Here is a 57,671-nt window from a genome sequence, read left to right on the forward strand (position 1 = left end):
TCGGTGATCGCCTTCGCAACAGGGTCATACGCGGCCAGGACCGGCACGGATAATATCGTCACAAAATTTTCCAATGGTAGGTCTTGTAAAGTAAACTATACGGGTTAGTTTATAGAAACGAAACCGTGTAGTGTACTTGTCCGCCAATTTTAAATGGGCGGCGGCATCGCCAAGGGAAGGGCTTCACATGTCGGCCAGGGAAGATTTAAAGGAAAATTTGATTGGTGCCGAAAGGGCCAAGCATGCGGGCGACACAGCGGTTGTCGCCTTCGCGAATTGGGTGATCCGTTTTCGATGGATCATCTTGTTGCTCAGTTTCATCGGCGCAATGGCAGCCGGCTTCGGCGGTCAATTCTTGGACTTTTCCACCAACTACCGCGTCTTCTTCAGTAAGGACAATCCCCAACTGCAAGCGTTCGAAACGATGCAGGATACCTATATTCGTGAGGATAATATTTCGATCGTCCTGCACCCGGATCACGGTGACGTCTTCACGCCGGAACTGCTCGCGGCGGTCCGCGACCTGACGGACAAGGCCTGGCAGATCCCGTATACGACGCGGGTCGACAGCGTGACGAATTTCCAGAACAGCTATGCGGCTGGCGAGGACGACCTTGTCGTCGAGGACCTTGTGCCTCTCGACACGCCATTGGATGAAGCGGACATCACCCGGATCAGGGAAACCGCCTTGTCCGAGCCTCTGATCGTCGACCGGCTGGTTTCTCCGGATGCGGATACGGTTTCGGTCAACGTGACCGTCACCTTGCCGCTGGAGACGGAGCTGGAAGTGCCGGCGGCTATGGAGCATGCCCGGGCATTGGCGACGGAATTCAGGGAAACCTACCCCGGCGTCACGGTCGCGGTAACCGGTTCGGTCGCGCTGAACCATGCCTTCACCGAGGCAAGTGTAGCCGATATGACCAACCTTATTCCATTGATGTACGGTATTCTGCTGCTGGTCATGGTCGTGCTGTTGCGGTCCATCAGCGGAACGATATCCACGTTGCTGGTGATCGCTTTTTCCGCTGTCACGGCCATGGGGATCAGTGGTTGGCTGGGTGTTCAACTAACACCGCCTTCGGCCATCGCGCCAACCATCATCCTAACATTGGCGATCGCGGATAGCATACACATCCTGGTCTCCATGGTTGGCGGCATGCGCCAGGGCTTGGGGAAACGGGAAGCCATTGTCGAAAGTCTGCGGATCAACTTTCAACCGGTCTTCCTGACCAGTCTGACGACGGTCATCGGTTTCCTCAGCCTGAACTTCAGCGATGCGCCCCCGTTCCGGGATCTTGGCAACATCACCGCAATCGGGGTGACGGCGGCCTGGGTCTATTCGATCCTATTCCTGCCGGCCGCCATGGCGATCTTGCCCGTGCGGGTAAAACCGCGGGAAGAGGAGACGGCGACCGCCATGGACAAATTGGCAGGCTTCGTCATCGGCAATCGCAAAGCCCTTTTGTTCGGCATGACCGGTGTCGTGGTGGTGCTTGGCGTGTTGGTGCCGCGGATCGAGTTGAACGACCAGTTCGTCAAGTATTTCGACCGCTCCATCGAATTTCGCCGGGATACGGATTATGCGATGGAGAATTTGAGCGGCATCTACCAGGCGCAATGGTCCTTGCCAGCTGGGGAATCCGGTGGGGTCAGCGATCCGTACTACCTGCAGACCGTCTCGGACTTCACCGATTGGCTGCGGGAGCGGGACGCGGTTGTCCATGTTCAGTCACTGTCGGATATCTTCAAGCGCCTGAACAAGAACATGCATGGCGACGACCCGGCTTACTATGCCCTGCCGGACGAAAAGAACCTCGCCGCCCAGTACCTGTTGCTGTTCGAAATGTCGCTGCCTTACGGGCTAGACCTGAACAACCAGATCAACGTCGACAAATCCTCGGTTCGGATCGTCGCGACGCTTGAGAACATCACAACCGACGAGCTGCGGGCACTAGATGATGAAGCGAAGTCCTGGCTGGAACAGCGTCTGGCGGGTGGTTCCAAGCTGGACGCCAGCGGGCCGTTTGTGATGTTCGCCTATATCGCCCAACGGAATATCGAGGGCATGCTGCTCGGCACGGGCCTGGCCTTTCTGCTCATCTCCGCATCGCTTGTCGTGGCGCTGCGCAGCTTCCGGCTGGGTTTGATCAGCCTGGTGCCGAATCTGGTGCCGCCGATCATGGCGTTTGGCCTGTGGTCGGTGTTGGTGGGTGAGATCGGCCTGGCGTCCTCCGTCGTCACCGCCACCAGTCTGGGCATCATTGTCGATGCGACCGTGCACTTCCTATCAAAGTACCGGCGCGCCCGGGTGATGAACGGTGAGGATGCGGAAGGCGCGGTGCGGTATGCCTTTTCCACCGTGGGGACGGCCTTGTGGGTCACGACCGCGATCCTGGTGGCCGGCTTCGCCATCCTCTCGTTGAGTTCTTTCCAGATCAATTCCGCGCTCGGTCAATTGACGGCGATCACCCTGGTCATGGCGTTGTTCGCCGACTTCCTGCTGCTGCCGGCCATCCTGATCCTCGTGGATGGACGGAAGCGTAAGGATGTACCGGACGCCGCCCTGGCCCAGGCCGCCGAGTAACCGGATCAACTTCTATCACGAACAGGAAGAGTATGAGGACAGACATCATGAACACGTCACGATACTGGTCAGGGTTGATCCTGGCACTGCTTATCACCGGCGCGGCGGTCGGCCTCGCCATCCTTTCCAACAAGGCCCATGCCGGCCCGGCGGAAGACCAGAAAGGTCTGGAGATCGCGCAGGAGATCGACCGTAGGGACCTCGGCTTCGGCGACAGCAAGACAGAGATGGAGATGATCCTGACCAACCGGACGGGCGAATCCAGCACCCGCAAGCTGCGGCTGGAAACCTTGGAGGTGCCGGACTCGGAAGAAGGGGACAAGAGCCTGACGATCTTCGATCATCCGCGCGACATTAAGGGAACCGCTTTCCTCAGTTTCACCAAGATCCTGGAGCCGGATGACCAATGGCTCTACCTGCCGGCCCTGAAACGGGTGAAACGCATTTCGTCCGCCAACAAATCCGGCCCCTTCGTCGGCAGCGAGTTCGCCTATGAAGATCTGACCTCATTCGAAGTGGCAAAGTATTCATATACCTGGTTGCGGGACGAACCGTGCGGCGAGATGGACTGTTTCGTCATAGAGCGGATTCCGCAGTATGAGCGGTCGGGCTATTCGAAGCAGATCGCCTGGGTCGACGCCGCGGAATACCGCATCGTCAAGGTCGACTTCTATGACCGCAAGGACACGCTGTTGAAGACCCTGGAGAGCAGTGAATGGCAGCAATACCTGGACCAGTACTGGCGTCCGCACCGCATGCATATGGTGAACCATCAGACCGGCAAGGAAACCACCCTTACCTTCCAACCCTATCAGTTCCGCGAAGGCGTCAATGAAGCCAATTTCAATCAAAGCCGTCTCGCGCGGTTGCGCTAACGGTGTTGTCGCCACGGTCGTATTGGCCGTGGTGGCTTTTTCTACCAACAGGGCTTTGGCCCAGGACCCGTTGGAAATTTTCGGGGCGGAGGCGGAGTTCGCCGGTTCAACCTCGGCCGAGTTGCGGTTTTTTCCCGAAAGCCCGCAATTCACCGACCAGGACGACCGGAAGCTGGAGCTTTCCGTTGCGATCGAACCGGAATTCCGACTGTTTTGGGACAGGGAGCGGCTGACCTTTATCCCTTTCTTCCGGTATGACCCGGCGGATCACGAAGGGCGCACCCATGGCGACATACGGGAACTCTCGCTTTATGTGGAACGGGACGACTGGGACGTCACCGCCGGCATCGGCAAGGTGTTCTGGGGTGTCGCGGAAAGCCGCCACCTGGTCGACATCATCAACCAGGCGGATTTGGTGGAGAACTCCGATGAGGAGGACAAACTCGGCCAACCGATGGTGAACCTGAATCTGCTGCGGGACTGGGGGACGCTCGGCGTCTTCGTCCTGCCGGGGTTCCGGGAGCGCACCTTTCCGGGGGACGAGGCACGCCTGCGCGGCCCACTGCCTGTGGATACCGACAGACCGATCTATGAATCCGCCGCTGAGGAACATCACGTGGATGCGGCCCTGCGGTACAAGCAGGTGATCGGCGACTTTGATCTCGGCCTCAGTTACTTCCATGGTACCAGCCGGGAGCCGGAGCTGGTTCAGTCCATCGGCAGCGATGGCAGGCCCGTGCTGCGCCCGCGTTACGAGATCATCGACCAGGTCGGCCTGGACGTACAGGCGACCATGGATGCCTGGCTTTGGAAACTGGAAGCGATACACAGGTCGGGGGCCGGCGATCCTTTCGCTGCGGCGGTCGGTGGCTTTGAATACACGCTGTTCGGGGTGTCCGATAGCGCGGCGGACCTCGGCCTGCTCGCGGAATACCACTATGATGGCCGCGGTGATGATGCGCCGGCGACGATCTTCGACAACGATATCTTCCTTGGCACGCGCTTGGCCTTGAACGACACGGATGCGACCGAATTCCTGGCCGGGGTGATCGTCGACCAGCGGGAGGGAGAGGTTCTGGCCCTGTTGGAGGCGGAGCGCCGAATTACCGAACGCTGGTTTGCCGAGGTGGAGGCACGTTTTTTCTTCAACGCCGACCGTGGGACTTCCGCTGTCCAGGACGATGGCCACGTTCTGTTGCGTATTTCCCGATATTTCTAAGCTTTGCATTTTTACGTGCGCGTTACCCGTGGGGGGTAGGGCGGGGACGGCGGCCTTCGGGCCGTCGTTTCCTGATGAGGAGACCCTTATTCAGCCCTAGGAAAGCGAAAAAATGGTAATGCCGGGTCATTTTAGCTAAATACAAGGCTATTGCTAGACTCTGTCGGGCGCGTGCTGCTACCCCATGGAAATTTGCGCAAAAATAGTAATTGATGTGCTTCGATGTTTGGCAGAAAACTTCAAGTCGGCTTGATTCCGTTTCCATCGTTCGGGATACGGTCATTTTTCCGAATGTCGTTGATACCCGCTTCGCGTTTCTGTGGGCTTGGGGCGACGTGAACCGGTCGGATAACAGCCTGGACAGCAATGCCGATTTGCTGGGGCTGGTGACGGAAAGCGATTTCCGGGGGTCGACGGTCGCGCTGGACGCATTCTACCTCATCTCCGAAGGCGACGATGACTCCGATGGCGTTTTCCTTGGCGCTTCTGCCATTCAGCGGATCGGTGAGTTCAATACCGCCTTCTATGTAAACCAATCCATTGCGCTGGACCGTCGGCAGGTCACCGTCGATGACGGTACCTTGCTGTTCGGCGAGGTTTCCCTTACGCCGCTAGGGTCGCACAATCTTGTCTATGCGAATGCGTTTTGGGGCATCGACAATTTCTCGTCAGCTTCGCGCGGGGAAACCAATGGCGGCCCAATCGGCCGCGTTGGTCTGCTGTTCGCCAGTTCCGGTATCGGAACCTATCCGGCCGCACTCGGCAACGGCGTTGAAGACGCCATCGGCGGGGCCGTCGGCTACCAGATGCTGTTCAACGACGACAAAACCCAACTGGTCGGCGAATTGGGTTTCGTGGAAACCACTGACGACGACTCGTCTGTTCAAAACGGCATCGGGGCGGGTGTCCGCTTCCAGCACAAATTCGCCGAACGCTATCTGTTCCAGGTCGATGGATTCGTGGCGGACCGTGAACGCGCGGACGAGACCTATGGCATCAAGTCGGAATGGCGGGTTCAATTCTGATCTGTCAGGGGCTGTAGGGCCGACTGGGTCGACGGCGTCGCAAAAAAGAAAGGGCCGCTCGAAAGCGGCCCTCTCCGTCGTCGGGGTTCAACTCTCCCCAGTAAACTGAAAGCGTAACGCCTAAGCGTTCCGGCGGCGCAAGCGTGCCGCGCCCAAACCGGCAAGGCCGGTCAGCAGGAACAGCGCCGCGCCCGGCACGGGAACAACGGCCGTATTCTCGAAATCGTAGTCCAGGTTGATGCTGCCGCTGGTGAATTGGACATCGTCGAAGAAGGCTGTCTGCCCCTGATTGGACGTGCCGACCCCGATGGAAATGCCGAGGATTGTAGCGTCCAACAGGTCGCCGCCAAACAAATCGGACCAGTCCTGAAGCGTAAACGCATCGCTGCCGTCACCGAACAGGTTGCCGGCATTGTATATGCCTGTATGCCAGAAGGTGCCGCTATCGCCGGAGATATCGGCGGTAATCCACTGATCGGTGGGGACAGCATCCGAATTGCCGAGTGTGCCTAGATTCCAGGTGGGTTCGTAAATGAAGGTCGTAAACCCATCATTCGGGCCGCTTGCCGCTAGATTGGCGGTCTCCGATATATTGGTGTCCAGGACCGTGATCTTGATCGCTGCCGCCGCAAAGGCATTGAGATCACCGGTGCTGTCCTTGAAATAGCTGTAGCTGAGACTGCCGCCGGTGGTTAGGAAATCGCCGACCGTGCCGTACCCGCCGGTCCGTGTGATGCCAACTTCCGCTTTGTCTGTGTTGCTTGCGCCGGTTGTCAGCTTTGCCGCGCCTGTGGGTAGCGGTTGATCGTTTTCCAGCGCGCCGCCTTCGCCCGTCAGATCGACGATATCCGCGGTACCGTTGTCGCGGACGTCGGACAGGAACCACGCGTCGTCCGTCGTGAAGGTCGCGTCGAATGCGTTCACGGTTTCCGCATTACCCGGTGACGCCAGCACGATGCCCGCCACGCCCAGCAATGCTGCGATTTTGACCTTCATCTTTTCCTCCAAACGAAAACTTATTTACAGTGATATATCACGTACCAGTAAAGCATGATGCGCCCGGGCGCGTGTCAACGAACAGCCCCTGTTTTGTAAACAAAACGGCCGATTTTTTAACGTCAGTACACTGTTTCTGCTTGGGGTTATTCAGGTCTGAGGGGGCCTGGTTGGTGGGTTAACCCTTGAAACTGATCATAGCCGCAGCGACCCGCGTCACCGTGGTGATCCAGCACAAGCCGCCGAAGACCCAGGCGAGCAAAGGGAAGTGCTGTGGCAGCAGGCAGCAGGCGATGAAGAAGACGATGGTCTCCGTCCCCTCGGTCAGGCCGCCCAAATAATAGAAGCTTTTTCGACCCCTGATATCGGTGGTGATTTTGCGTTTTTCCGCCACGACCGCATAGGCCAGGAAACTCGACCCCGTGCCGATAAAGCTTAACAGCAAAAACGCGGCGGGTAGGGCATTCACCTGCGGTGCGGCGACGGCAAATCCAAAGGGGACCGCGCCGTAGAAAATGAAATCGCCGACGATATCCAGGTAGCCGCCAAGATCGGTCGTCGTCGTTTGCCGCGCGACCGCGCCGTCCAGCCCGTCCATGATCCGGTTCACGACAATCAGCGTCAGGGCGAGTGCGAATTGACCGTATCCCAGTGCAATCGCGGCCCCGATACCCGGCAGGAAGCCGGAAACGGTGATGGCATTCGCGCTGACGCCCAGCTTCTTCAGGACGGTCGCCGCCGACCCCAGGGGCGGGTCGATCAGTTTGCGCATGGCGGCGTCCAGCATGGCGGATTACCGGCTCTTGCCCCGGAGTTTGGCATCGACCGACCAATGGTCCCGATGGCGCAGCAGCCATAGAGCGATCATCGCCAGCAAAGCGCAGAGCGAGATGCTGACATTCCTGTTGATCGGGAAGCCCCGGTCGTTGATTTCAAACGGGTCGAGATATTTCGGCCATTGGCGATAAACCGTGTAGCCGTGAATCATCGCCAGAAGTGCATAGGTATATAGCCGCGCCCATCCGAGAAACACGCAGACGCATATCACCACCTGCACACCGGCGATGATCAGGACCGTCGATTCATCCAGGCTGATCTGGTCGAAATGCTTGGCCAGTTGCTGGTACTGGGCCGGCGCCAGAAATTTGTTCACCGCCCAAACGAAGATGAACCAGGCGCAACCCACCCTTAAGATCAGCAGGGCCAAAGCATCCTGCGCGCTGTTTTCCAACGGTGATTTCATAGGCTTCGCCTTATCGTCTTTACACTCCGAGACCCATGGTCGGGTTTAGGGTTATTTGCGCCCTCTGGCCAGGGGGCGGCGGGTGCTCGCGGGATCACTTTGCAGCGAGAAACTTTCGAAGAAAGTGTCGAACAGCAGCCGCGCATCCGCCTGCGCCACGAAAAAGCTGATCTCCGTATAGGTGGAACTGATTTCGATCAGGTTGATGTTCTGCAAGGTCACCCTCTGCATTAGGGCATAGAGGATGCCGGGGGCGTTGATATGCCGTTCGGGAAAGCGCGCGGTGACGGCCGCGACCTCGTCGTTACGATAAACCGGCCTTTGCGGCACCGCTTCGTCCAACCAGTCGCGCAGTCTGGCGTCCAGGATGATCGTGACCTCCCGCATGCCGAGCGATAGATCGCAGAAGCCGTTCTTCTCATGGACCTCGCCATAGATTTTGGCTAAACGCGCCTGCAAGGCGGGGCTACGGGAAAAGGTGCGCAGCGCCAGGCCCGAATGCACCGTCACGCTCTCCAGGGTCAGGTCGTGGCCTTCGGCGCTGGACGGCGCGGCGGGTGCCGCGCGGCGTAGCCTGGAGAGCGCCATGGTCAGGGCGGTTTCTTGCGTTTCCTTGGCTGTGCGCGCCTCGACCTGCGGGCGCAGGAACCGCGCCAGCTTGGTCAGATTGAACAGGTCGTGACGGAAGCCGAACTCCAGGAAGGCGTTGCCGCGCAGGATCTGGCCCAAAGCTTCGGTGATCGTAATCATGTTATATTTATAACATAGTGTATCCATTTATGACAGATCATGCGCTTAATTTGCCGCGCGCCGGGCGGCGCGGTTTTCTTCGTGCAAAGACACAAATCGCGTGGAGAAATCTCATGCCGGGCCCCTTCAACGGAATGATTACCGCCTGTATCACCCCTTTCGCCAAGGATGGCACCATCGATTTCGGCACGTGGCGCCGTTTGATCGACCGGCAGATCCAGGCTGGCGCGGATGGGTTGGTGATTTTCGGCACCGCTGGGGAAGCGCCGACCATTACACCGTCGGAATATCTGGAAGCGTCGGAGCGGGTCGTCGATATGGTCGGCGGACGTGTTCCGGTTCTGGCGGGTGCGGGCGGGAACGACACACGCCGCGCGGTGACCCAGGCGAAGGCATTGGCGGAAACCGGGATCGACGGGTTGCTGGTTACCTGCCCCTATTACAGCAAGCCGCCGCAGCATGCGTTGGTCAATCACTACCGCGCCATTGCCGACGCGGTGGACCTGCCGCAGCTGGTGTACAACATCAAGGGACGGACCGGGGTGAATATCGAACCCGATACCCTGTTCCGCATGGCCGAGCATGAGAATATTGTCGGCGTGAAGGAAGCTAGCGACGACATGGACCAGTTCATGACGGTGGCGGGGACGGCGCCGGACGGGTTCTCGGTTCTGGCCGGCAGCGACCATGTGGCTTATCCGGTGATCGCCTTCGGGGGGCATGGGGTGATTTGCACCGTGTCCAACATCATCCCGGCGGACTTCAAGGCATTGGTGACCGCCGCGCTGGAAGGCAACCGGGTGCTGGCGGCCCGTAAGCACGCGCTTCTTTTGCCGATGATGAAGGCCTGCTTTATTGAGAACAATCCGATGGCGATCAAGACGATGATGGCCCTGACCGGGGAGATCGAAGAAGTTTTCCGCCCGCCGTTGTGTTCCATGATGCCGGAAAACAGGGACGTGCTGCGCTCAATCCTGCAGCGCTTCGCTCTTCTGCCGGGCGCGGTCGCGGCGGCTTAGCGAAACGGAGGTCCGAAAGCCGATCAGCCCGACCAGACCGCAGCTCAGCACGGTCAACAGGGCCAGGTCGTATCCGCCGATCTGCCATAGGACCGATCCCAGGAAGGGCGCCAGCGCGGCGGTGATCTGAACCGGCAGGGCGAGCGCCCCGCTGATCGCGCCGAAATTCCGGCTGCCCAGGATGTCCCGCGTCGAAACCGGGCGCATGATGCTCATGATGCCATAGCAACTGCCGTGCAGGATCACGAAGGGAACCAGCAAGGTCGGCGAATGGTCCGAGAAATAGAGGCAGGTCGACGCCCCGACCACGCCGGCAAAACCGGCGCTGGTGATGGTGAAGGCCGATACGTGCTTTTCCACCGCCATCATCGCCAAGCGGCCGGCGACCTGCATCGGGCCGATCATGCTGGCCGCGAAGACGGCGACATCCTTGTGAATTTCCCTGTCTTCCAGGATCGGCAGAAGATGGTTCAGCACCATGCTGTGGTTCAGCCACAGCAGCGAGAAGGCGACCGCAAGCGCCAGGAAGACCGGCTGTCGCACGACCTGGCCCAGGGTTCGGAACTTATCGGCCGCGGCATGCCCGGCATGGGTCGCTTCCGCGTCACCCACATGTCGACGGTATTCCTGTTCCATGAAATGGGCGCCCAGCCATAGCAGCGGCGCGCCGACAAAGGCGACCAGACCGGCGAATGTCAGGACGGCGGCCTGCCAGCCGAAGGCCTCGGCCACCGCATGGTTGATGGGAAAGGACACGGTGCCCGCGAAGCCCGCCACCAGGGTCACCAATGTGATGTCACGCCGGGCGCTGACGCCGCGCGTGCGGGTGATGATGGCGAAACAGGGTTCGTACAGCGTGCAGGCCAGGACGATGCCGATCACCAGCCACAGGCCGGCGAAGACCCAAAGTGAGTTCGCCATCGGCAGCAGGCTTAGCATCACCGCGCCCAGCAAGGTCGTTCCCGCCATCAATTCCGCGCCGCGGCCCTTGTCGATGATCCGCCCCGCCATCGGCGCGAACAGGCCGGACATCACCAGCGCGCCAGCAAAGGCCGCGGTCAAGGTGGTCTTGGACCAGCCTTCCGCTTCCTCCCAACGCAACAGCAGGGCGGGGAACAGATAATACATGCCGGCCCAGACGATGGTCTGGCCGAAGGCAAGGCAGGTGACGGCAAGGCGATTGTTCACTGAATAGGACCCGGAAGATGGTCAGAAGGTGGTATTTGGCGCGGGACGGACTTGGGATGCAAGGGGCCGTGTTGCCAATGGTGTATTCGCCGGCGCTCAGGTTCTGACAGAGGGTTCTTCGGACTTTGTGTTGAAGGGGTTGAGATACAGAGCCAATTGCTTGAGCGCACCAAGGAAATCGCGCCAGTTGGAGTATCTGAGGGTCACAGCGGCAACTAGAGGTGTGAACATCGACCCGACGAGAAAGCTCTGCGCTTTTTTCTCTGCACCGAACCCCTCACCGAAATGCAGCCAAACGGAAACGAACATGAATAGAAAAGAGATAAAGGGTAGGAGGAGAATGTAATAGGAAGGAAGGGGCGTATCACCCCTAGACACCCGAAAGCAGGAATAGGCGATTGCCGGACCGAGGATGGCGGAGACATGCGCGTATTTGACACTGTTTTGAAAAAGCGCCGACCCGGGAGCATATCCCGTCCCGAGGACGACAGAACAGGCGAATATGGCGAGTATGACGCTGGCCCAAGATCCGCAGAAAATCATGAGTAAGTACCAGGTGCCAAACCTGACATCCTCCTTTTCCAAGGCGGAGCGGTTGCGTTCGTTCAGAGCGAGGGAGCCGATGAAATAGCCACCTACCAGGGACGCGGCTGTCATTGACACGCCGAGAATTGCCGGAACCACGACACCTGATACCTGTTCCACGTAGGCGAGACCGGTTACAACGGCGATCACGGTTAAGATTGCGGTCAACATACTTCTAACCAATGTGTCGCCGTCAGGACCGTCCGCGACACCGCCGCTATAGTCGAAGCCGACCCTTTTCAACCAGGATTCGGGCGATTGCGCGTTTGCTGTAAAAGCTGCAAGAACACATGCCTTGATAATGTTGTTCAACATTTCATCGCATGACGCCCGGAGAATGCGCAGTTTCGTATCGGTTGTGCTGACCAAGGCCCTCACGACTTGGTCTGTGGACGACTTTTCCTTGGCGCTTCGCAGAAGATTGTCCAGAACAGTGATCGCCAGGGGGCGCTTCCCCTCCCTGTCGACACATGCGGCCTTGTGCACGGAATCGATGTCGAGTTCCAATCGCTCGGCGATCAGCGCGGTGGTTCGTGCGGCACTCACAACTTCACGGCGGACCCGCTCCAGTTCAGGCTCCAGTTTATCCAGATCGGCGTTGTGGGGTGAAATGGCTAACTCGAAACCCGGCCGCATCTTCAACTCGTTGATGCGCCAGACGAGATACTCAAGCCTTGGATACACCTCGAGATAGTGATCGTCGACCTTGATCGACAGTTCGTCTTTGAAGATCTTGGGGATGTTCGGATCGGTATCAGTGTCCTTCGCGAACTTCTTCAGGTTTTCCGCGTCAGGGCTAAAGCTGTTGAAGTCCCGGATCAGCGAGTTGACGATATGTGTCGCTCTGGAGGGGATCAGAGCGGCCTGCTGCAGGCGGCGCCGGAATGCCGGCTCCAACTTCGGTATGGTCAGGAAGCCAAGGGCGACCGCCACGCCGAGAGCAAGCGGGTTGAGATTTTCGCTGCCCTCGGGAATGAGCAGCTCCACGAACGAGCCTACAAATGCCTGCCCCCTCAGCGGGTCGAGCAGGGCCGGATACTTGTAGATGACGAGCATGATCGAACATCCGATCAGACCGTACACCGACCCCCAGAAAAGAAACTGCAGCCATGTCGTGAAATTCTGAACGGGACGTGGCGGATAGCCTGTGGGTTTCAGTGTATCGTCGGCCCACTGAGAGAACCGGTGCATGTAAACACCGAATACCACAAGCGACATGAAGGAAAGGGAGACGCTGTCCGACCCGGATCGCAAGTTGAGGACGTTCCAGCGGTTCGCTTGCAGACCATCGGTCGATACGAGAACCAATGCGACGGCTAAAAGGAATATCGTGACCAGGAACGACATATCGCCTCTCCCCCGAAGGACTTCACTGTCAAAAAGTTGTATTTGTTTTTGTCAGTTTGACCGAACGTAGATTGAAATATGTATTATAGTACCGCGATATGCAAGTCATGCAGGGGAAGTGTGATGAATTGTTACTCTCTCAATGTGCGTAGTTTTACACTTGTGGCCGTAGTTCTCAGTGTCATCATAATCGTGCAGACTTTGGGGCCGCCGGCGTTTGCTCAGAACAAGACGCTTCGCATCGGGGTCCGCGCTGATGCTGCGCCTTTTTCGGCCAGATGGGAGCGGGACGAAGATATCGAGAGTGACAGGAAAAGGTCCGCTGCGGGGATTGATCCGGCAGATCCGAATGCCGCAAATCCTACAGAGGGCGAGCGCGACGGAATAGGAGAGAACGGTTCGCAATACTATGGTTATTCCGTCGAACTTTGCCTCGATTTCGCGCGGACCGAAGGCTATGACGTCGAGTTCGAACCGGTCGACCCGTCGAACAGGTTCGATAAGTTGGCGGGAACTTCGGAAAACAGGATAGATATCTTGTGCGGCGCCACGACCGCGACGTTGAACGTAATGAAGTATTTCGACGTTTCATTATATACGTTCCTGACGGCGACATCCTATCTTGTCGCCCCCGGCATCGAGAAGAAGATTGGGAGCGGACCGGGTTCGATCACGATCGGTTTTCGTGAGAAGACGACGGCCGATCCAACGGACAAGGTTGGTCGGGACGATCTTCGTCAACGGTTTGCCACGTTGTTGAAGACGCCTACAGGTAAATTCCGTTTCAAGAAGAAGGCGTCTCATGACGACGCCGTGTCCGCCCTGATCAGCGGCGATCCAAACAAACATATCGATTTGTATGTCGCCGACAGGCCTATCCTCGTTAGCGCGCTCAACAGAGAAATAGCCCGGACGTTGAGGGCCCTTGAGAACTTGGAAAACAAGCTGGCGAAGCAGGAAAAGGCGGATGAAGGGGCAAAAAACCAACCGTCCACCGACCCGCAAACCGCAGGTGTCGACGCGAAATCCGGGTCGGACATTCGGGACGACGCCGAGCGCGAGGGTCAAAAACAGCCAATGTCGAAGGAGGAGGTCGAGAAGGCGATAGCGGAAAAGGAACAGAGATTGAGGCTGTTGAAGGAAGGAGTCGTCGTCAGCACGGATGTCCTCCACATCCAACCGTATGCCCTCGTTTTGCCGAAATGCAGCGAACACCTTTTCCGCCTCAATCATTTTCTCGCTGAGCGTTTCAGGAGCGCCGAGTTCGTAGAAAAATGGAAAGCCCGGTTTGGCTACGACTTCGACGTCGCGATGGAGAAAATCATCGAATTTCAAACCTCGATACCCGTCGGCGCTTCGATTGATGTTGAGAGGTGCACGTGGCCCGCGTCCCAAGCGGCGTCCAAGGCGCAGCCGAAATCTGTAGCTACGTCGCCCGCGGACACGGCAAGCCAGTGATCGCCCGTTCATACCAGGTCGAACGACTCGGCGAGTGGCTATTCCGTCTGTGGTGTCCTTGCTGTGTTGATTGTCGCATTGTCGCATAGCTGTAGATCGATGGAAGACGCAGCCGAATTGTCTGAGGCAAAGGCGCATGATACTCCCGCCGTTCAAATTATTTTTGTGTTACGGGGGCGCAAATGGCGGAAACGATAGGGCTCAATCATCTGGGATTGGCGGTCGAGGACCTGGACCGGACGACCGCCTTCTTCGTCGAGGTTCTGGGCTGGACGGAACTGGCGCGCGACGAAAGCTATCCGCGCAATGCGGTGACCGACGGCGATCTGCGCCTGACCCTCTGGCAAGTCGATCATGCCGCGCCGGTCGCCGCGTTCGACCGCCGGGCCAATATCGGCCTGCACCACCTGGCGCTCGGCGTGCCGACGGAAGCGGACCTGAATCGTTTGGCCGACCGTGTGAAAGACCATCCCGGCGTCACCGTCGAATTCATGCCCGAACCGGTGGGCGGCGGCCCGCGCAAGCACATGATGTTCGCCGAACCCGGCGGCATCCGTCTGGAATTGATCTGGCAGGGCGAATAGACAGCATCGCCAGCTTCCGGCCCGCCTTGTTCAGACCGCTTGGCTTCCGTGACCGGCTTGTGTCACCCTGTCCACAGAATGTGAAAACTGCCGGCAGAGCAGAGAAAAAGCAGCATCAGGGGGAGACGAGGCGTGTCTATCAGGAACCGCGCAATGGCCGGGGAACAAGTCCTCGGCGCGATGATCTTCGAGTTTTTCAGTCCGGGCATCCCGCAGCTACTAAGCAATGCGGGCTGCGAATACGTGCTCTACGACATGGAACATACGGGCATCGGTCTCGAAACACTGAAGGAGCAGGTTTCGTATTGCCGGGGATTGCCGATCACCCCGATGGTGCGTGTGCCCAGGGGCGAATATCACTTTCTCGCCCGGGCGCTCGATATCGGCATGCAGGGCGTCATGATCCCCATGGTCGAGTCGGCGGAAGAAGCCGCGCGCATCGCCGACGCGACGCGCTACCCGCCCGTCGGCCGGCGCGGCGCGGCCTTCGGCTTCGCCCATGACGACTATTCAGGCGGCGACCCCAAGGACAAGATGGCGCGCGCGAATGACGAGGTGACGGTGATCGCCCAGATCGAGACCGAGCGCGGCTTGGCGAATGTGGATGAAATCGCGGCGGTCGTAGGGATCGACGTGCTTTGGGTCGGGCATTTCGACCTAGCGAACTTCCTCGGCATCCCGGCCGACTTCCAGAACCCCATCTTCCTGGATGCGGTTCAGGCGGTTGTCGCGGCGGCCCGTAAGGCCGGCAAGGGGCTCGGTTTCATGCCGGCCGATGCGGCCTGGGCGCGTGAATACAAGGGATATGGGTTCAACATGCTGGCCGTCGGCACCGATCAGGGGCTTTTGGCCCAGGGCGTGCGGTCGGTCCTGCAAAGCGTGGAGGACGCGTGATGGTTTTTCGTGTCGGATCGACCAGGGATCTTCTCACCGCCAGTGGCGACCCCGCGTTCAACGCGGCCGCTTTCGATGAATTGGCGCGCAACCCGGATATCGAATGGGAATGGATTCCCGAAGATGTAACCGAAATCACGCCGGACATCGCCGCGCGCTACGATGGCTTGCACGTCAATGTGCCCCGGGTAACGGTGGCTTCTGTTGGGCGCGGGGATTGCCGCGTCAAAATCATCGCCCGGAACGGGGTGGGCTATGACTCGGTGGATGTCGCCGCCTGCACCGCCAAGGGCATCACGGTCACGAACACGCCGCACGCAATTCGCAGGCCCGTTGCGGTCGCGGCACTGACCTTGGTTTTCGCATTGTCCGGCAAACTCTTCACCAAGGACCGTTTGGTGCGCGAGGGACGTTGGAACGAGCGGGTCGAGCATATGGGCATCGGGTTGACGGGCCGAACGCTTGGGCTGGTCGGCGCCGGCGGTATCGGACAGGAACTGATCCCGCTCGCACGCCCGTTCTTCCGCCAGGTCATGGTCGCCGATCCGTTCGTCGAACCCGGCGTCATTGCCGGACTGGGCGCCGAACATACTCCGATGAACACTCTGCTGGCCGAAGCCGACTTCGTGGTCGTGGCCTGTCCTCTGAACGACAGCACCCATCATTTGATGAATGCCGAGGCCTTCGCGCGGATGAAGCCGACGGCCTGTTTCATCAATGTCGCGCGCGGGCCGATCCATGACGAGGCCGCATTGATCGACGCATTGCAAAACGGCCGGATTGCCGCGGCCGGGCTCGACGTGACTGAGCAGGAGCCGATTGCGCCGGACAACCCGCTGCTTGGCATGGAGAATACGATCATCACGCCGCACGCATTGTGCTGGACCGATGAATGTTTCGAGGATATCGCCCGGACAGCGCTTCGGTCGATCGTCGACGTCTCGCTGGGACAGGTTCCGGTTCATCCGGTGCGGTGAAGCCTCAACCGAAGATTCCGCCGAAGGCGTCGGCCACGGCGCCGGCGGCGTTGCTGACGGTTTCGCTGGCGGTTTCCGCGGTGTCCTCGATGAAGGATCCCGTCTCGTCGATGAACTCGTCGACCGCGTCGCCTGCCTCGTCCAAGGCTTCGTCGACGGCGTCCTCCGCGTCCTCCCAGGCCTCGCCGGCGGCTTCGGCGGCATCCTCCAGCATGTCACCCAATTCCCCGGCAACCGAGCCCGCCGCGGCCATGGCGTCTTCCCAGGCGTCCTGCGCCATGTCGGCCAGAAGGGCGGTGTCGAACAGGTCGGCCAGGGTGCCGAGCGAGGCAACGAAGCCGTTGATGGCGGTAATCGACCCCTCGGCGAATTCGTTCCACATATCGCCGGCCATTGCCGGGGCCGATGCCACGAAGTCCATGCCGGCGGCGACGGTTGTCAGCATGCCGTCCACCGCCGCCAGCGACCAGGGCTCGCCGACATCGATGATCGCAATGCCGCTGGCCGCGCCATAGACGTTGAAGGGCGCGTTGGGGTCGATGGGCGGAACGTCCGAGGCGGCGGGAAGGGGATTGGAGACCAGCGCTTTGGCGTTCACCAGCCCCGCGCCGAACAGGGATGTGTTCCATCCACCGGGCGGTGGATCGTCGGCAAAGATGGTGGTGTCGACGGCGGTCTGTTTCAGCATGTGGCGGAAGACCTGCTGGACGGGCACGCCCGGCACGGCCTGTTCTATCGCCTGCCGCCCGCCATGCGCTTGCAGCCATAAGGTCGCCAGTCCCGCCGTGATCGCGGTGGCGAATGAGGTTCCCTGGCTTGTCGCCGCATCCCCGTCGCCGTCGACCTCGAATGTCGCGTGCCGGATCTTGACGGCCGGCGCGCAGATATCGACCTCGGGCCCGTGGAACCCGCCTTCCCATGGGAGGGGGCCAATCGACCCGCCGACAGCGATGACCTCAGGGTAGCAGGCGGGCGCCGCGACGGCCTGCGGGATCGGCGCGCCTTGCGATTGACCTGCCGCCGCGACCACGATGATCCCTTGTTCGACCGCCGCGGCGAGGGCGTCGCGCAAGGCCGGGTTCGGTGCGCCGCCCAGGGAGATGGAGATGACATCCACATCATTGTCGATGGCGTGTTCGACCGCCGCGATGATCTCGACATCGCCGGCCAGGATCACCGTGTTCACACAACGCAGAGGCAGCATGGTGGCGCCGGGCGCAACGCCGATGATTTCCCGAACCGGCCGCGTGCCGTCGGAATTGCGCGGCGCGACAATCACCGAGGCCGTGAAGGTCCCGTGCATTTCGTAATAGGGAAAGCCGCGCGGCAAGACGCCATGACGCGCGACGTTCTGGCTCACCGGGTCTACATTGCCGGGGGTGACCCGGTCGCTGAAGGCGTTATAGGCGTTGGCCAGATCGATCCGGTTCGTCGGATAGTCCCGATGTTCCCGAAAGCCGGTATCCGGATGGCCGATCTTGAAGCCCGCCCCGGCGCTCTCCCCGTTCGGCCCCAGATTCAGGGCATCCCAGGCGCCATAGACATCGATGGCGCCGCGATAGCCGTGCCAATGGGGGCTGTTTTGATCGGGGGAGGTCAAATGCCAATCCCGGTTGTCCGGCGTGTCCATCTCAAAACCGGGACCTGTGCCGCCACCGCTGAACAGGCCCATGCGCAGCGCTTCCGGCCGTACCGAGGTGAAGGCGCCGGTCCGTCGCAGGGCATCCGCGATGCGGAACCGGATCGCCGCCGTGCTGCGTCTGTCGGCGGCGAATTCGGCGACCCAGTACAAGGCCAGATGTTTGTTCTTCTTGCGCGCGGTTGGAAACAGGGGCGCGAGGGTAAAGGCCTTCTTGTCCCTGGTCAGGCCCAGCACCGACGCGATCAGGGCGTGGAGTTTTTTGCGCGGCGCGCCGTCCCGGGCTTTCAGGATCAACCGCAAGGGCCGATCGGCGGCATCCACCGCGGCGATAGGCGCCTTGTTTTTCAGGGGAGTGCCGTCCCTGCCGAGGGTCTTCGTCGCAGCGGTTTTCTTGATGGCGGCGCGGATCTCCGGGCCCAAATTCTTCTGCGCCTTGGCGGCGGCTTTCGAGGTTACGGCAATCAGGTCTTGAAGACGCTGCAGGCGTCGGATCGTTTCCGCGTGTTTGGTCTGCCGTTTGGCCAGGCGCGCCTTTCGGGCCGCGGCGATCTTTCGTTGCGCGGCGGCGCGGGCCTTGGGGGAGACTCGGATGGCGGGAATTCTCTCCGTTGGCATGTGAAAATCTCCCTGTTCACTTCGGCATGGTAGTTTGCGGTAATATTATACGAATTGCATGTCCGTGTCGCGGTGCGCCAAGTGTCTTTTCCTTTTGGCTGCTTAGTGGTACAGAATTGGTAATACCAATTTTACCCGCGACGCCACAGAGCGACCGGCCGTGATCGGTCATTTCTTGCCCAAGCGATTGATCTGTCGGTACTGTTGGGACGGGGAGGACGACGCAAATGGAAATGCCGAAGCCCGATGATGCGGTACTCTCGAACCGTCTTCGGATCGCCGATGACCTGCGGGCGATCGTGCCCGGCGAAGGCGTTATCGTCGATGAGGATGAGCGTCGGCCATATGAAAGCGACGGGCTGACGGCCTATAAGACCTCCCCCCTAGTCGTTGTTTTGCCGGAAACGGTCGAACAGGTTTCCGCCGTTCTCCGCTATTGCCATGAAAACGGCATCAAGGTCGTCCCGCGCGGGGCGGGCACGTCCCTGTCCGGCGGGTCGCTGCCGCTGGAAGACGGTGTGCTGTTGGGGCTGGGCAAGTTCAACCGGATATTGGAAGTCGATTACGACAACCGCTGTGCGCGGGTCCAGCCGGGCGTGACCAACCTGGCGATCACCAAGGCGGTTGAGGCGGATGGTTTCTATTATGCGCCGGACCCGTCGAGCCAGATCGCCTGCTCCATCGGCGGGAACGTGGCCGAGAATTCCGGCGGCGTGCATTGCCTGAAATACGGTCTGACGACCAATAACCTGCTGGGACTGGAAGTCGTCATGATCGATGGCGAAGTGATCCGCATCGGCGGCAAGCATTTGGATTCGGAAGCCTATGACCTGCTTGGCATCATGACCGGGTCGGAAGGGCTGTTGGGCGTGGTGACGGAAGTCACCGTTCGGCTGCTGCGCGCGCCCGAAACCGTACAAGCCTTGCTGATCGGTTTCCCGTCCAGTGAACAGGCAGGCGATTGCGTCGCCAAGGTGATCGGCGCCGGGATCATTCCGGGCGGCATGGAGATGATGGACAAGCCGGCGATCCACGCGGCGGAGGATTTCGTCCATGCGGGCTATCCGTTGGATGTGGAAGCGCTGCTGATCGTGGAGCTGGACGGACCTGCCCAGGAAGTCACCCATCTGATCGGCTCGGTGAAGGAGATCGCGGAATCCTGCGGCGCCGTGTCCCTGAAGATTTCGGAAAGCGAGCAGGAACGGCTGGGCTTCTGGGCCGGGCGCAAGGCGGCCTTCCCGGCGGTGGGGCGAATATCGCCGGACTATCTGTGCATGGACGGCACCATCCCGCGGCATCAATTGCCGAAGGTGTTGAGCCGCATGACCGAATTGTCGAACCATTACGGTTTGCGTGTCGCCAACGTCTTCCACGCGGGCGACGGCAATCTGCATCCCCTCATTCTGTACGATGCGAACATTCCGGGCGAGTTGCGCAAGGCGGAAGATTTCGGCGGCGATATTCTGAAGCTGTGCGTAGAAGTCGGCGGCGTGCTGACCGGCGAACATGGCGTTGGGGTGGAGAAGCGGGACCTGATGCCGGCCATGTTCACCGAGATCGACCTGGCCCAGCAGATGCGCCTGAAATGTGCATTCGATCCGGATGGGTTGTTAAACCCGGGCAAGGTCTTCCCGACTCTGCATCGTTGCGCCGAGCTGGGCCGTATGCATATCCACAAGGGGAAACTGCCATTCCCCGACATTCCCCGTTTCTGACCGGTATTGTTGGGAGAGTGAGATGACCCAATTCGTGCCGGAAACGGCGGAACAGTTAAAAGATGCCGTGGCCTGGGCTGTGGCAGAGGAATACTCCGTTTCGGTAAAGGGGGCGGGTACGAAGGCCGGCTTCGGCCGTCCGATGGAAACCGAGCATGAGATCGACCTTTCCAAGCTTGGCGGCATCACGCTTTACGAACCGGAAGAATTGGTGCTGCGGGCGGGTGCGGGAACGCCGATGGCGGAGGTCACAGCCGCCCTGGAAGAGAAGAACCAGCAACTCGCTTTCGAACCGCCTGATCTTGGATTCCTGCTCAAGGGTGAAAGCGCCGCCGGAACGCTCGGCGGTGTGATCGCGACAAATCTAAGCGGCCCGCGCCGGATCAAGTCCGGTGCGGCGCGCGATCATTTCCTGGGTTTTGAAGGCGTTTCGGGCCGGGGTGAGATGTTCAAGTCCGGCGGCCGGGTGATGAAGAATGTAACCGGCTATGACCTGTGTAAACTGATGGCGGGGTCCTGGGGGACTTTGGCCGTCATGTCCCAGGTAACGGTAAAGGTTCTGCCCAAGGCGGAAAAGGAACGGACGATCCTGCTCTATACCGACGACCCGGCAGTTGCCGTGCGGGCGCTGACCGATGCATTGAACTCTCCCTATGAAGTCGCCGGCGCGGCCTGGCTGCCCAAGGCTCTGGCGGCGTCGGCCGGTATCGATCTCGTTTCCGCGGAAGAGAGTGGCGTCGCCGCGATCCGCGTGGAAGGTCCGGGACCCTCGGTCGAATACCGCTGTGCGCGGTTGCGTGAAGCAGTGGGAGTGTTGGGGAAGACGGAGGAATTGCACAGCCATCGTGGCAAAACATTGTGGACGCATATCCGTGACGTGATGCCCTTTGCCGCCGCGGGCGACAGCCGCGTCGTTTGGAAGATCTCCGTCGCGCCTTCCGAAGGTCCGGCGGTTTATAGACAAGTGCTATTCCTTAAAGGGGCCGAGGCCTTCATGGACTGGGGTGGCGGTCTGATCTGGTTGGCTGTCGATATGTCGAATGGGGATATGGATAGTAAAGGCGGGGCGGAAACCGTGCGCGACATTGTCGCCAAATCGGGCGGTCATGCGACGCTTGTACGGGGCGACGGCCGGTTGCGCGCCGACGTGGGTGTGTTTCAGCCGCTGGCGCCTGGACTGGCCGCACTGACGCGAAAAATCAAGAACGGTTTCGATCCGCATGGCGTGCTCAATCCGGGCCGCATGTACGACGGGGTTTGAGCATAGCATGCAGACGAATTTCACACTTGCCCAGCTGGCTGATTCCGATACGGCGGAATCCGAAAAGATCCTGCGCAATTGCGTTCATTGCGGTTTCTGCACGGCGACCTGCCCGACCTATGTGACGCTGGGGGACGAATTGGATTCCCCACGCGGCCGGATCTACCAAATCAAGGACATGCTGGAAAACGACAAGCCGGCCCCGGCGCGCATCGTCAAACATATCGACCGCTGCCTAAGCTGCCTTTCCTGCATGACGACCTGTCCGTCGGGCGTTCATTACATGCATCTTGTCGACCATGCGCGCACCTATATCGAGAAGACGCATTTGCGCCCCTTTGCGGACCGGTTCCTGCGCAACCTGCTGGCTGGCCTTCTTCCCAATCCAAGCCTGTTCCGGGTTGCTTTGGCGGGCGCCTGGTTGGCGCGGCCTTTCGCGCCAGTCGTCGGTGGATTGTTTGGCGGACGGTTGGGCGCGATGCTGAAACTGGCGCCGAAAAGCCTGCCCAGGCCGTCGCCGGTCGACGTGCCGCAGACCTTCCCGGCCGAGGGAACAAGAAAAGCGCGGGTCGCCATGCTGAACGGCTGCGCGCAACCGGTGCTGCAACCGCAGATAAACGAGGCGACGGTCCGTCTGCTCAACCGTTTGGGGGTAGAGGTCGTTGTGGCCCAAGGGGCCGGGTGCTGCGGCGCGCTGGTCCACCATATGGGTAAAGCGGAAGCAAGCCACGCCCAGGCCGCGGCGAATATCCGGGCCTGGATGGGGGAACACCAGCGCGAGGGGCTGGACGCGGTCATTATCAATGCGTCCGGCTGCGGGACGACGGTGAAGGACTACGGCTTCATGCTGCGGGATGACCCGGACCTGGCCGAAGACGCCGCCGCGATTTCGGCGCTGACCAAGGATGTGACGGAATTCCTGGCCGAGCTGGGCCTCACCGGCGCGGCGTTGCCGGACGAGGCCCGCAGACGGGTGGCGTATCATTCGGCCTGCTCCATGCAGCACGGGCAAAAGATCACCCAGCAACCGAAGGCCTTGCTGAAACAGGCAGGTTTCGATGTCGTCGATATTCCGGAATCCCATCTTTGCTGCGGATCGGCCGGCACCTACAACATCATGCAGCCGGCCTTGGCGACGACACTGCGGGATCGGAAGGTTGCCAATATCCGCAAGATCGCGCCCGATATCATCGCCGCGGGCAATATCGGCTGCATAACACAAATCGCTTCGGCGGCGGACGTGCCCGTTATCCACACGGTGGAACTGCTCGATTGGGCGACCGGCGGTCCCAAACCGAAAGAGTTGGGCTAAGCGGAATGGCGGCGGTAAGCCAAAATCCTGATACTTTTTGCCTAATTTCCTAATACACCGTTTGATGGTTCTGCCATAGGCATGCTACTTGGTGGTGAGTAGCGCAAATGGGACCTTATCGATGCCGAATGCCGCCCCCCACAGTTTGGTTCAGTTCGACTCTTTTGAGGGCGTGCCGGATTATTTGATCGAGACGATGAACTATTGGGAATCCGTGCGCGGTGGGAACAAGGTTCCGCATGTGTCGGCCATCGATCCCACAAGCCTTCCGACAGAGGCGTTGCGGTGGATTGCCGTTTTCGAGGTGATGGAGTCCGAAAAGGACTTCAAAGTCCGGCTCGCCGGGACCGGTATCACCGGCCTGACGGAACGGGAGTTCACCGGCATGCTGGTGAGTGAGATCCCCGGTTCGGAACGCGGTTTGGCGCGCATGATACGCTGCGTGGAAGAACAAAGACCGTATTATTCCGGCGATCCCCTGGAATGGTCATTGGGCCAGGAACACATCAACTACTCGGTGCTGTGTCTGCCGTTCTGCGACGATGCGGGCGATATTTCGCGCATCGTCATGGTGTTCAAATTTCACTTGGATTGACGCCCTGCACGGCGTGATGGCCGGCGTATCGGACGGCGGTTAGAATTCGTCCTGCTCAGCCGATTTCAGACGCTGGCCGGCATTCGCCATTTCTTCCGCTGCTTCGATCGCGCGCATGATGATCGCATCCGCCTGGGCAAAAACTTTTTCCCGCCAATCGCGTTGGGCCGGATAGACTTGGTTGGTCTGTTGGCGCCCGGTTACGGTGCTGACCAGGCCGGTGCCGGGAAAGGTGCCGAAGTCCACGATCATGGACACCGTCTCCGCGTCCGCCGCATAACCCGCGAGCCCACCGCTGCCGGCTTGATCGGCCGCGCCGAGTTGATCCGACGCTTTCGTTTCCTCTCCGTCCAACGGGCCGAACCAACGGCGTGCCCGTCCCCGCGCGGCGCTGGCGGGCGGGTCGGGGTTACGGAGTGTCGGCACGGCCCAGGGGCCGAGGCCCGTTCTGAAATCCATGGCCAGGACGAATTGGGTGTCGGTGAGGAACTCCCCGGCGATCCTCTTCAAGTCTTGGCGGGTCCAGGCCGATGGTGTTTTCGCTCCGGCCGGTTTTGCGTCACCCGTGCCGTCCTCGTCATTCAAGGTTGCACCCATCTCCGTCCCGAAACGGCGGTCCACGGCGGATAGCAATTCACGGGTCCAACTCGCCTCCGCTTTCGATATCGCGTCCCCGTCGACCAGGACCGGGGTGGCGGCGGCGGGCGGCTTTGGCCAAATCGGGCCAAGGGGATTGACCGCGTGGACCAGCACTATGGCGACCTGCCGTTCCAAGTGACGCTGTATGCGATTGTTCAACAAACCGGCGCAAATGCCTGCATTCACCATGCCTGAAAACCCGGCGGCGCCGCTGCACAGCACGATGGTGCTGTGGGCGCTGGGCGCGCCGAGCTTGACCGCGTCGCAAAACAGTCCTCCGGCCATTTCGGTCCGTGCGGGCAGGGACAACGGCGAAAGACCGGCCTTCAGGCATTCGGCCAGAAACCTGTCACGGGCTTCTGTCGGATCATCACAAAAACATGAGGATTGGTCGCTCAACGCGGGCTCCAATTGCGGTCGGATCGAAACGGGCGCATACTTCAAGCATGAAAGTTCGACGACTCCAAGATCCGGGGGTTCGGCTTTCCCTTCGCGGAAGCGTATGGGGAAAAGGACCGACTCGGAGAATTTTGGCGGTTCTTGCCTTTCTGGCAATGACATTCATTGCGGGCCTGCCCGGCACTTCGGCGCGCGCTGACCAGAAAGATCCCCTGCTCGATCTGCTGTTCGAACAGTTGCAAAAGGCCCAGAGCTTTGAAATCGCGCAGGTCGTGTCCAACCGGATTTGGACAATCTGGCAGACCAACGACAAGGACAGCATCAATATCCTGATGCGCCAGGGCGTTCGGGCCATGCAAACGGGCGATTTCGCCACCGCCTATGACCATTTCTCGACCATGACCGATCTTGAGCCGGAATTCGCGGAAGCCTGGAACAAGCGTGCCACGGTGCTGTACCTGATCGGCGATCTGGATGCGTCGATCGAGGATGTGAAACGCACTCTGGCGCTGGAACCGCGCCATTTCGGGGCGCTGACCGGGCTAGGGATGATCAACGATGCGCTGGAGGATGAGGAAGCGGCCCTGCAAGCCTATGAGGCCGCGCTGGACCTAAACCCCTATCTGGCGGACGCAAGAGCCCGGGTGGAACAATTGCGCAAGTCATTGGAAGGCCGGCGTATCTAATGAACTTCACGGCCCGGCCCAATCCTACCCGATCTAATTCTGGCCCATCTAATTCTGGCCCATCTAATCCTGAACACCGACGCGCGCGATGCGCAGCAGGTTCGTCTTGCCCGGCGTGCCGAAGGGGACGCCTGCGGTGATGATAACCCGGTCGCCGGGATCGGCGAACCCGTCGATCCGTGCCTGATGGGTCGCGATATCGACCATGTCGTCCAGACTATGCGCGTCCGGTGTCCGGCAGGCATGCACGCCCCAGACGATACATTGCCGCCGTGCCGTGCTCTCCCGTGGGGTCAGGCAGATGATCGGTTGCCGCGGGCGTTCACGCGCCATCCGAAAACTGGTCGAGCCTGACGTCGTATAGGTGACGATGGCAGCCGGATCGATTGTGTCGGCGGCGATCCGCACCGCCGCGCTGATCGCGTCCGGCGTGGTGTCTTCCGGCGGATGACGCTGGTTCGTCAGGCCGGTCCAGAACAGATCCTCCTTCTGCACGCGCTCGATGATCCGGTTCATCATTTTCACGGATTCAAGCGGATAGTCGCCGGCAGCCGTTTCGCCAGACAGCATCACCGCATCCGCGCCTTCATAGACGGCGGTGGCGACATCGGAGGCTTCGGCGCGGGTCGGCACCGGACGTTCCATCATGGAATCCAACATCTGGGTGGCGACCACGACCGGTTTTCCCGCCGCGCGGCAGGCAGTGATGATGCGGCGCTGCTGCACCGGAACGTCTTCGGCAGGCATTTCCACGCCCAAATCGCCGCGGGCGACCATCACCGCGTCGGTCAATTCGACGATTTCCTCCAGCCGTTGAACGGCCGAGGGTTTTTCGAGCTTGGCGAGGATGCCCGCGCGGCCCTTTACCAGATCGCGCGCCTCGACGATGTCTTCAGGGCGCTGCACAAAGGAAAGCGCGCACCAGTCGACCCCAAGGCTGAGACCGAATTCCATATCCTTGCGATCTTTTTCCGTCAGGGCCGACAGCGGCAGGACGACGCCGGGCACGTTGACGCCCTTGCGTTCCGACAGGGGGCCGCCGACGACGACTTCGGTATCCGCATGGTCCGGCCCGCATGATTTGACGCGCAGGCAGACCCGTCCGTCATCCAGCAGCAGATCGGTGCCGGGTTCCAACGCGGCGAAAATCTCGGGATGGGGCAGGGGCGCGCGGCTTTCATCGCCCAATGTCTTGTCCAGGTCCAGGCGGAAGGCGGCGCCTTCCTTCAAGTCGATCGGGCCGTTGGCGAACTTGCCCACCCGCAGTTTCGGCCCTTGCAGATCCATCATGATGCCGATGGGGCGGCCGGTGCGCTTTTCCACATTGCGGATCGCATCGTGGCGGGCCCGGTGTTCCTCCGGCTCCCCATGCGAGAAGTTCATGCGGAAGACATCGACACCGGCCATGAACAGGGATTCGATCTGTTCTTCCGTGCTGCTCGCCGGTCCCAGCGTAGCGACGATCTTAGTACGGTGATTGCGCTTCATGTCTGCCTCTCATGGTGACTTTGCCCGCGCTGTCCGCTTCGGTTTCCGCCGGTTGGTTTTCCCGGGGGATGTGCGCCGCGCGTTTTGAATATCTTTGGAATACAGATGTACCGTGCTTTGGGGGCGGAATGGAACCTGTCAGATCATTTGATCTTCCGGGAAATGACCGCGGCCCCCTCAGACGCCCGTATCCCGCCAGCGGGTGACCCGGCCCGTCTCCAGCCCGAACAGGTCTAAAACCCGGCCGACCGAATGCTCGACAAGGTCGTCGATGCTTTCCGGCTTGGTGTAGAAGCCCGGCACCGGGGGGGCGATGATACCGCCCATCTCGCTTACGGTCAGCATATTGCGCAGGTGAACATTGGTCAGCGGCGTCTCTCGAACCATCAATACCAGGCGTCGGCGCTCCTTCAAAACCACGTCGGCGGCCCGCGTCAGCAGGCTCGATGTGACGCCGGTGGCGATCTCCGCCAGGGACTTCATCGAACAGGGGGCGACGATCATGCCGTCGGTTTTGAAACTGCCGCTGGAACAGGCGGCGCCGACATCCCCGATCGGGTAGGATTTGTCGGCCATCGCGCGCAGATCCTTGGCGGTAAACTCGGTTTCGTAGGCCAGGGTCATCTCTGCGGCCTTGGAGATGATCAGATGCGATTCGACACCCAATTCACGCAAGGATTCCAATATCTTGATGCCATATACCGCACCTGATGCGCCGCTAAGGCCGACGATAATTCTTTTTCTATTTTCCGACATGATCCCTCGACTTCTATGCTCAATGCGATACCATATACATACGGGCGGGGAAATCCGCCGTAACGGTGCCGGTGGTGAAATTTCTGGCACAAATCCCGGACGGTCCGGAAGTGGATACGAAATCCGCGAACAGGTGGACCGGCGGGGTGCTGGATGTACCGGCAGCCGACTTACGGTCGTCTGACTGGCCGCTGTGTGACACGGCATTGTGCGACACGATGCTTTGTAACCGGACACTGCGCAACGCAGCAGGATTGCCCCGCTTGAGAACGGACCGGACACACGGTCTGCAGTGACTTCTGCACGGGGGCGATCCCCTGGCTGTGCCCAGAGCAGCCCGACGGCATCCGCCGGAAGGCGAAGGGGGCACCCGGCGCGGCACGGAAACGAGACTCCAACCCGACCGCGCCGCCTATAGGGCCGGTTTTTCGCCCTCGGACATGTGGGTCCGACCCGTTTCGCCAACCAACGGGAAGCGAAGGAGCATACCCATGAGCCTGGAAGCGCACATCGAAGCATTGAAAGAGAAGCACTCAGTCCTCGAAACGAAGCTGGAGCAGGAAAATAACCGACCGATGCCCGATGACGCTCTCGTCCATACCCTTAAACGAGAGAAGCTCCATGTTAAGGATGAAATAGAGCGGCTTAGACACTAACCGCGGATTTCTCAGCTATTCCGAAGGGCGCGCCCAACCCCCTGTACCAGGGAAAGGGCAGCGCCCTTTTTGTTTCCGCTGTTGCGCGACTTTCTTCCCGTTCTCTTAGGGCGGCGCTGCATTTTTTGGGCCGGGATTTGACGGTTTGTTAACCTACTTTCAGGCATAGAGGGGCCGAGCCGTGGTATTAGAGCGGTTCCATTTATCCCGGTACGCTGCGGCAGGATTTTGTCGCCGCGCGTATGATCGCAATCCGACTTCAAGAGTGACGGATCCAGACTTATGGACACCGATTACAGCCAATTGATTCATATCGAGAGCCACGATGAATTGCGGCTCTATGAATTGATTCCCAACGTGGTTTGGATCTTCGATCTGGACAAGCACGGCTGGTGGTGGGGCAACAAGCCGGCGCTCGATTTCTGGAGCCTGGAAAAGCTGGAGCAGCTGATCAACAAGGATCTGTCAGGCGACACCCAGGGCGCGCGCCACCGGATGAAACAGACCTTCGACCTGGCGGTTCGACAGGGGCTGACCATCGACCCCTGGACAACCTATCCGCAGGGAAAGCCGAAGACGTTGATGATGATGCACCGGGCCGTCACTGTCGGGCCGGACCGGCATCGCGCGATCATCGCCTATATCAACGAAGAGGTGAATTTGGGCGAAACGCCGGAAAACCTGCTGTTGGTGGAAGCGGCGCGCTATACGCGCGTGCTGGTGACCTGCTTCACGATGGATGGCGAGGTCGTTATCGAAAACCCCGCCGCGACGGAAGCCTATAGACAGGTGCCGACCGGTCTGGACCTGAACGGGATCACCCCTTTCGCCGCGCGGTTCGACGATATGGTGGAAGGGGAGGCGTGCCTTGACCTTGCCAAGGCGCAGAAGGGCGGGCGCTGGACCCACCGGATGCGGACCGGGGCGGGCCTGCGCGACCACACCCTGGACATTCGTGAGACCCGGCATCCGTTGACCGGCGATTTCCTGCTTCTGGTCGCCGAATACGACGTTACCGATCTGCTGGCGGCCTTGAAGTCAGAGGAGCAGTTGAAGGAGGAAATGCGGGCGATCGCCTTCTACGACACGCTGACCGGTCTTCCCAGCCTGCACTTGTTCCAGGATATCAGCGCCAGCCTTATGAACCTGGCGGCCCGTTCCGACGAGGAATTGGCCGTCATGTTCATCGACCTGGACGGGTTCAAGGGGGTGAACGACACCCACGGGCATGACGCCGGCGACCAGGTGCTGCGGGAAACCGCCCGGCGCCTGGAAGGCGTGCTGCGGGGATCCGACGTCGTGGCGCGGATCGGCGGCGACGAGTTCGTCCTGCTGCAAACCGGCGTGACCTCGGAAGCGGATATCGAAACCCTGGCGCGCAAGCTGATCGACGCCCTGTCGCGGCCTATTGCGCTGCAGAACGGCGCCGAGGCTTCGGTCAGCGCCAGCATCGGCATCGCGCTTTATCCCCGCCATGGCGAGGATATGGAGAGCTTGCTGCAGGCCGCGGACAAATCGATGTACAGCGTCAAGAAAGCCGGCAAGAACGATTTCGAACTGGCCGCCTAGGCGCATCTGGGGCCGCCCCCCCCAGAGGCGGAGTAGTTGGTCCGGATCATTTGGTTTGGCCGGTTTGTTCGTATTGATGACCGGCAAGACAGTTTATCGTGATCCGCCGCGCGGCCAGTTGCCGCCCATGCCCGCCGGGATATATACCGACAGTGTGCAATGCAGCATCCGGCCGGGGCCGGTGGCGGCATCGCAATCCCGATACACTGCGGCGGTCCCGTCCGGCGCGCGCCATTCAAGGAAGCCCATCCCCATGCGGTCTGACGCAACCACGAAGCCGGTCGGCGGGTTATCGCCGCACGAAGACCGCCTCAGCCCGCTCGGCATTGTGCTGGGTTGCAGCGCGGCCCTGTTCTGGGGCGGCTATCTGGCGATGTCGCGCGCGGGCGTTTCCCTGGGGCTCGACGGCTACGACGTCGCCTTCATCCGTTTCGCGGTTTGCGGCGCGCTGATGCTGCCCTGGCTGCTGTTCAACAAACCCCTATCCCTTGGCGGTGTGGGGTGGGGACGGGGCATTGCCTTGGCGATGTCGGCCGGGCCGGTCTTCGTGCTGCTCACCGTCGCCGGTTATTTCTTTGCGCCGCTGGCCCATGGCGCGGTGATCCAGCCTTCGACCTCGATGGTCGCGACGGCGGCGCTTGCGGTGTTGATGTTCGGGGAACGCGTCGGCCCCGCCCGCACGCTGGGCCTTGCCGTCGTCGTGGTCGGGCTGGCGGTTGTTTCGGGGCAGGGATTGTTCCAGGCCTCGCTGGAAACGCCGATCGGGGATGCCATGTTCGCCGCCGCCGGTCTGCTCTGGGCGTTTTTCACCGTGCTCGGCAAGCGCTGGGGCGTCAGCCCGGTCGCCGCGACCGCCGCCGTTTCGGTCCTGTCCTGCGCGGTGATCGTGCCGGCCTATCTGGTGATTGTCGGTCTATCCAAATTCGCGGCCCTGCCGTGGGAATATCTGCTGGCCCAGGTCTTGGTCCAAGGTGCGCTGGCCGGTGTTGCGGCGATGCTCTGCTATACCCGCGCCGTGCAATTGCTGGGCGCCGGCCGCGCGGCGATCTTCCCGGCGCTGGTCCCGGTCACTGCCATCGTTGTCGGCATCCCGCTGACCGGGGAATTCCCGACGCCGCTGCAATTCGCCGGCCTTGCGGTGGTCACGCTGGGCATGCTGGTGGCGCTGGGCGTTGTGCGGATCCCGAAGCTGCGGGTTTGACATCAGGGGCGGCCCGGCCAAATCCCGGGCGGTCCGTGCCCTCTTCCCCACCGTAGGGCTATTGCGCCGCGGCGACGCGAACCTCCCCGTGTGCCGGGTCGGTGCGGAGCGGCTGAAACACGACCTTGTTTCGGCCGCCGTTCTTCGCGCTGTATAGCGCTTGGTCCGCCCGTTCGATGACCGCGTCGATAGGCTCTTCCACATGACCGCCGGTCGCGACGCCGATGCTGACCGTGACCGCGGTGTCGGACCCTTCATGCATTTTGATGGTTCGGCAAATTTCGGTTCTGATTTTCTCCGCGAAATGCAGACCGCCCTCTTTTCCCGTCGCCGGGACGGCAAGGGCGAATTCCTCGCCGCCGACACGGCCCCAGACATCGACGGCCCGTTTTAAATTCTGAACCAGATCGCACAGCGCGATGAGGACAGTGTCGCCGGCGGCATGGCCGAAGGTATCGTTGATCTGTTTAAAGTGATCGATATCGAGGCTGATGATGCAATATTCCGTGCCGGCCCGGAACGCGTTGCGGTGGACCGCCTCAGCGGCTTCCAGGAAGGCGCGCCGGTTCAGAATGCCGGTCAAGGGATCCGTGGTCGCCAATGTTTCCGCCTGTCGTCTCGCCTTGTCATAGGTCGCCTTGGTGACGGCGGTTATGGCCGTCAGGCCCAGGGCCAGAAGCAGATGTTCGAATATCCTGATCTGGGCTTGTCTTTGCGCCTCGAATTCCGTCAGCCCGACCATGACGGACATGGCTGCGAACATGGCGAATGCGCTGGCCAGGGTGAACGGCAATTGTTTGGGTGAGGATATCAACGGCAGAAAACCGGTCATGACGATCATCGCGGGCAGGGCGATGCTGTTCCGCCACCCCGACAAATGGAAATCCAGCAACAGAAGGCCGGAATTGACGATAAGGAAGGACCAAAGCGGCCATCGACTGCCGAGATGGCTGCGGTAATAGATGAACAACCCACCGAGATGCGTCATGGCGGCAAGGGCGATCAGCGTCGGGATAAGGAAAAAGCCGCTGACCAGCGCCAGGCAGACGATCAAGGCACAAAGGACGGTGCCGGCCGACAGGACATAGCAAAGAAGCCGCTGATCCAATGCGCCCGACTGGGGCGCGATGGCATCGGTCGCCTGTCTTTGCAGATCCTGAATGGTGCCCATGCGGCTGTCTCTGATGTCCTTGGTTGCGGCTATCGCCGAACGGTCTTGGGACAACTTGGAACGCCCAGCGGCCCGCCGAACGCGGCAAGCCCGCAGGATAGGTCGAAAACCCTAACGACTTGCTAATATACAGGTGTGACCCTGCGTCCTGTTATCGCGGTGCATTGCATTCGCGGGTCGCCCGGCTTTTATCTCTGCGGGGCCACCGGGTGGACCGGCGGGCGCTTCTAAAGGACGCGAGAAGGCGGCCCGAAAAGTCAAAACGGCAAAATGCAAAACGGCAAAAGGCAAGGAAGGCGGCAATGGAAACGGCAAAGGCATTGCAGGAACTCGGACCCGATATCTGGATCGCGGAAGGGGATTGCGTTTCCTTCTATGGCTTTCCCTATCCGACACGCTCGGTGGTTGTCCGCCTCGGGAATGGCGACCTGTGGGTTTGGTCGCCCATCGCGCTCTCACCCGACCTCAAGCAAGCGGTGGACGCGCTCGGCTCCGTCCGCCATCTGGTCAGCCCGAACAAGATCCACCACCTCTACCTTCAGGACTGGGCGCGGGACTACCCCCAAGCCAAGATTTGGGGCCCGGCCTCGACCGCCGCGAAACGCTCAGACATCAGTTTCCAGCCGCCGCTGACGGACACGGCCCCGCCGGATTGGGCGGGTGAGATCGAGCAGATCCACGTCACCGGCTCCACCGCGATGGATGAGGTCGTGTTCTTCCACCGCCCCTCCCGCACCCTGATCCTCGCCGACCTGTCGGAGAATTTCAGCAAGGCTTTCCTAAGAGCCGAATGGGGCCGATGGAAGGCGTGGGTTGCCGGCCTGTGGGGCATTGTCGAAGGCAAGGGCTATGCGCCGCTGGAATGGCGTCTTTCCTTCCTGAACCGAACCCCCCTCAAACGCGCCAAGGCCCGCATGCTGGACCTGAACCCGAAAGCCGTCATCATGGCGCATGGGGAATGGCAACGCGACAACGGGCGGGACTATGTGCAACGAGCGTTTAGGTGGGTGTGAGGCCCGGTGTTGGCGACCCGTCTTAACGCCCAGATTTAGCGCCCGAATTTGAGGAGACTGACAATGCAGTTCACGCGTTTGGGGCTCATCCTGCTCACGAAAAACTACGAAGCCTGCGTCGATTTCTATACGAAGACGCTGGGCCTGCCGGTGATGTATGAAAAGGACGAACCCGGCTCGACACTCACCTGCTGTGACTTCGGCGGCGCGTATCTGATGATCGAGGTCGGCGGACCGGAACCGCCACAGCCTGAAAACAAAAGCAAGACAATCGAACAGAACCCGACCAAACTTCGCTTCAATGTGGAGGACGTGGAAGCGACGGCGGCGGAACTCCGGCAAAAGGGCGTGGCGATCCAGGTCGAAACCTATCCCTGGGGCACCATCGCCGACTTCACCGATCCGGACGGCAACCTCTGCTCGCTCAGGGATGAGGGGAGTTTTCGCTGACGGCGTCCGTCCAAGTTTTAGGGGGGATACGATGGCTGAAGAACAGTCGCTTCTGTCGGCGTTTTCGGGACTGCCTTCCCGGGCAGTCGGAAGAACCGCGGTGCTCAGGGCCGCCATAAATGTGCTGGCGACCGCACTTCTTGTCTTTGGGGGCGCAAGCGCCTCTTTTGCCCAGACCAAGCAGATAACAGGCACGTGGCACGCAAAGGCCATCGTAAACACAGGGGGGATTACGAGCGAAAACCATTGGATAAAAGTCGAGCCGCTGCTCGGGAAAAACGTTCAAATAGAAGATGTGACGGTCCGGCTTCCATCCGGACTGACCTGTGCCTTGGGCGATCCAGTAGCGGAGGTCTGGAAAGACAATATGATGACCTTCGGGTCCGGCGGAGGAACTTGGGCCCAGTTGGGGCTGACGTCGCCGGACGACCGGAACTACGACGTCATTCGCCGGGAACTCGATTGCCCCGAACAGGGTTGGCCCCCACTTTCGATCGTCACTCAATCCCACAACGACATTGTATTATTGGGCAGTATCCGTGTCTTTGCCGTCCTTCAGAAAGAATGAGAGACGAACCGGGTGAACTGTCTCCGCGGTCTTACAAACAAGGGCTTTGAACAGATGCGTCATGGGCGAAGAATCGGATCAGCCTGTTTGCTCTTGCTGAGCACGTCATTACCAGCCCCTGCTTGGGCCGATGGCGCGGGAGAACGCGAAAAACGCGCGCTACAAGCTTGCTTGTTCGATTTTCCTGAAACCGAGCACCAGTGCTTTGATGTGCCCTACTATACATGCATGGGCGAACAGCTTGGTGTCGCTGCAAACCCAAATCTCGCGCGGGAGCGTTGTCTATACCAAGAGCTGGCCGTTTGGAGCGACTTGGTGCGTAAAGCATGCGGCGAACTTGCGGCAATAATCGAACCGGGCACCGCAACATGGGATGCTTTGTGCTCTGAAAACAATGCGCCCGATTGGGGTTCCATAACACGCAATCTCCCAAACTGGGACAGGAGCCCAACCGCCCGCCATCACGTGCCCCGCCTCGCCTCTGAAAGTACACGCTCCCAAGCCGTGCAATTACGACGGCTGCTCCGCACCAATCGAAACCAAACACAGGACTGATCAGAGCGAACTTTCAGACAATTCGGTGAATTCGGTGACAGTTTTCGTATCTCTACAGCTATCCCAGGGAACCATCGCCAATTTCACCGACGGCAACCTGTGCTCGCTCAGGGATGAGGGGAATTTTCGGTGATGCAACCTTGTCACAGATGGATTGAATAAATTGTCTCTATGATACGCTGACGCAACCTTTAAATAGATCCATCAAGTGAACCTACACCCTAACTTCAATAGCCGACCGCGAGTCTGAAGAAAACACAAAAAAATCTGCTATTTTCTATTCAGTCGTCGCGTGCGTTGGGGAAAAGCCACTTTCTGGTTGGAACCTCTCTAGGACGCCACAGTACGAGTTGAACATTTGAGTCTGACCAGTCGTTCAAACTATTTACACATTTGAGGTATTGTTGGAATCTTATTCCAACAAAGTCGAAACATTCTGTGAAATTTCGAAACCCACCATCGCCGCTCGATAGTTCACAGCAAAGTTCGAAGACTTGATCGAAGTAGTCGTGAGCGTTTGCGACCAGTAGGCTAGTGAATTTCGGTGTTTTCCCAGAGTGAATTATTGCATTTCTCGTTCGATAGATACGATGTATCTGCCATTCTACCCTTTGTTGGTGCTGTTTGATCGTTTCAATCGATTTCTTGGGTGAGGCAAAAGATTGCCGGAGTTGGAACATACGAAAGCGGAGCAGCTCGAATGGTCCAAGTTCCTTAAACAATTTTTCCAATTGTGGTTCGCATGTAGATTGCGTCGTTAGATAAAATACTTTGTCCACTAACTCGTAATCATCAGGAAATTCTATATTTTTTAATATATTGCTTAGCTTTCTTCGATTCCATCGCAACAGATCATAAGTAAGGCACTCAAAGAGCCGCCTTACGTACAGCAAGCCGACGAAGGGCGCGATTTTTCCGGCTACGTTGGCTATCGTAGTTCTTTGCCTGTTCATAGGAACTATTGTTTCGAAGCAAGTCCAAAGATTTAGTATTTGGTTCTCAACAATTTCGGAGTTGAGACACATTCCGTGAAAATCGATTACACGTAGGAATTTGTTTTTGTCTGAACCGAGTGGTAGCAGAAGTCCCTGCATAAATTTGTTCAGTTTTTGCCCTGCTTGTTTTGGTCGATTGTCATTTATAAACTGCATCCTATTAATACGAGATGGCGCGAAACGGAGTTCTCCAGCACAGCATTTTTGTTCTGCCAAACCTCGCTCATCTATTTCAAATCCAGCTTTGTGATTGAATAGCCTAAAAAGATCGTGAAGAGACCCGACTTTCGATAATGCAAGCTCAACTGCGCTGTAAGAGTCAGTAGCTCGAACATTTTCGGCAACAACATAGGATTGTGCCTCTTCAAGGCCTAAGAACTCTTCAGGAATAGCTTCTGTTGTAAAGATGCCATCCGTCGAACTTTTAATCTTTAATCTTAAGCGTTTCAAAACATCTTCGTGTAGTACCCTCTCAGGCATGTTTGTCTTAAAAGCTACTGTGAAGTTGTGATGATGTGGGAAAACTTCTCTAAAGAAAGTGTCAATTATGGTCTCTTCATCCACACTTGCCTCTGCTGTAAAGAAGACCTTCCGAACCGTTCGATTGATGTGAAAGGGACTGACACCGAGGCCTATTAGAGTTGTAGCCAGTTCCCGTGATAGGAAATTCAAGTGAAATTTTTCGTTGTTCCCCACGTCCTCCGCAATCATTTCCATTGTTCGAAGTGCGTAAATTTGGGGAGCAATCTCGCGTTGAAGAACGGCTAGTCTTCGCCTCAACTCAGGTAGGTCATCGTTGTCTAGTTTTGTATAGCTCTCCACAGAAAGGCTGACTATTGAACTTACTACAGGGTTCTGAAAGAGTTTGCTCTTAAGTTCCTCAAGTATATGAGAAATGGACGAGCTTGATATGCCACTTTGTTCGCAGTTATCGATTTGCTCGATGCATTCACTCACCAAGAACGGTGCGTTTGTCGTCGGGGCCTTATAGCTGTCGAGTGTGTACTCAAACGTTAGTTCTTCGAGTCGTTGAGCGAAGAACAATAGGCCTGCATTATTTTCAGGGTTCTTCCAGTTGCTGGTGCTTCGGTATAACACGGCCGTTTCTTATTCGCTTTGCTCACCGTTTGTCGAGTTCTTCGCAATATACACACTTATTCGTTGTTTGTAAGGGCAGTTCTAACCTCACGTATTGTCGTAAAAGACGTTGGTTTCCAAGGACTCACTCAGAATCAACATTTTGGTGGCGCCCATGATGACTGTACAGAGATTCCGAGTTACGGTGACAGCTTACTTTTTGTTTTACGGGTCTCCGACCTCTCTAGCCCACCGCGGGAACAGTAATCCGCAAGTCGGGGTCGTTGTGTTGGAAGGTGAGGGAGAGGACGCAATGGGTTTCCGCTCCGGGTTTTGACGATGGGGCGTTGGTCAGGCTCACGGTGAGGCCCGTCTCGGTCAAATCGGCGATGAGCGGGTCGATCTTTTCCGCATCCATCACGAAATTCAGCGTCATGGCCTTGTTGGAGAGGAAGGTATGGTGCTCGATCCAACCGCCTTGGGCCGAGACCGCGTTTTTCAGGGCCTCGATTGCCGCATGGCGGTCTTGCCGCGTGGCTCCGTCAAGCATGGCAAGCCGGCGCATCGCAGTGCTCCTGATCTGGTGAATGCCGTTTGAAACGGTGTTCCTAAAACTTCTCCACCCAAGGCCGCAACTCAATTTCCCAGGTCCAGGCGCTGCGGTGTTGCCGGTGAACATGCAGATAGGATTCCGCGATGGCGTCGGGGTTCAGTAGGCTGTCGGGGTTGTCCGCCGGGGTGGGGCGGTTGGCGCTTTCGATGCCGCCGTCGATGACAAAATGGGCGACATGGATGTTCTTCGGTTGAAGCTCCCGCGCCAGGGATTGGGCAAGGCCGCGCAGGCCGAACTTGCCGATCGCGAAACAGGATGAATTGGGATAGCCCTTCACGCCGGCGCTGGCGCCGGTGAACATCAGCGTGCCGCTGCCCTTGGCTTCCATCCGCTTGGCTGCCTGCTGCGCCACCAGGAAGGCGCCATAGGCGGTGACCAGCACCGCGTCCCTGACCGCGACGGGGTCAAGTTCCGTGACCGGGCCGCGCACGCGGGCCGAGGGGTTGTAGACCACGATGTCGGGCGCGCCCATATCGGCCTCGACCGCGGTGAACAGGTCGGCCACGCTGTCGATATCCGCCGCGTCGCAGCGATAGTTAGCGGCCCCCAGTTCATCTGCCAGGTCGGCGTTCTTCTTGGGGGAGCGGGAGGCGATGGCCACCTCCATTCCCTCAGATTTGAAAAGACGCGCCAGGCTGGCGGATAATCCCGCACCCGTTCCCACGATCAATGCTTTTTCGGCCATGTGGCTTACCCCCTCCGGTAAAGCGTTTCGGTCTGCTAATTCACCACCTAATTCACGGGCGCCGGCATCGGCTTGCCCGCGAAGAACGCATCCAGATTGTCCAGGCACAGATTGCCCATGGCGTCCCGCGTCTCCACCGTGGCTGAACCGATATGCGGCAGCAGGAAGGCGTTGGGCAGGTCCAGATACGCCCGATTGAAATTGGGTTCGTCTTCGAAAACGTCCAGCCCCGCCGCCGCGATCCGGCCCGATTTCAGGGCCGCGATCACCGCATTGTCATCGACGACCGGCCCGCGCGCCGTATTCACCATTACCGCGCCCTGCGGCAGCATCTCTATCCGCGCCGCGTTCAGGAAATGCCGGGTTTGGTCGGTCAGCGGGCAGTTGAAGCTGATGAAATCGCATTGCGGCAGCATCTCTTCCGGGTCGGCGTGATAGACGGCGCCTTGTTCCAGGTCGGGGTCAAGCCGGTTGCGGTTGTGATAATGGATTTCCATGTCGAACCCGCGCGCGCGTTTCGCCAGCGCCCGGCCGATCCGCCCCATGCCCATGATGCCCAAGCGTTTGCCGGTCACATGCACACCCAACAGGCCGGTCGGTTCCCAGCGTTTCCACTGGCCGGTTCGCAGCACCGTGGTGGCGTTATGCGCCATGCGCGCCGCGCCCAACAGGCAGAGCATGGCGATATCCGCCGTTGCGTTGTCCAACACTTCCGGTGTGTTGCCGACCTTGATGCCGCGCTTGGTCGCGGCGGGAATGTCGATTTGGTCGTAGCCGACGGAAAAGGTAGCCAGCGCCTTCACGCTGTCCGGCAGGCGGTCGATCACATCGGCCGGCATCGGTTCGGTGGGGGAACACAGAATGGCGTCGCAGCCTTCCGCTTTTTTCAGTAATTCGGCGGTCGACCAGATGACGTCATCCGGATTGGTGACGGCGTCATAGTCGCGGGCGATTCGCGCTTCCACATTGGGGGGCGTCAGGCGTGTTACCAGAAGTTTGGGCTTACCGCTCACGCTGGGTTCCTTCCTTGAGTCGTGTCGGGGCGGCCGTTTCAAAACGAATGCCGCCCGTCTCTTGTCGTGTTGAAACCGCGTCATTCAGCCGGAAGACGCGGCGCGGAGAACCGGACCGGCCCCACCCTGAAGATCAACCTTACGATTGGACTATCGGTTGGGTGTGCCCAGATACCGGTCAAGACAAGAGGCTAAAACCGACTTGGTCAAGGGTTTGGAAAGGTGGTCGGCCATGCCACGTTCACGGGATTCCTCGGCGAAGATCCGGCTGGCATGGGCTGTCATGGCGACGACCGGCGGCATCGGTCGGAATGGCGTGCTATCCGCAAGTTCGCGCCGTATCGCGGCCATGGCCTGGAACCCGTCCATGTCCGGCATCTGCAAATCCATCAGGATCAGGTCGAAATTGGTCTGTTTGACGAGGTCCAGGGCTTCCTGGCCGCTTTCGGCGGTCTCGACACTATAGCCCATTGAAGCGACCAGCTTTTCCGCCACCAGCAGGTTGGTCGGGTTGTCGTCGACGGCCAGCACATTGACATGGGCCTTCGGTTTCGGCGGCTCGGTCGTTCCTGGTGTCGCTGCATGGTCAGGGGCGATGCCCGGCGTGTTGGATTTCGGTGCGGGCGCGCCATTCGGCGTATCAAGGGGCGGGACGGGGGGCGCTTGGGTTGCGTCGGAAACCAGCGGCACGAAGAGTGTGAAGGTCGACCCCACACCCGGTGTCGACGTTACCGAAATCTGTCCGTGCATGCTGTCGATCAAACCCTTGGCGATGCTCAGCCCCAGGCCGGTGCCCTCGTGCTTCCGGCTCAACGAACTGTCCGACTGGGTGAATGGGTCAAAAATTTCCCGAAGCATGTCCGGCTCGATCCCCGGGCCGGTATCTTTGATCGCGAAGAATAGTACCGGGCCGTCAATGGTCTTGCAGTTTGCCGACCAGACAGACACGTCGATTGAGCCCTGGCAGGTGAATTTGGCTGCATTTCCGACGATATTGGTGAGGACCTGACGCATGCGGACCGGGTCCAACTGGGGGCGGTGCGGTACTGCCGGGTCGATCTCCACAGTCAGGGTAATGCCTTTGTTCAACACCGCCGCACGGACAAGGTCGGTGACGGAATGGACCAGGCTACCGATATCAACCGGTTCCGGTTTGATTTCGATCCGGCCGGCCTGGATTCGGGTGAGGTCCAGAATGTCGTTGATCACGGTCAGCAAGGCCGTTGCGGAGGCGTCGATGATTTCGAAGTAGTTTTCCTGCTCGGCGGTCGGGTTGGTGTCTTTCAACAGTTCCAGCATGCCGATCACGCCGTTCATCGGCGTGCGGATTTCATGGCTCATCATGGCCAGGAATTCGCTTTTCGTCTGGCTCAGGCGAATTGCCTCGTTTCGGGCGGTTTCGGCGTCTTCCAGGGCCTTGGCGGTTTTTTCCGATTCCGCGCGCAGATCGTCCAGCAGGGCTTCCTGGCGGCGCAGCGAGCGGACCGTGAACAGGGCGAAGCCGATCAAGGTCAGAAGACCGACAAAGGTAACCAGGCTGAAGTAATGGGCGGATTCCCGAACCGTGCCGGTGGCTTCGTCCAAACTTTTGTAATTGGCCGCCGTTGTCTGCCGAATGACATCGCCCAGCAGGGCCATCATGGCGATTTCGCGGCCTTCGAGGGTCTCTCGAAGTATCTCGATCTCGGCCATTTCGACCGTGTCTTCGATGTTTTGGATGATGTCCTGGCTGACCATCCAGGTATAGATCCATTCCCGTTGGATCGCTTTGACCACGGGGTCCGGGCCGACGATGTCGACGAAGTCGCGATAGGCTTTCAGGAACTGCTTCCGTCCATCTGCAACTTGCTCAATCTCCAGGGTTTTCCCGTCTTCGTCTTCGGCATTGGCGCCGGTTGCCATGGTTTCTGCCGATGTGTTCTCGGGCATTTCCGAATGGCGCTCGAGATGGTCGATATAATTGTTGGTGATGTGGATCAGGATGATTTCATTCGTGGAGGCAAAGACGGCAAGCGCCGCCGACCGCATTTCCTCAAGCACGCTTATTTCCGGCAGCAAGACGGTTTCGATGCGGTTCGCCGCTCGTTCGCTGTCGATGATATGCAGCCAGCCAAGGCCGGCGAATCCGGCAAAGGCGGTCAGGCAAAGGGTGCCGACGAGGGCAAGTTGGGCGCGCCAGGTCAAGGCATACTCCGGGATGGGTCATATCTGGGGACGCGGGCTAATCACGCAATATTAGGGAAATATTGTTAAGACAGGCTTAACCCGGCGCACGGGAAGTCGGTCGGAAGATGATCGGATGCTCGAAAAAATTCAAGATGCTACGGTCGGCGGGCGGCCAATGCGGATAGGCGGGAGGCACGCACCCGCTCGCGGTAGAAGGTGTAGATGCCCATGCCGATGACGATCGAACTGCCGACGATTGTCCAAAGATCGGGAATGTCGCCGAAAACCAGGAAGCCCAGCCCGATCGCCCAAACCAGAATGGTGTAGCGGAAGGGGGCGACGAAGGCTATTTCGCCATGCCGCATCGCCATGATGCCGAACAGATAGCCGACGAAGACCAGGCAGGCCGCGCCGCCCAGGAACAGGAAATGGTCACTCTCGACCGGTTTCCATTCGCCGAAGGGCAGGCAGATGCCCGACAGCACGGTGACCCCGATGGCGGTGGTCAACGTGACGAACAGTGAAGGCACCCCGCGCGACAGGCAGCGCGTCGACAGGTCGCGGATGGTCACGAAAACGACGGCCGCCACGGCCCATAGGGCATAGACGTTGAAGCCCTCCATGCCGGGACGGACGATGATCATCACCCCCAGAAAACCGATGAAAATCGCGGAATAGCGCCGCCAGCCGACTCTCTCGCCCAGGAACAGGGCCGCGCCCAGCGTCACCGCCAAGGGCATGGATTGCAGGATGGCCGATGCGTTGGCCAGCGGCATGTTGAACAGGGCGGAGAGGAAGCAGAAGGTGCCGCCGACCTCGCCGAACAGCCGAAGGGCAAGGATACGCGCGTCGCGGCGGTCGGGCCGGTAGGACAGCGCGCCGCGCCAATAGGCGAAGCCGCCGATCAGCAGAATGGTGAATAGACCCCGCAGAAAGACGATCTGGAACAGGGTCAGGTCGTCGGAAATCCATTTCGTCGTGGCGTCATTGGTGACGAAGCCGAACATGCTCAAGGACATGAAAAGGGCGCCACGGAAGTTTTCCTCCGCGGGTGTCGGCTCCGCGGCTGGGTTTTGGGGCTCTGCGGCCATGTTTTTTCTCGTTTTGCCGCGCCCCTTATCTGTTCATCCCCGCAATCAGGGGAGGGGGATGATCACCGGGGCGGCGTTTCCTCACCCGAACGGTGCGCCAGGGTGGACCCGGGCGCAAGAAGTCTTTCGCGGCGTGCAAGCAGTCGCTCCCGGTGGAAGGTATAGAACCCCATGCCGACGACGATGGCCGTGCCGACCATGGTCCAGAAGTCCGGCAGGTCGCCAAAGACAAGATAACCGACACCGGTCGACCAGATCACGATGGTATAGCGGAAGGGTTGGACGAAGCCGATTTCTCCCTGGCGCATGGACATGACGCCGAACAGATACCCCACGGTCAGCAGGCAGGCGGCGCCGGCCAGGAACCCCAGATGTCCGGCCTCGACCGGGTGCCATTCGGTGAAGGGCAGGCACAGGCCGGAAACGAGGGTGATGGCAATACCGGTTGCCAGGGTGATGTAGAGCGACGGGACCTTGCGCGGCAGGCCTCGGGTGGCCAGATCGCGGATCGTTGCCATGCCGACCGCCGCGACCGCCCAAAGTGCGAAACTGTTGAACCCTTCCATGCCCGGGCGGACGATGATCATCACCCCCAGGAAGCCGACAAGGATGGCGCTATAGCGCCGCCATCCCACGTGTTCTCCCATAAACAGGGCGGCGCCGAAGGTGACGGTCAGGGGCATTGCCTGCATGATCGCCCAGGCATTGGCCAGCGGCATGCTGAACAGGGCGGTCAGGAAGCAGAAGGCCGCGCCGACCTCGCCGATCACCCGCAGGGCCAGGATCTTGACCTCTCGGGTGCTCGGCCGATAGGCCAGTTCGCCCCGCAACTGTGCCAATCCGCCGACCAGGACAATGGTGAAAAGCCCGCGCAGGAACAGGATTTGGAACAGGGTCAGGTCGCCTGAAATCCATTTGATCGCCGCGTCGTTGCAGACGAATCCCGCCATCGAAATGGCCATGAAGGCCGCGCCGCGGAAATTTTCCTGCGATGGGGTCGGGGCAAGGCCCTGCGCTGGTTTGGTCAAAGCGAGCGGCCCTTGATCACGGCGTCGCTGCCCAGTTTCTCCCGGATCTCATCCATCACTCGCTCCAGCTTGGCGGCCTTGTCCCGGTCGGGATCGGCCAGGTCGGGGACATCGGCGTCTTCCGGCGGGCCCAGATCCGCCCCGCCGATCCCCAGCAATCGGTATCGCCGACCATCCGCCTCTTTCTCCAAAAGCTCCAGCCCCTGGCGGAACAGAATTTCGGCAAGTTGGGTCGGCGTGGACAGTTTTCGGCTGCGGGTCAGAATCTTGAAATCGGCGGTGCGCAATTTCAGCTGCACGCTGCCGGCGGAATATTCGTGCTTCTTCAGCCGCCGAGCGACGCTCTCGCAAAGCGGCCACAGGATGTGCGCCAGTTCGTGAAAATCAGAAAGGTCCTCGGCGAAAGTGGTCTCGTTCGAGATGCTCTTGGTCTCCGATGTGGGGTCTACCTTCCGATCGTCGATCCCGCGCGAAAAGTGATACAGTCTTTCGCCCATGGAGCCATATCGCTGTATCATGTTTTTCAGCGGCATTTCCCGCAACTGACCGATGGTCGACAAGCCGTCCTGGTGCAGTTTCCGCTCCAACGCCTTGCCGACTCCCCAGATCATCTTCACCGGTTTTTCAGTCAGGAAATCAACCGCCTCGGCCTCGCCGATCACCGCGAATCCGCGCGGTTTGTCCAGGTCGCTGGAGACCTTGGCGAGGAATTTGTTGTAGCTGAGCCCGATGGAGGCGGTGACGCCAGCGTCGCGCTCGATCCGAAGTACCAGTCCGGCCAAGGTCCGCGCCGGGCTGCCGCCGTGCAGACTCTCCGTTCCGGTCAGATCCAGGAAGGCTTCATCGATGGAAAGCGGCTGCACCAAAGGGGTTGCATCGCGCATCATCTGGCGGATTTCCCGGCCGACGCCGGCATATTTCTCCATATTGGGTCGGATCACGACGGCATCGGGACAGGCCTGCAACGCTTTGAACATCGGCATCGCGGAACGGACGCCGTACATCCGCGCGACATAACAGGCCGCGGAGACAACGCCGCGCCGGCCGCCGCCGACGATGACCGGCTTGTCGCGGATTTCCGGATTGTCCCGCTTTTCCACCGAGGCATAGAAGGCGTCGCAATCGATATGGGCGATGCTCAGCCTATGCAATTCCGGGTGACGCATGGTCCGGCGCGAGCGGCAGGCGGGGCAGAGCAGAACCGTGCCGCGCCTGTCGCTCTCGCTAGCCTCACCCTCGTTTTGTGGCGCGGCGGGAGCGGTCCAGACATGCAGACAGTCCCGGCACAGACAATCGGGGTCGGGTCGTGGGATATCCGCCTGATTTTCCGCGCCGTCCGGCATCGGTAATTCCTCCGGGTCATTCCTCCGGCCAGAGCCAGGCGGCGCCGCGCACCCCGCTGGAATCGCCGTGCCGCGGCGGCAGCAGGCGTGTGTTTACCTGGTCCGAGAACACCCAATCCTTCAACAAAACGGGGATGTTGGTATAGAGCCGCTTTATATTCGACAATCCGCCGCCCAGTACCACGGCATCGGGATCGACGATATTGATCATATGCGACAAGGCCCGGGCCAGCCGATCTTCGTATCTGCGAAAGGTTTCCTCTGCCGCGTCGGACGAATCGCCGGCCAGGATATCGGCCGATACCTGCGTGCCGGTATGGTGAAAATGGTCGCGCGACAGGCCGGGACCCGACAGGAAGGTTTCGATGCAGCCCTGTTTGCCGCAATAGCAGGTCGGGCCGGGGCGCTCCGCATCCCGCGGCCAGGGCAGGGGATTATGCCCCCATTCCCCGGTGATGCCGTTCGGCCCATCGACCAATCCGCCATTGACGACGAGACCACCGCCGACGCCCGTCCCCAGTATCACCCCGAAAACGATGGCTGATCCGGCCGCCGCGCCGTCGACCGATTCGGAAAGCGCGAAACAATTGGCGTCGTTGGTTACGCGCACCGGCCTGTCCAATACCTTTTCCAGGTCGCGATCGATGGGATTTCCGATCAACCAGACCGAGTTCGCGTTCTTGACCAAGCCGGTATCGCGGGAAACCGTGCCCGGCATGCCGACCCCGACAGGGGCCTGTCCCCCGGCTTCAATCTCAAGGGTCCGGACCACGCTCTTTATCGCGTCGAGGGTGTCCTGATACCGCCCTTGCGGCGCTTCTATGCGTCGCCTGGCGATGATCTCACCGCCGCTGTCGAGCGCGATCCCCTCGATTTTCGTTCCACCCAGGTCTATCCCGATCCTCATTTTCCAATCCGCATTGATTGATCCACTGACTTCTAAAAAACTTTATTAGGGAAATTGGCTAGTTTTGTTTAAGGGGATAGTCTGTTAGACCGATGTTAACCTACTGGTAAGTTTGCTGATATATCGGTGGTCTTGGGTTCCGCAAGGAAAACGGGGCTGACGACATGAAGCTGCCGTTAGGGAAACCTGGGCAATGACGGTAATCTGCTGGACAACTCGGGTTCTTGGCATTCTGCAAGTGAGGGTTCTATGACGCATAAGGTAATGATCGTCGAGGACAATGAGCTGAATATGAAGCTCTTCCACGATCTATTGGAATCCCGTGGGTACGACATCATCGAAACCCGAGACGGTATGGAAGCGCTGAAAATGGCGCGTTCCGAGCGGCCGGACTTGATTTTGATGGATATCCAGCTGCCCGAAGTATCGGGACTGGAAGTGACGAAATGGATCAAGGAAGACGATGATCTGAAGGCCATCCCAATCATCGCCGTAACGGCCTTCGCCATGAAGGGTGATGAGGAAAAAATTCGCGAAGGCGGTTGCGAAGCTTATATCGCGAAACCGATTTCGGTGACCAACTTCTTGGAAACGGTCGCCCGTTTTCTGAATTAGTATCCCTGACTTTGAACAGGACCGAGAAGCATGGTGAACGGAGTTATTTTGGTGCATCACCTTCCTGTCGCGGGCGTCCTGTTCCGGCAAACTTTCTGCTGCCATCTTTCCTGATCGGCTGACGAAGAAACCTCATGACCGCACGCGTCCTAGTCGTCGACGATTTACTTCCGAACGTGAAGCTGCTGGAAGCCAAGCTTACCAGTGAGTATTTCGACGTCGTCACCGCCGGTGACGGGCCGAGCGCGCTGGCGTCGATTGCCGAAAATGCGCCCGATATCGTGCTGTTGGACGTGATGATGCCCGGCATGGATGGGTTCGAGGTTTGCCGCCGCATCAAGGATGACCCGAAAACCACGCATATCCCCGTGGTGATGGTGACGGCGCTGTCCGACAACGCGGACCGCGTGCGCGGCCTGGAAGCCGGCGCCGACGACTTTCTAACTAAGCCTTTGAACGATACGGCTTTGTTTGCGCGCGTGCGCTCGCTGGTGCGGCTGAAAATGCTGACCGACGAATGGCGGCTGCGCGAACAGACGTCGGGTCAACTCGGTGTTCTGCAGGAAGAAAAGGCGATGACCGACGTGGATACGTCGGGCGCGCGGGTGCTGATCATCGAGGAAGGCGAAATCGACTGGATGAAAATCAGCGAGACGCTGAAGACCGAAAATGCAGACCTGGAACATGCCCGCAACAGTGAAGAGGCCCAGACGGCGGCCATGTCAGGGCCGAGTTTCGACCTCGTCATCGTCAATCTGAACCTTCGCTCCCAAGACGCCCTGCGCCTGACCAGCCATCTTCGCGCGATGGAACGGACGCGCTATACGCCGATCCTGCTGGTGGCGGAGGAACACGACATGGAAAAGGTCGCCAAAGGCCTGGACCTTGGCGTGAACGATTATCTGATTAAACCGATCGATCGTAACGAGTTGCTCGCCCGCGTGCGCACCCAGATCAAGCGGCAGCGCTATCAGGAACGCCTGCGGGACAATTACGAACGCAGCCTGGTGATGGCGCTGACGGATTCGCTGACGGGATTGTACAACCGCCGCTACGTCACCGCGCATTTGGGCGGCATGATCGAACGCCACAAGCAAACGGACAAGCCGCTTGCCTTGTTGATGTTCGATATCGACTTCTTCAAGAAGGTAAACGACACGTTCGGGCATGCCGCCGGGGATGAAGTGCTGATCGAAATGTCCCGCCGGGTGATTGATCATGTGCGCAGCGTCGATACCGTGGCGCGGTTGGGTGGCGAGGAATTCGTCGCCGTTCTGCCTGATACGGAAGAGGAGGTCGCGCTCGTCGTGGCCGAACGGCTGCGCTATACGATGGCCGCAGAGTTGTTCGAAATGAAAGCCGCGAACACTGCGGAAACGGTCACGATTTCGATCGGTGTCGCCATGCTTCAGGGCGATGATAGTCTCGACAGCCTGATGAACCGGGCGGACGAAGCGCTGTATGCGGCAAAAGGCGCGGGCCGGAACCTGGTCGTGATCTTAAAGGACGGCAGCACGCAGATCCTGCCGCAAACCAAACCTGGTGCCGAACCGCCGGAACCCGCGGCCGCGGGCTGAACCGGTATTCCAAGCATTTTCGTGCCGGCGTGGCGCTGCACGATCAATGCGGCGCGTTTTCCGCGTCGGGATAGGCTTTCAAAACCGATTCGATATTGTCCAGGTTCTCAAGCAGTAGGTCGACTATGCGGGGTTCGAACTGCCTGCCGCTTTGCTCGTTCATGAAATCGATGACTTTTTCAAGCGGCCAGGCAGCCTTGTAGCAACGATCACTTCCCAGCGCGTCGAACACGTCCGCCACGGCCGTGATCCGGCCGAAGATGTGAATATCATCGCCTTTCTTGCCCGCGGGATAGCCGCTTCCATCCCATTTCTCATGGTGATCCCGGGCAATCAGCGCGCCCGCTTGCAGCACGCGCTTGTTTGAGCTTTTCAGCATCTCGTAACCCAGTATTGCATGGGTCTTCATGACTTCCCATTCGTCGGGCGAGAGCGTGCCGGGTTTGTTGAGGACCTCGTCCGGAATGCCGATCTTACCAACATCGTGCAATGGGGAAGCGAGGCGCAGTATCTCTGCCTCATCCGCCGGCAAACCGTACTGCAAGGCCAGCAGTCTACTGATCTCGGCAACGCGTTTGACGTGATTGCCGGTCTCCTTCGATCGTGTCTCGACCGCCTCGCCCAGCATGTAGACGATTTCGCGCTGCGTCTGCTCGATCTCCTGATGCAATTCAACATTCTCGAAAGCGATGGCGACGTTGCGCTGAAACACTTTCAATAGGGTCCTGTCCAGGTCACTGAGATCGCGTGTAACGCCACGTAGATACAACAGGTTTTGTTGCCCATTGGCCCCTTCGATCCTGCCAATGTATCGATCGCCGACAATGTCGGTTTTGAGGGCGAGATCCGTTTGTTTAAGATCCGCGTGAATATCCGGAGCAAGATCCTTTGAGACGTTTTTGCCGACTAGCGGTTGATAATTTCCGGTCGCGGCCAGAACCCGGAATCCTTCGCCCGTCTGGCTCACGGCCAGCCCATCGCTCTTGCAATACACCGCGTCATCTTCGATATGCAGCAAGGATGTCAGTTGCTCCAGCACACCATGGGCGAACTGTTCCATGGATTTCAATTCGAAGATGTTCGCGGAGGCCTCGATGACTTCTTCCAGCCCCCGTTTGTTGTTCGCAAGGGCGATGATGTCACGATAGGAACGCAAGGCAGCGTGCATCAAGGTAAACAGCTTTTTGGACGTAAGCTCGGTCTTCTCTTTGTAGTCGTTGATATCGTATTCGGTTATGACCCTGCTTTCCGGGGCCTGGCCCGGTTGGCCGGTTCGTAGAACGATTCTGACATAGTGATTGTCCGCGACTTCCCGAACAAAGCGGGCTACGTCCAATCCGGCATTCTCCGTTTCCATGACGACATCGAGCAAAATGATTGCGGTATCCGGATGCTTGAGTATCGCCTTCCTGGCATCAGCACCCGAATAAACAGATATGAATTCCAGTCCCCTGCCGTTGAATGTGAATTCGGACAAAGCCATTCGTGTCACAGCATGAATATCCGGCTCGTCGTCGACGAGCATGACTTTCCATGCCCGGTCCCGCGCCAATGCTTTCTGGCCATCATCCGCAAATATGAGAACGTCAGGGTCCACCTCGTTTTTACTCATTCTGAGTGTCCTAACTGAAGCGGAATGTGGAAAGTGATGGTTACCCCTTCGCCCGGGGCACTGTCACAGGTGACGGTGCCACCAAGTTTCTGAGTAACCAGGTTGTAGACGATATGCAGGCCTAGGCCGCTGCCACCGGCGCTGCGGTTGGTTGTGAAAAACGGATCGAACACCTTTGGCAGGTTTTCCGCGTCTATGCCTCGCCCCGTATCCTTGTAGACAAGTTGGGCCGCTGTTCCATCAGGTTGGGCTGTAATGGAAATTTGACCCGGTTCGTTTTCGGGAAAACCGTGAATCATAGAATTCAGCACAAGGTTTGTGAGAATTTGCGCGATCGAGCCGGGATAGCTTTCCATCTCAAGATCTTCGTCGCCGTCGATCAGTACAACGACGTTAGGGTTTTTCTTAAGTTGGGGGTTGAGGCTCTGCATCACTTCCCGGACGTATTCGAGAAGTTTGAAGGACCGCATTTCCTCAACCGACTGGTCGACCGCAACTTGTTTGAAGCTTCGGATCAGGTCGGCAGCGCGCATGAGATTGGCAGAGATTATCGCGCTCGACTGCGTTGCGGTTTCCAGGAACTCCTCGAAGGAACTCTTCTTCATCAAGTCCTGCTCGAACAACCCCTTAAGGACTTCGGTCCTTTCCTGCAGGTGGCTGGCTGCAGTGACACCCACACCGATGGGGGTGTTAATTTCATGGGCGACACCAGCGACCATCCCGCCGAGAGAAGCGAGTTTTTCGGATTGGACCAATTCGGCCTCAGCCTTTTTTTGATCGGTGATGTCGGTGCACCAAATAATGAATGTATTTTTTCCTTGGTGTATGATCGGAACAGCATAGATCTTTGCCCACCACTCCTCGCCATTGACCTTTCGCCGTGGCATGATCGTGCTATCGGGGCCGACGCCGGTATTGAAATGCTGGTTCGCCAGTTCGTAATCGTTTTTGGATACGAAGCTGTTCACAAAGCCGTATGCGTCCAATTCTTCGAGACTTTCTGCGCCGAAGAGCTTGAGATAGGTGCTGTTGGTGTAGGCGCGTTCCTTGATTTCGTCGCCGACGATCGACACGCCGATCGGTGAGGTCTCCAGAATTTGGCGCAGGTGTTTTTCGCTCTCTTCCAGTGCGCTTCGTGATTCTTTCAATTCGGCGAGCGTCGCCTCCAATTCCTTCTCGGCCTGTTTTTGCTCGGTAATATCCGTGTGCCAAACGACGATGCATCGCTCGCCCATGAAATCCATGGGCACAGCATCCAGGAGTGCCCACCAACGTTCGCCGGTGACCCGTTTCCGCTCGACAATGAAGCGCCGGAACGCGGTTCCGTTTTGGATATAGTCGCGGGCGGTCTCCCAATCCCGTTGGTTCACATAAGTATCGCTCAGCCCAAATTTGTTCAGGGCGTCCAATGATTGAACGTTGAACATCTCCAGCAGGCGGGAATTGCCGTACAATCGTTGACCGGTTCCTATGCGCAGGGCGACGATACCTGCCGGGGAACTGTCGAAAAGCTGACGCAGGCGCTTCTCGCTCTCCTGCAATGCATTTCTCGACTCCTTCAATTCGACGAGTGTCGTTTCCAGCTTATTCTCTGCTTTTTTTTGGTCGGTAACGTCGGTGTGCCATACGACGACCGCCGGTTCGCCCATGAACTCCAAAGGCACAGCATCAAGCAGAGCCCACCAGTGTTCGCCGTTCACTCTCTTTCGCTGAAAAATGTCACGCCTGAATGACGAGCCCGATAGAATATGGTTCCGCACCTTCTCCCAATCGGTTTTGTTCACGTAGGTCTCGGACATGTCGACGGCGTCGAGTTCATCCAGACTTTCTACAGCAAACAGTTCCAGGAAACGCGGATTGGCGTATAACCGTTTTCTGGTTCGCGCATGAACGACAGCGACACCGGCAGGAGAACTGTCGAAAAGGAGGCGTAGATGTTCTTCGTCCGTCTGCTTTCGGTCGCTCGGATGATCTTGCTGACTCGGATTTTTCGGGAAAAACCGAGCCAGGCCCTTAGAAAAAGTGTGAAACCAGTTAGCCGATTTCATTGATGATCCCGTATCCAGGCAATGCTTCTGATTTCGACGCCCTGCACAGGCTTCCGCAACAGGCTGATAGGGCCGCGGTATCGCCGTGTAATATTGAGTATGACGGTTCGGGAAGAGAGAAGCCGGGGAACGAACAATTGTTCCATACGCGCATTGGCCCGCGCCGCAGATTTGGCCTCAATCTGATGAGCACACGTATTTGGGTAAGGATGTTTTCCTGGTATTCTCCGTTGCGCCGCGCTCTTCAAATGGAGTGACGTTGGAAAACGCCGGCTCAGCATCTCAATAGTCCCTCATATTTGCAAAAATTGGCGGGATTGCTTTCCTGGAACAACTATTGCTCCTACTGAACATCTAAAGTGCTAATATACAGTTAAGTGCCAATTTATCGGGGGCGCCGGAAAACGAGGTTTGCGGAAATGACGAGAAGGGGTTTTGTTAACAGTCGTTGATTGGTTTTCCCAATATGTAAACGCCTGTCATCTCGTTGGTCGGCGTCGTTCATTCAAGTGGGGACGGTAAAATGATATAGTCTTCGCAAGAGGGGCTCCTGACGTATCCGGAATGGAGTTCAACATGCGAACCGACTATGCCTATCAAGATGCCATTCGGCGGGATTTCCGCAACAAGGTATCGGCCGTGATCGCGGTCGGCCTGTTGGCGCTCGTTCTGACCGGCGCGATCGAAGACAAATCCTTTATGGTCAGCGATGTTGATACGACCGGCGCCGCGGCGGTCAATGTCGGCGTCTCGGGTGGCGATTCCAGGGCGCGTTGACCGACCGGCACAGGCGTCCGAAAAAAAAAGGCCTCCGATGGGGAGGCCCTTTTGCTTTATGGCGAAAACCACTTGATCAAGCCGGCATTTGCTTACGCCGCGACTTGAGGATGCCGAAACCGAGCAGGCCGGTGAAGAGCAGCGGGAAGGCAGCGGGCACCGGAACTTCGGAAGGCGTGCCAAGGCCGCCATCGTCCTCCGTGCCTGCCGTCAAACCACCCAGAAAGACCCCTGAGTCCAGAGAGGTATCCCCTTCATCCGCGATGATCAGTGTCAGCGTGTGAACGGAAACGTTCAGATCAAGAAGGCCCGTGACACCGAGAACGTCGGTCAGACCGTCGTATTCGATGCCGTAGGAATTGTCTTCATTGTCGTTGAACTCGTCCTGTGTACCGCTGGACTGCAGGATGCGCTCACCACCGGGAAAGACGGCGAAGTTCGTGCCGTCGACGAAAAAGGCGAAGGCATCGGTGAAACTCGGAAATTCCGAAAATTCCTCGGACCCGAAGACCAATTCCGCGGAAACCGACGTGATGCCCGGATCGACAGTGAAGGAAAAAGACAGGACGTTCTGATCGTTGCTATCCGAATAGTTCGGCGTTCCGTTGAACTCAGCATCCAACTGGGTGTTACTGCCGGTGCCCGTTTCGTTGCTGAAACCCGTATCGGTATTGCTGAGCGGGATATCCGCGACACCTGTCGTCAGCAAAATGCCGTCCGGCAGATTCAGGGTCGGTTCCCCAGGATCCGACGATGGCAGGGAAAAATCGGTAAAAGTGCCGGATTGCGTGCTTGTACCGATAAAGGAAGTCGAGCCCCCCTGCACGGTGATGCCACTAGACGGCGCCAGCAACGCATTCACAAGGCTGAGCCCCGCATCTGCGTTACCATCCACCGTGGAGATGCTCAATGCGTGAGCCGGCATTGCTGGGAGAGCCAAGAGCGCGCCGACTATCAGCGTGCCGCGGATCCTCGGCATATACTTTTCGACTGAATTTCGAGTCATTTCATCTGTCCTTATAAATGACGACACTATTTTTGGACTACGACGCCAGCACGGTATCACCGTCCGAAGGGAAGGTTGTTAACCGATCTCTAATGAACATTGATGAGCGTTGACAGATGTATCAAAAACGTCAACGGGCCGAAACATGTTCGGCCCGTTGCTCGTGACTGCCGCGCAGGCGGCGGACGTTATTTAAAGATTTAAAAACAAAGGCTAGGCGGAACGGATATCCTGTAGGAATGATTCCACCCGGTTCTTTAGGCTGGCTGCCTGTTTTGACAGTTCCTGCGAGGTTGAGAGGAGTTCCTGCGACGCTTCACCTGTTTGCTCAGCCGCGGAGCTGACCTCGCCGATATTTTCGCTGACGTCTCGGGCCGCACCGGAGACTTCCTCCACATTGCGGGAAATCTCGTTGGTCGCGGAATACTGCTCCTCCGTCGCGGCGGCCACGGCGGCGGCCACGTCCAGTACATCGCTGACCTTCCGGGCGATCATCGAGATGGCCTCAACCGCGGAGGTCGTCCTGCCCTGCACGTCGGCGATCTGTTTCGCGATCTCCTCGGTCGCGTTGCCGGTTTGACCAGCCAGGGCTTTCACTTCGTTCGCCACCACGGCGAAGCCTTTGCCAGCCTCGCCCGCACGCGCGGACTCGATCGTTGCGTTTAGGGCAAGCAGGTTGGTCTGTTCCGAAATATCCCGGATCAGATTGACGACTTCGCCGATCTTGTCGGTTGCGTCGGCCAGTGCCCGGACTTCCTTTTCGGTTTCCTGCGCCTGTTGCTGGGTTTCGCGCGCCAGCGTATTGGCATGGCCCATTTGCTGGGTGATCTCCGCGATGGAAGCGGACAGTTCGGTGGCCGCCGTTGCGACGGTTTCCGTGCTGTTCGACGTTTCTTCGGAGGAAGTGGCGACAACGGTCGCCCGTCGGGTCGAGCTGTCGGCCAAGGTGTTCAAGGATTGCGCGGTCTGTTCCAACTCCGTGGACGCTGCGGAAACGATGGATGTCATTTCCGCGGCATCGGTTTCGAAGGCCTGGGTGATCTGGCGTATCCGGTCAGCACGCTCAACATCGGCCTGCTGGCGCGCATTGGCTTCTTCCTGCAACTCTTTCGCCTGGATCAACCCCTTTCGGAAGGATTCCAGGGCCTCGGCCATGGACCCGACCTCGTCACCACGGCCCGTGCCGGGCACAGTGACCTCGTAGGTGCCACTGGAGAGGGTTCCCATCGTATCTGTAATGGAGACGATTGGTTTGGAAATACTGTTGTTGAGAAGGAAATACGCAATCACGGCAATCACGATGCCGAGCACCGACCCGACAATGGCCGCCGTCAGCAGGATCACGAAGGACAGTTCGGAATCTGCCCGGTATTGCGCGAAGACTTGGTCGGCGGCCGCGCGCAACCCGTCATAGATTGTATCGATATCGTTCAGATAGGTTTGGCCGGTTCCGTTCGCTTCGATAATGCGGGCCTCATCCACGGTCAGAGGTTTGCGCATCAATTCTATTTGTTTCTTGGCGATGGCGCGCCATTCGGCCGTCCGCTTCTCGTATTGCTCAACCAAGGCGGCGGCTTCGCTCGTTGTCAGCCGGCTTTTCACGCTGGCCAGTTTGGATAGCATGGTTGCTGCGCTGGCATCGAACGCGGCGATGTTTTCTCTGTCGCCGGTCAGCAACAGACCCCGGATGACCAACAATTGTTTGTTCGCTTCCGAGTGGATTTCATCGAGAGTGCCGAGGATCTGTTGGACACGTTCCGTGCCCGCGGCGGCATTTTGGGCCCTTTGTACAGACAGGGTCGTGGCGATCGCACTGGCGACCAGAAGCGCTATCAGAAGGCCAAAAACGATGATCAGCTTTTTACCGATGCGGAGGTTATTAAATGTTTTCATAGTGAATTACCCCTTCTGCCCGCCGTTACGACGCAACGCCATTGAGAGCCCGTCGTTCGAACTCGGTTAGATTGACCTCCACCGTGATGGCGCCGAGAGGGCCGCCTTGGGGATCGGTAACGGTCATGTTCAACTGCGCGCGCCACGTTTGCGTACCGTCGTTGAATTCCGGTTCATCGACAAAGACGGCGCTGGGGCCGACATCGTAGGTTTTCTGAAACTTGCCCTCATCACCCTGCCAATAGTCGCTGGTCACCGAGCTTTGCCCGGCATTCAGACCGTTGGTGTCCATGACGAAGATTTCCGTGAACAAACCCACGGAATTCGCCTGAACCCGGATCAGGTAGGATGAAAGGGGATTGGCCAAGACCGACGTGATCAGCGGCTGATCGTCGATTTCCCGTTCCGCGCGCCATTGTTTGTCCAACGCGTCGATTTTGTCCTGCGGCAGTTTGCCATACAGCGACTTGCGCCCCGCAAGGGCGGAAACGACGACAGGCGCCGTGGCCCATTCGCGAACCTTTTCGATGAAGGCCGGTGTGATCATTTCGTCGACACCCAACTTGAGAGGTTCGGCGGACTGCGCCGTGGGCGACCAAGCCAAACCTCCTAAGAGAATTGCGCCTGCGATAAGTCCTGGGAGTGTTTTGGGCATTGTCTTCCTCAACGCTATAACAGTGACGATCGACGACATGCCGCTACGCGGGCAAATTAGCCCGGTGTCTGCGGATCAGTCGTCTGTTTCGAGGAAGGTAGCGCCGTAATTACTAACAATTCTATAAAGTGATCCTAATTGAAAATTATTGGCGGTTTGTTTGGTAAATATTTTGGCGGTTGATTGTTGCTTTTGGTCTTGTTTGGGCGTTCTTCGGCTTTGTGCGGGAAACGCACCTTTGATGTAAAAGTTAGCAATGACGGTTAAAAAGTGGACTGCCAGTGAGAGGAAAGATGGCGGATTTCGAGCCAGTCCTGACCGTCTACCGTTTATAGGGATAGAGGATTTCGATTGTGTGATCGGCCATTTCGCCGTCCTCCGATAATGGGAGTTCGAGATACTTTACATTAGTAAATGTCCGATCTTTTATGTTTAGCGGCCCCTCAATATAGGAAATAAACAGATTTCGGCAGGCGAATTCGTCAAATTCGTCGCGCACGACTTGCTCGGAATAGACTTCGTTCATCTCTTCCCGCCCAAATCCCTGGGTCGTCAGACCATACAGACTGTCGATGCTGCTGCCTGATAGGCGAACCGTGTAGTCGAAAGGATCGTATCGGACTTCGTGGATGCAGACCCATCCATGCCAGCCTTTGAAGTCATAGAAATTGAAGTCCGCGCGCGTCGGTACGTGCCGACCCTGCCGCTTCGACTGCCAGAGGGCGACCAGGTCGGAAAAAGTGGGAATTTCAGCCGGATCGACATCCGGTTCGAAATATTTGTATGTCCATCCCTGATGTCGCCGCCAAACGGTCATTCATGCCTCTACTGGAACTCACAAAAGGGCACACTAAGCAGTTCCGTTGCCCTTTTCCAGGAATGTGAATGCGGCTTTTCCGGTTTTTCCGACGCATGCCATTTCGGTCGGTGTGTGCCAAAGCCGGTGGGCATGAAAGGGCACGTGGCAGGGGGGCAGGACGGAAGACACGGCAAGGTATAGACCGGGTCGCTTGTTTTCCGCGCCGAATTCGGCCCAGTATCGCGGCCAGGAATTGCGCTGAAGGCATTGACACGTTAGCTGCTGCGACCGTCAGAATTCGATTTGTGATGCGCGTTATGCGGCAAGCCAACCTTGGTTCCAAACAGTTAGGGCGTCGGCCCGGAACGCCTTAAAGACGCGACGAGATAGAAGATGGCGTTGGACGTAGAAGACGTTATGGACGGCGGCGTGGATCGAAAGGAATCGCTGGGCGGAGCCCGGTGATTTAAACCGCTGCTGTTTTCGTTCCCTCCGTCGAACGGGTCGGTGTGAGTTCTCAGCTCGATTGTTCGCGCGTATTCCCTGATCATGGACCGCAGACAACCGCTCTTCGCGGATCGCGACAGCGTAGGATTTGAGCTTGTCCGTGGTTATGCGCGTCGGCGCAAAGCCTTGCTTCTTGAGCAGCTTTCGGAGCAATCGCCTAGCCGACCTGGCGCAACGTCGCGGCTGGACCAAGAAGTCCCTGACCCTCATCGTCGACCGCGCGCCACAA

The 57,671-nt window shown here is 58.8% G+C and carries 50 protein-coding genes and 1 pseudogene (2 of these 51 running past the window's edge); 23 read left to right on the top strand and 28 right to left on the bottom strand.

Features of this window, described 5'->3' with window-relative positions:
* On the bottom strand, window positions 1-62 hold the 5' end (the start) of the coding sequence (locus EOI86_RS24460; protein WP_153811688.1) for a hypothetical protein. It extends 112 nt beyond the left edge of the window; the window shows 62 of its 174 coding nt (coding positions 1-62); it begins with the start codon at window positions 60-62; the stop codon falls past the left edge of the window.
* Window positions 63-187: 125 nt separating this feature from the next.
* Here EOI86_RS24460 and EOI86_RS03320 point away from each other — a divergent pair, with 125 nt between their 5' ends.
* The 4 genes from EOI86_RS03320 to EOI86_RS03335 all read left to right on the top strand — a co-directional run bounded on the left by EOI86_RS03320 (window position 188) and on the right by EOI86_RS03335 (window position 5,703).
* Window positions 188-2,584 (top strand): efflux RND transporter permease subunit, encoded by a 2,397-nt coding sequence (locus EOI86_RS03320; protein ID WP_127763706.1) that lies wholly within the window; start codon window positions 188-190, stop codon window positions 2,582-2,584.
* A 32-nt stretch (window positions 2,585-2,616) separates the two neighbouring features.
* On the top strand, window positions 2,617-3,459 hold the full coding sequence (locus EOI86_RS03325; RefSeq protein WP_205032038.1) for an outer membrane lipoprotein-sorting protein: 843 nt from the start codon (window positions 2,617-2,619) through the stop codon (window positions 3,457-3,459).
* The gene (locus EOI86_RS03330) at window positions 3,416-4,678 is read left to right on the top strand and encodes a hypothetical protein (protein ID WP_205032039.1); all 1,263 of its coding nucleotides are present in this window, start codon (window positions 3,416-3,418) and stop codon (window positions 4,676-4,678) included. The genes EOI86_RS03325 and EOI86_RS03330 overlap by 44 nt, the downstream gene beginning before the upstream one ends.
* Before the next feature lie 212 nt (window positions 4,679-4,890).
* The gene (locus EOI86_RS03335) at window positions 4,891-5,703 is read left to right on the top strand and encodes a hypothetical protein (RefSeq protein WP_150132793.1); all 813 of its coding nucleotides are present in this window, start codon (window positions 4,891-4,893) and stop codon (window positions 5,701-5,703) included.
* Window positions 5,704-5,823: 120 nt separating this feature from the next.
* On the opposite strand, the gene EOI86_RS03340 is transcribed toward EOI86_RS03335, so the two are convergent.
* From EOI86_RS03340 to EOI86_RS03355, 4 genes are all read right to left on the bottom strand, one after another.
* Window positions 5,824-6,699: a VPLPA-CTERM sorting domain-containing protein gene (locus tag EOI86_RS03340; protein ID WP_127763708.1), complete on the bottom strand. Its 876-nt coding sequence runs from the start codon at window positions 6,697-6,699 to the stop codon at window positions 5,824-5,826.
* 178 nt (window positions 6,700-6,877) lie between these two features.
* Window positions 6,878-7,486: a CDP-alcohol phosphatidyltransferase family protein gene (locus EOI86_RS03345; protein ID WP_127763709.1), complete on the bottom strand. Its 609-nt coding sequence runs from the start codon at window positions 7,484-7,486 to the stop codon at window positions 6,878-6,880.
* A gap of 6 nt (window positions 7,487-7,492) precedes the next feature.
* A complete protein-coding gene (locus EOI86_RS03350; protein ID WP_127763710.1) occupies window positions 7,493-7,942 on the bottom strand; it encodes a hypothetical protein in 450 nt (149 codons plus the stop codon).
* Between the two features lie 51 nt (window positions 7,943-7,993).
* A complete protein-coding gene (locus EOI86_RS03355; RefSeq protein ID WP_127763711.1) occupies window positions 7,994-8,692 on the bottom strand; it encodes a hypothetical protein in 699 nt (232 codons plus the stop codon).
* A 113-nt stretch (window positions 8,693-8,805) separates the two neighbouring features.
* Here EOI86_RS03355 and dapA point away from each other — a divergent pair, with 113 nt between their 5' ends.
* Window positions 8,806-9,711 (top strand): 4-hydroxy-tetrahydrodipicolinate synthase, encoded by a 906-nt coding sequence (gene dapA / locus EOI86_RS03360; protein ID WP_161973667.1) that lies wholly within the window; start codon window positions 8,806-8,808, stop codon window positions 9,709-9,711.
* On the opposite strand, the gene EOI86_RS03365 is transcribed toward dapA, so the two are convergent.
* The gene (locus EOI86_RS03365) at window positions 9,661-10,899 is read right to left on the bottom strand and encodes an MFS transporter (protein WP_127763713.1); all 1,239 of its coding nucleotides are present in this window, start codon (window positions 10,897-10,899) and stop codon (window positions 9,661-9,663) included. The genes dapA and EOI86_RS03365 overlap by 51 nt on opposite strands.
* 96 nt (window positions 10,900-10,995) lie before the next feature.
* The gene (locus EOI86_RS03370; RefSeq protein ID WP_127763714.1) at window positions 10,996-12,831 is read right to left on the bottom strand and encodes a hypothetical protein; all 1,836 of its coding nucleotides are present in this window, start codon (window positions 12,829-12,831) and stop codon (window positions 10,996-10,998) included.
* Window positions 12,832-12,954: 123 nt separating this feature from the next.
* Here EOI86_RS03370 and EOI86_RS03375 point away from each other — a divergent pair, with 123 nt between their 5' ends.
* From EOI86_RS03375 to EOI86_RS03390, 4 genes are all read left to right on the top strand, one after another.
* Window positions 12,955-14,289, top strand: coding sequence for a transporter substrate-binding domain-containing protein (locus EOI86_RS03375; protein WP_161973668.1), 1,335 nt, complete (start codon window positions 12,955-12,957; stop codon window positions 14,287-14,289).
* A 182-nt stretch (window positions 14,290-14,471) separates the two neighbouring features.
* Window positions 14,472-14,873, top strand: coding sequence for a VOC family protein (locus EOI86_RS03380; protein ID WP_127763716.1), 402 nt, complete (start codon window positions 14,472-14,474; stop codon window positions 14,871-14,873).
* 132 nt (window positions 14,874-15,005) lie between these two features.
* The gene (locus EOI86_RS03385; RefSeq protein ID WP_127763717.1) at window positions 15,006-15,767 is read left to right on the top strand and encodes an HpcH/HpaI aldolase family protein; all 762 of its coding nucleotides are present in this window, start codon (window positions 15,006-15,008) and stop codon (window positions 15,765-15,767) included.
* Window positions 15,767-16,744, top strand: coding sequence for a 2-hydroxyacid dehydrogenase (locus tag EOI86_RS03390; protein ID WP_127763718.1), 978 nt, complete (start codon window positions 15,767-15,769; stop codon window positions 16,742-16,744). The genes EOI86_RS03385 and EOI86_RS03390 overlap by 1 nt, the downstream gene beginning before the upstream one ends.
* Window positions 16,745-16,748: 4 nt before the next feature.
* Here the strand turns inward: EOI86_RS03390 and EOI86_RS03395 are convergent, their stop codons facing one another.
* Window positions 16,749-19,001, bottom strand: coding sequence for a S8 family peptidase (locus EOI86_RS03395; protein WP_127763719.1), 2,253 nt, complete (start codon window positions 18,999-19,001; stop codon window positions 16,749-16,751).
* 227 nt (window positions 19,002-19,228) lie between these two features.
* Between EOI86_RS03395 and EOI86_RS03400 the strand changes: the two genes are divergently transcribed.
* The 4 genes from EOI86_RS03400 to EOI86_RS03415 all read left to right on the top strand — a co-directional run bounded on the left by EOI86_RS03400 (window position 19,229) and on the right by EOI86_RS03415 (window position 23,884).
* Entirely contained in the window at window positions 19,229-20,716 is a 1,488-nt protein-coding gene (locus tag EOI86_RS03400; RefSeq protein ID WP_127763720.1) for an FAD-linked oxidase C-terminal domain-containing protein, read from the top strand.
* A 22-nt stretch (window positions 20,717-20,738) separates the two neighbouring features.
* Complete coding sequence (gene glcE / locus EOI86_RS03405) at window positions 20,739-21,977, top strand: glycolate oxidase subunit GlcE (RefSeq protein ID WP_127763721.1); 1,239 nt, start codon at window positions 20,739-20,741, stop codon at window positions 21,975-21,977.
* Window positions 21,978-21,984: 7 nt separating this feature from the next.
* Complete coding sequence (gene glcF / locus EOI86_RS03410) at window positions 21,985-23,289, top strand: glycolate oxidase subunit GlcF (RefSeq protein ID WP_127763722.1); 1,305 nt, start codon at window positions 21,985-21,987, stop codon at window positions 23,287-23,289.
* A gap of 121 nt (window positions 23,290-23,410) precedes the next feature.
* Window positions 23,411-23,884 carry a PAS domain-containing protein gene (locus tag EOI86_RS03415; protein WP_127763723.1) on the top strand — a complete coding sequence of 158 codons (474 nt, stop codon included), beginning with the start codon at window positions 23,411-23,413 and terminating at the stop codon, window positions 23,882-23,884.
* A gap of 39 nt (window positions 23,885-23,923) precedes the next feature.
* Here EOI86_RS03415 and EOI86_RS03420 read toward each other — a convergent pair whose 3' ends face one another.
* A complete protein-coding gene (locus tag EOI86_RS03420) occupies window positions 23,924-24,922 on the bottom strand; it encodes a DUF2817 domain-containing protein (RefSeq protein ID WP_161973669.1) in 999 nt (332 codons plus the stop codon).
* A gap of 131 nt (window positions 24,923-25,053) precedes the next feature.
* On the opposite strand from EOI86_RS03420, the gene EOI86_RS03425 reads away from it, so the two are divergent.
* A complete protein-coding gene (locus EOI86_RS03425) occupies window positions 25,054-25,608 on the top strand; it encodes a tetratricopeptide repeat protein (protein WP_161973670.1) in 555 nt (184 codons plus the stop codon).
* A gap of 63 nt (window positions 25,609-25,671) precedes the next feature.
* Here EOI86_RS03425 and pyk read toward each other — a convergent pair whose 3' ends face one another.
* Together pyk and EOI86_RS03435 are read right to left on the bottom strand one after the other, a co-directional pair.
* The gene (gene pyk / locus EOI86_RS03430) at window positions 25,672-27,096 is read right to left on the bottom strand and encodes a pyruvate kinase (RefSeq protein ID WP_127763726.1); all 1,425 of its coding nucleotides are present in this window, start codon (window positions 27,094-27,096) and stop codon (window positions 25,672-25,674) included.
* Between the two features lie 177 nt (window positions 27,097-27,273).
* Entirely contained in the window at window positions 27,274-27,852 is a 579-nt protein-coding gene (locus EOI86_RS03435; protein ID WP_127763727.1) for a UbiX family flavin prenyltransferase, read from the bottom strand.
* A gap of 491 nt (window positions 27,853-28,343) precedes the next feature.
* On the opposite strand from EOI86_RS03435, the gene EOI86_RS03440 reads away from it, so the two are divergent.
* From EOI86_RS03440 to EOI86_RS03450, 3 genes are all read left to right on the top strand, one after another.
* Window positions 28,344-28,508, top strand: a complete 165-nt coding sequence (locus EOI86_RS03440; RefSeq protein WP_127763728.1) for a YdcH family protein — start codon at window positions 28,344-28,346, stop codon at window positions 28,506-28,508.
* 282 nt (window positions 28,509-28,790) lie between these two features.
* The gene (locus EOI86_RS03445; RefSeq protein ID WP_127763729.1) at window positions 28,791-30,077 is read left to right on the top strand and encodes a GGDEF domain-containing protein; all 1,287 of its coding nucleotides are present in this window, start codon (window positions 28,791-28,793) and stop codon (window positions 30,075-30,077) included.
* Between the two features lie 253 nt (window positions 30,078-30,330).
* Entirely contained in the window at window positions 30,331-31,278 is a 948-nt protein-coding gene (locus EOI86_RS03450; RefSeq protein ID WP_161973671.1) for a DMT family transporter, read from the top strand.
* A gap of 58 nt (window positions 31,279-31,336) precedes the next feature.
* Here EOI86_RS03450 and EOI86_RS03455 read toward each other — a convergent pair whose 3' ends face one another.
* Window positions 31,337-32,449: a GGDEF domain-containing protein gene (locus tag EOI86_RS03455; protein ID WP_127763731.1), complete on the bottom strand. Its 1,113-nt coding sequence runs from the start codon at window positions 32,447-32,449 to the stop codon at window positions 31,337-31,339.
* A 302-nt stretch (window positions 32,450-32,751) separates the two neighbouring features.
* Here EOI86_RS03455 and EOI86_RS03460 point away from each other — a divergent pair, with 302 nt between their 5' ends.
* From EOI86_RS03460 to EOI86_RS03470, 3 genes are all read left to right on the top strand, one after another.
* The gene (locus EOI86_RS03460) at window positions 32,752-33,462 is read left to right on the top strand and encodes a DUF4336 domain-containing protein (RefSeq protein WP_127763732.1); all 711 of its coding nucleotides are present in this window, start codon (window positions 32,752-32,754) and stop codon (window positions 33,460-33,462) included.
* Between the two features lie 63 nt (window positions 33,463-33,525).
* Complete coding sequence (locus tag EOI86_RS03465) at window positions 33,526-33,912, top strand: VOC family protein (RefSeq protein ID WP_127763733.1); 387 nt, start codon at window positions 33,526-33,528, stop codon at window positions 33,910-33,912.
* Window positions 33,913-33,943: 31 nt separating this feature from the next.
* A complete protein-coding gene (locus EOI86_RS03470; RefSeq protein ID WP_127763734.1) occupies window positions 33,944-34,480 on the top strand; it encodes a hypothetical protein in 537 nt (178 codons plus the stop codon).
* An 836-nt stretch (window positions 34,481-35,316) separates the two neighbouring features.
* Here the strand turns inward: EOI86_RS03470 and EOI86_RS03475 are convergent.
* The 9 genes from EOI86_RS03475 to EOI86_RS03515 all read right to left on the bottom strand — a co-directional run bounded on the left by EOI86_RS03475 (window position 35,317) and on the right by EOI86_RS03515 (window position 45,953).
* Window positions 35,317-37,128 carry a hypothetical protein gene (locus tag EOI86_RS03475; protein ID WP_127763735.1) on the bottom strand — a complete coding sequence of 604 codons (1,812 nt, stop codon included), beginning with the start codon at window positions 37,126-37,128 and terminating at the stop codon, window positions 35,317-35,319.
* Between the two features lie 223 nt (window positions 37,129-37,351).
* Window positions 37,352-37,672, bottom strand: coding sequence for a hypothetical protein (locus EOI86_RS03480; RefSeq protein WP_127763736.1), 321 nt, complete (start codon window positions 37,670-37,672; stop codon window positions 37,352-37,354).
* A 43-nt stretch (window positions 37,673-37,715) separates the two neighbouring features.
* On the bottom strand, window positions 37,716-38,405 hold the full coding sequence (locus EOI86_RS03485; protein WP_127763737.1) for an SDR family NAD(P)-dependent oxidoreductase: 690 nt from the start codon (window positions 38,403-38,405) through the stop codon (window positions 37,716-37,718).
* A gap of 47 nt (window positions 38,406-38,452) precedes the next feature.
* Window positions 38,453-39,418, bottom strand: coding sequence for a 2-hydroxyacid dehydrogenase (locus tag EOI86_RS03490; RefSeq protein WP_240035564.1), 966 nt, complete (start codon window positions 39,416-39,418; stop codon window positions 38,453-38,455).
* 150 nt (window positions 39,419-39,568) lie between these two features.
* The gene (locus EOI86_RS03495) at window positions 39,569-41,602 is read right to left on the bottom strand and encodes an ATP-binding protein (protein ID WP_127763739.1); all 2,034 of its coding nucleotides are present in this window, start codon (window positions 41,600-41,602) and stop codon (window positions 39,569-39,571) included.
* Between the two features lie 137 nt (window positions 41,603-41,739).
* The gene (locus EOI86_RS03500) at window positions 41,740-42,675 is read right to left on the bottom strand and encodes a DMT family transporter (protein ID WP_205032040.1); all 936 of its coding nucleotides are present in this window, start codon (window positions 42,673-42,675) and stop codon (window positions 41,740-41,742) included.
* Window positions 42,676-42,737: 62 nt separating this feature from the next.
* Window positions 42,738-43,703, bottom strand: a complete 966-nt coding sequence (locus tag EOI86_RS03505) for a DMT family transporter (protein WP_205032041.1) — start codon at window positions 43,701-43,703, stop codon at window positions 42,738-42,740.
* Entirely contained in the window at window positions 43,700-45,046 is a 1,347-nt protein-coding gene (locus EOI86_RS03510) for a DNA polymerase IV (RefSeq protein ID WP_127763740.1), read from the bottom strand. Before EOI86_RS03510 ends, EOI86_RS03505 begins: the two co-directional genes overlap by 4 nt.
* Window positions 45,047-45,062: 16 nt before the next feature.
* Window positions 45,063-45,953 (bottom strand): ROK family protein, encoded by an 891-nt coding sequence (locus tag EOI86_RS03515; protein WP_127763741.1) that lies wholly within the window; start codon window positions 45,951-45,953, stop codon window positions 45,063-45,065.
* Window positions 45,954-46,202: 249 nt separating this feature from the next.
* Between EOI86_RS03515 and EOI86_RS03520 the strand changes: the two genes are divergently transcribed.
* Together EOI86_RS03520 and EOI86_RS03525 are read left to right on the top strand one after the other, a co-directional pair.
* On the top strand, window positions 46,203-46,568 hold the full coding sequence (locus EOI86_RS03520; RefSeq protein ID WP_127763742.1) for a response regulator: 366 nt from the start codon (window positions 46,203-46,205) through the stop codon (window positions 46,566-46,568).
* A 134-nt stretch (window positions 46,569-46,702) separates the two neighbouring features.
* On the top strand, window positions 46,703-48,145 hold the full coding sequence (locus tag EOI86_RS03525) for a PleD family two-component system response regulator (protein ID WP_127763743.1): 1,443 nt from the start codon (window positions 46,703-46,705) through the stop codon (window positions 48,143-48,145).
* Between the two features lie 43 nt (window positions 48,146-48,188).
* On the opposite strand, the gene EOI86_RS03530 is transcribed toward EOI86_RS03525, so the two are convergent.
* Together EOI86_RS03530 and EOI86_RS03535 are read right to left on the bottom strand one after the other, a co-directional pair.
* Window positions 48,189-49,757 carry a DUF3369 domain-containing protein gene (locus EOI86_RS03530; protein ID WP_127763744.1) on the bottom strand — a complete coding sequence of 523 codons (1,569 nt, stop codon included), beginning with the start codon at window positions 49,755-49,757 and terminating at the stop codon, window positions 48,189-48,191.
* Window positions 49,754-51,805 carry a PAS domain-containing sensor histidine kinase gene (locus EOI86_RS03535; RefSeq protein WP_127763745.1) on the bottom strand — a complete coding sequence of 684 codons (2,052 nt, stop codon included), beginning with the start codon at window positions 51,803-51,805 and terminating at the stop codon, window positions 49,754-49,756. Before EOI86_RS03535 ends, EOI86_RS03530 begins: the two co-directional genes overlap by 4 nt.
* A 576-nt stretch (window positions 51,806-52,381) precedes the next feature.
* On the opposite strand from EOI86_RS03535, the gene EOI86_RS03540 reads away from it, so the two are divergent.
* Complete coding sequence (locus EOI86_RS03540) at window positions 52,382-52,582, top strand: hypothetical protein (protein ID WP_127763746.1); 201 nt, start codon at window positions 52,382-52,384, stop codon at window positions 52,580-52,582.
* 76 nt (window positions 52,583-52,658) lie between these two features.
* On the opposite strand, the gene EOI86_RS03545 is transcribed toward EOI86_RS03540, so the two are convergent.
* The 5 genes and pseudogenes from EOI86_RS03545 to EOI86_RS03565 all read right to left on the bottom strand — a co-directional run.
* Entirely contained in the window at window positions 52,659-53,588 is a 930-nt protein-coding gene (locus EOI86_RS03545) for a choice-of-anchor L domain-containing protein (protein WP_127763747.1), read from the bottom strand.
* 213 nt (window positions 53,589-53,801) lie between these two features.
* The gene (locus EOI86_RS03550) at window positions 53,802-55,481 is read right to left on the bottom strand and encodes a methyl-accepting chemotaxis protein (protein WP_127763748.1); all 1,680 of its coding nucleotides are present in this window, start codon (window positions 55,479-55,481) and stop codon (window positions 53,802-53,804) included.
* A gap of 25 nt (window positions 55,482-55,506) precedes the next feature.
* Window positions 55,507-56,085 carry a hypothetical protein gene (locus tag EOI86_RS03555; RefSeq protein WP_240035565.1) on the bottom strand — a complete coding sequence of 193 codons (579 nt, stop codon included), beginning with the start codon at window positions 56,083-56,085 and terminating at the stop codon, window positions 55,507-55,509.
* Between the two features lie 373 nt (window positions 56,086-56,458).
* Complete coding sequence (locus EOI86_RS03560; RefSeq protein WP_127763749.1) at window positions 56,459-56,953, bottom strand: PAS domain-containing protein; 495 nt, start codon at window positions 56,951-56,953, stop codon at window positions 56,459-56,461.
* Window positions 56,954-57,250: 297 nt separating this feature from the next.
* Window positions 57,251-57,671: pseudogene (locus EOI86_RS03565) on the bottom strand (IS6 family transposase); it runs 270 nt beyond the window's last position.

Source organism: Hwanghaeella grinnelliae, assembly GCF_004005845.1.
In the GTDB taxonomy this organism is placed as follows: domain Bacteria; phylum Pseudomonadota; class Alphaproteobacteria; order UBA8366; family Aestuariispiraceae; genus Hwanghaeella; species Hwanghaeella grinnelliae.

Bases quoted from the DNA above. Each gene is read 5' to 3' on its own strand.
- EOI86_RS03320 (WP_127763706.1), top strand. From the start codon at position 188: ATGTCGGCCAGGGAAGATTTAAAGGAAAATTTGATTGGTGCCGAAAGG.
- EOI86_RS03325 (WP_205032038.1), top strand. From the start codon at position 2,617: ATGAGGACAGACATCATGAACACGTCACGATACTGGTCAGGGTTGATC.
- EOI86_RS03330 (WP_205032039.1), top strand. From the start codon at position 3,416: ATGAAGCCAATTTCAATCAAAGCCGTCTCGCGCGGTTGCGCTAACGGT.
- EOI86_RS03335 (WP_150132793.1), top strand. From the start codon at position 4,891: ATGTGCTTCGATGTTTGGCAGAAAACTTCAAGTCGGCTTGATTCCGTT.
- EOI86_RS03340 (WP_127763708.1), bottom strand. From the start codon at position 6,699: ATGAAGGTCAAAATCGCAGCATTGCTGGGCGTGGCGGGCATCGTGCTG.
- EOI86_RS03345 (WP_127763709.1), bottom strand. From the start codon at position 7,486: ATGCTGGACGCCGCCATGCGCAAACTGATCGACCCGCCCCTGGGGTCG.
- EOI86_RS03350 (WP_127763710.1), bottom strand. From the start codon at position 7,942: ATGAAATCACCGTTGGAAAACAGCGCGCAGGATGCTTTGGCCCTGCTG.
- EOI86_RS03355 (WP_127763711.1), bottom strand. From the start codon at position 8,692: ATGATTACGATCACCGAAGCTTTGGGCCAGATCCTGCGCGGCAACGCC.
- dapA (WP_161973667.1), top strand. From the start codon at position 8,806: ATGCCGGGCCCCTTCAACGGAATGATTACCGCCTGTATCACCCCTTTC.
- EOI86_RS03370 (WP_127763714.1), bottom strand. From the start codon at position 12,831: ATGTCGTTCCTGGTCACGATATTCCTTTTAGCCGTCGCATTGGTTCTC.
- EOI86_RS03375 (WP_161973668.1), top strand. From the start codon at position 12,955: ATGAATTGTTACTCTCTCAATGTGCGTAGTTTTACACTTGTGGCCGTA.
- EOI86_RS03380 (WP_127763716.1), top strand. From the start codon at position 14,472: ATGGCGGAAACGATAGGGCTCAATCATCTGGGATTGGCGGTCGAGGAC.
- EOI86_RS03390 (WP_127763718.1), top strand. From the start codon at position 15,767: ATGGTTTTTCGTGTCGGATCGACCAGGGATCTTCTCACCGCCAGTGGC.
- EOI86_RS03395 (WP_127763719.1), bottom strand. From the start codon at position 19,001: ATGCCAACGGAGAGAATTCCCGCCATCCGAGTCTCCCCCAAGGCCCGC.
- EOI86_RS03400 (WP_127763720.1), top strand. From the start codon at position 19,229: ATGGAAATGCCGAAGCCCGATGATGCGGTACTCTCGAACCGTCTTCGG.
- glcE (WP_127763721.1), top strand. From the start codon at position 20,739: ATGACCCAATTCGTGCCGGAAACGGCGGAACAGTTAAAAGATGCCGTG.
- glcF (WP_127763722.1), top strand. From the start codon at position 21,985: ATGCAGACGAATTTCACACTTGCCCAGCTGGCTGATTCCGATACGGCG.
- EOI86_RS03415 (WP_127763723.1), top strand. From the start codon at position 23,411: ATGCCGAATGCCGCCCCCCACAGTTTGGTTCAGTTCGACTCTTTTGAG.
- pyk (WP_127763726.1), bottom strand. From the start codon at position 27,096: ATGAAGCGCAATCACCGTACTAAGATCGTCGCTACGCTGGGACCGGCG.
- EOI86_RS03435 (WP_127763727.1), bottom strand. From the start codon at position 27,852: ATGTCGGAAAATAGAAAAAGAATTATCGTCGGCCTTAGCGGCGCATCA.
- EOI86_RS03440 (WP_127763728.1), top strand. From the start codon at position 28,344: ATGAGCCTGGAAGCGCACATCGAAGCATTGAAAGAGAAGCACTCAGTC.
- EOI86_RS03445 (WP_127763729.1), top strand. From the start codon at position 28,791: ATGGACACCGATTACAGCCAATTGATTCATATCGAGAGCCACGATGAA.
- EOI86_RS03450 (WP_161973671.1), top strand. From the start codon at position 30,331: ATGCGGTCTGACGCAACCACGAAGCCGGTCGGCGGGTTATCGCCGCAC.
- EOI86_RS03455 (WP_127763731.1), bottom strand. From the start codon at position 32,449: ATGGGCACCATTCAGGATCTGCAAAGACAGGCGACCGATGCCATCGCG.
- EOI86_RS03460 (WP_127763732.1), top strand. From the start codon at position 32,752: ATGGAAACGGCAAAGGCATTGCAGGAACTCGGACCCGATATCTGGATC.
- EOI86_RS03465 (WP_127763733.1), top strand. From the start codon at position 33,526: ATGCAGTTCACGCGTTTGGGGCTCATCCTGCTCACGAAAAACTACGAA.
- EOI86_RS03470 (WP_127763734.1), top strand. From the start codon at position 33,944: ATGGCTGAAGAACAGTCGCTTCTGTCGGCGTTTTCGGGACTGCCTTCC.
- EOI86_RS03480 (WP_127763736.1), bottom strand. From the start codon at position 37,672: ATGCGCCGGCTTGCCATGCTTGACGGAGCCACGCGGCAAGACCGCCAT.
- EOI86_RS03485 (WP_127763737.1), bottom strand. From the start codon at position 38,405: ATGGCCGAAAAAGCATTGATCGTGGGAACGGGTGCGGGATTATCCGCC.
- EOI86_RS03500 (WP_205032040.1), bottom strand. From the start codon at position 42,675: ATGGCCGCAGAGCCCCAAAACCCAGCCGCGGAGCCGACACCCGCGGAG.
- EOI86_RS03510 (WP_127763740.1), bottom strand. From the start codon at position 45,046: ATGCCGGACGGCGCGGAAAATCAGGCGGATATCCCACGACCCGACCCC.
- EOI86_RS03515 (WP_127763741.1), bottom strand. From the start codon at position 45,953: ATGAGGATCGGGATAGACCTGGGTGGAACGAAAATCGAGGGGATCGCG.
- EOI86_RS03520 (WP_127763742.1), top strand. From the start codon at position 46,203: ATGACGCATAAGGTAATGATCGTCGAGGACAATGAGCTGAATATGAAG.
- EOI86_RS03525 (WP_127763743.1), top strand. From the start codon at position 46,703: ATGACCGCACGCGTCCTAGTCGTCGACGATTTACTTCCGAACGTGAAG.
- EOI86_RS03530 (WP_127763744.1), bottom strand. From the start codon at position 49,757: ATGAGTAAAAACGAGGTGGACCCTGACGTTCTCATATTTGCGGATGAT.
- EOI86_RS03535 (WP_127763745.1), bottom strand. From the start codon at position 51,805: ATGAAATCGGCTAACTGGTTTCACACTTTTTCTAAGGGCCTGGCTCGG.
- EOI86_RS03540 (WP_127763746.1), top strand. From the start codon at position 52,382: ATGCGAACCGACTATGCCTATCAAGATGCCATTCGGCGGGATTTCCGC.
- EOI86_RS03545 (WP_127763747.1), bottom strand. From the start codon at position 53,588: ATGACTCGAAATTCAGTCGAAAAGTATATGCCGAGGATCCGCGGCACG.
- EOI86_RS03550 (WP_127763748.1), bottom strand. From the start codon at position 55,481: ATGAAAACATTTAATAACCTCCGCATCGGTAAAAAGCTGATCATCGTT.
- EOI86_RS03560 (WP_127763749.1), bottom strand. From the start codon at position 56,953: ATGACCGTTTGGCGGCGACATCAGGGATGGACATACAAATATTTCGAA.